The following is a 55856-nucleotide window of genomic DNA, read 5'->3' on the forward strand; positions in this document are numbered from 1 at the left end:
TGAAATTGGGGGCTAGACATGGGGTTGCGACGTATGATCTGGGCCAAGTATGACTTGCTTCCGTCTTTGCGGGTCTTTGTGCGTATCGTTGCCATGCTGTATGACTTTCTCTGATTTGGTATGACTTTAAGTCATACAGTGTGTGAAAACAGACGAAAATAGGGGAAAATCATACCAAATACGCAGGTGTGAGAATTGGGCAAGTTGGTGAAAAGTACAATAAAATCAGACATTAACCATTCGGCCCGCCTATCTGTCGCACCGATGATGGACTGGACAGACCGGCACTGCCGGTATTTTCACCGCCTTATCAGCCAACATGCGCTGCTCTATACGGAAATGGTGACCTCGCCGGCTTTGGTGCGCGGGCGGGCGTTGCATTTGCTTGACTACAACCCAGAAGAACAGCCCGTTGCTTTGCAGCTTGGTGGCTCTGATCCTGTCGAGCTGGCCGAGGCGGCGAAGATCGGAGCGGACGCTGGTTACTGTGAGATCAATCTCAACGTCGGCTGCCCGTCAGACCGTGTGCAGTCAGGCACGTTTGGCGCGGTGTTAATGCGCGACGCGCCACTTGTAGCCGAATGTTGCGCCGCGATGATCGCAGCTGTTTCGGTTCCCGTTACCGTAAAGTGCCGCATAGGTGTTGACGATCAAGAGCCGCAAGATGTGCTGCCTGATTTTTTGCAGCGGGTGTCTGATGTTGGTGTTTCCCGTTTTGCGGTGCATGCGCGCAAGGCTTGGCTCAAGGGGCTTTCTCCGAAGGAAAACAGAGACATACCGCCGCTTGACTATGCTATTGTGCAGGCAATGAAACAGCAGTTTCCGGAGTTGCACCTGTCGCTGAATGGCGGTGTTGCGACGCTTGACGACGCGTTGCAGCACCTTGAAGCGGGCCTTGACGGAGTGATGATCGGGCGAGCGGCTTATCACCAACCCTGGGAGGTTTTGCACGGGGTTGACGCGCGTGTGTTTGGGGCTGAAGCGGCGCATAAAACACCTCAGGAGGTTGTGCGCGCGATGTTGCCGTATATCGACGCTCACGTGACGTCTGGCGGCAAGTTGGGGCAGATATCAAAGCATATGTTGGGAGTGTTCACGGGCCGTCCGGGCGCGCGGGCTTGGCGGCGCGTGCTTTCGGAAGGAGCGCATAAACCTATGGCTGGCACAGCGCTGGTAGAGGCTGCTTTGAGTGAGCTGGATTAGAGAAAGATAGCCACATGACTGACACTGTTCTGATGCTTCAAATGCTCCTGCTGTTGGTGGTGATCGGAGGCCTCGCAGGTGTGCTTGCCGGGATGCTTGGTGTCGGCGGTGGTATCGTTTTGGTTCCGGCATTTTTCTATGCTTTTCAAACGCTTGGGTATGACGGCCCGCAGCTGATGCAAGTCTGTTTGGCAACCTCTCTGGCGACAATAATAGTGACCTCTGTGCGCTCGGTGTCGAGCCACAACAAAAAGGGCGCGGTGGACTGGGATATTCTGCGCACATGGGCTCCGGGCATCGCGATTGGCGCTGTTTTAGGCATGCTGGTCGCGGCGCAATTGCGCTCGGTGACGTTGCAGGCGTTGTTCGGTGTTTTGGGCATTGTCATCGGGCTTTACATGGGGTTCGGGCGGGCCGAGTGGCGGCTTGGGCAGGCGATGCCGGTAGGGCTGAAGCGGGCTATGTTATCGCCTGCTGTTGGCCTAATGTCCGTGCTTATGGGCATTGGCGGGGGCAGCTTCGGGGTGCCGCTTATGAGCTTGTTTAACACGCCCATTCACCGTGCTGTGGCGACGGCGGCAGGGTTTGGTGTGATCATCGCGGTGCCGGCTGTTATCGGGTTCTTACTGGTGCCGATCGAGGGCGCGCCGCCTTACACCGTGGGGGCTGTGAACCTCGTTGCTTTTGGCGTGGTGATCATGATGACGCTGTTCACGGCGCCATATGGTGTGAAGCTTGCCCATGCTATGGACCCGAAACCCTTGAAACGGGTGTTTGCGGTTTTTCTCACGGTGGTTGCCTTAAACATGCTGCGTAAGGCTTTGGGATTATGAACAATTTCGCAAGATTAGGTTGGAAGAAATTTGCTTTTGATCCGGCGCTGAGTGACTGGATCAAGTCGGTGTATCCGGCTGCCTTGGAGGCGGTGGCAGCCCCTGAGAACAACGATTGGCTGCAGTGTGAAGGCACTTGGTTTGTCGGGGTTGATGTGCTTGGCAATGACGCGCTTGGTGCCCTTCCTGACGGGCCTGTTTTGAGCGGTGCGGCCTTTGAGTTTGCTTGTCAGCCGTTCGGAAACTTACCACTTCACAAAGGGCAGATTTCGGTGATCTATCCGGGCTATCCGAAAGCGCGGAAGGGCGAGAGTGATGCGGCGCTTAACTATCGCATCAAACGGGATGCGGCGCATTTGGACGGGTTGAAGCCCAGAGAAAACAAGCGGCGCTTCATGGACGAGTATCACGCCTATGTGCTGGGAATTTCGTTAACCGGCAGTGCGCAGAGTCCGTTGGTTGTCTGGGAGGGCAGCCATGAAGTCATCCGCGAAATGCTGCGTGACGCCTTTGCAAACCTGCCGCAAGAGCGCTGGCACGAGGTTGATCTGACGGAGGCCTACACAGCGGCGAGAAAGCAGATTTTTGAGCGTTGTCAGAGAGTTGAAGTGCCTCTTGAACGTGGTGAGGCCTATGTCGTGCACCGGTTTGCTTTGCACGGTGTTGCGCCTTGGACAGAGGGTGTTGAGGGGCCTGATGAGGGGCGGATGATCGCTTATTTCAGGCCGGATGTCACAGACCGGCTGGCCTGGCTTAATGAAGCGTAACCACAGCGTTAAGGCGGGTTAACGGGCTTTTGGGCCCGTGTGACTTGCGTGCATACCACAGTGCATACCACAGTGCATAATGCGTGCTGACAGTTTTGCGTGTTTTGAAAACCTTAACGCTTCAGCCGCGCGGCGCGGCCACCACGGCGGGTTGTGGGTGCAGCATTGCGGCTTGGCAGTTCGGCCATGACGGCGCGGCGCTCATCAGAGCTCATCCGCGACCAGGCAGCGATCTCGTCGATCGAGCGCGCGCAGCCGGTGCAGAGCCGTGTTTCGGGATGCACCACGCAGATGTTGATGCAGGGGCTTTCAGGCTCGTCGCGCTTCCAGGTTTTCGTGCGGTCGCTCATGGTGTTGCCTTCAGGTGTTGCAAACGGTCGAGTGCTCCTTGCAGGATATACGATGCGGCGACATGGTCGATGACCTCGGCGCGACGTTTGCGTGACGTATCCGCCTCAAGCAGGGCACGTTCGGCGGCGACGGTTGAGAGGCGCTCGTCCCAAAATGTGATCGGGGCGGTGGTGAGGCGCGCGAGGTTGCGGGCAAAGGCGCGGGTTGACTGACAGCGCGCGCCCTCGGAGCCGTCCATGTTGCGGGGCAGGCCAAGAACGAAGCCAACAATCTGGCGCTCTTCTGCCAGCTTGAGCATTTGTGTCGCATCAACCATGAACTTTTTGCGGCGGATGGTTTCCAGCGGTGAGGCGCTGCTGCGGAATGTGTCGGACACCGCAAGGCCGATGGTTTTGTCGCCCAGATCAAGCCCCATCAGCGCGCCCATTGGTGGCAACATGGGGCCAAACCCGGCGATGTCGTCAAGGACGGGGGCGAAGCCGCTCATTGCACCAGTCCTGCGCGTTTGGCGCCTGTTCGCACGGTTGCCAGAGCGGCGGGGTTGTCAGCAAAGCGGCTCTGGGCCTCTTGCCAGATTGCTTTGGCGCGATCAGACTCGCCCAGTGTTCCGAGAGCGCCGATGAGGCGGGCCCACTCTTCGGGTGAGCCGCCTTCGGTTGCGAGGCGGTCAGACAGGCGCGAGACCATGCCGCGGATCATTTCGTCGCGGTCTTGGGCGGACATTTCGGCTGCGCTTTCAATGTCTTCGGCGCTTGGGCCAGCAAGGGTTTCGGCTTTTGGCTGGGTGTAGTCTACGCCTGCCAACCATGCGATATCGTCGATATTGGCTCTGATCGGGGCGATCCACGGCGCGGCTTCTGGCCCTTCGGTAAGCAAGCGCGACCAGAGGGCAAAAGCGCGGTCGGCTCTGTCATTTTGCGCCCACATCTGCCCGAGGAAGTAGCGTGCGACGGGGTGTTTTTCGTCGATCACGAGGGCGGCGCGCAGGGCGGCTTCTGCTTCAGGTGAGACATATCCGCTGGCTTGGGTGATCATCATTTGCGCCAGAGCCGTGTTGTCGGCGGCTGTGGCTTCATCTGCCTTGAGGGCGATCACGGCGCTTTGCGCCTTCTGTGCGGCAGTAAAGTTACCGAGGCGGGCCTCGTTTGTGGCCAGAAACTGCTGGCCTTGAAGCTCGCCCGGGTTTTGCGCCACGGCCTCGCGCAGTTTGGCGATCAGCTCTTCAAAACCGGCGTCAGCCTGCGGTTTGGGCTGAGGCGGCAGTTTGGCGGTGTAGGCCGCTTGGCTCGGGCGGGTTTCATAGAGAGTTTGAGCGGCACTGAGGCGCGCTTTGTGGGGCTGATCAGGTTGGCTCGGCGCGCCGAGTTGCGCATAAAGCCCGAGGCTTCCGGCGACGACGGCAAGGGAGGTGAAAGCCGCCATCGCGCGGGTGAGGGTTTGCGGTTGATCACCTGTCTTCGCGGCCTTGGCGAGTTGCGCATCGGCTTTGAGCACGCGGCGGCCAACCTCGGTGCGGGTGCGCTCGGCGTCGGCCTCGCTGATCACACCGCGGGCGAGGTCACGCTCGACGTCATTGAGCTGATCGCGGTAGACGCGCAGATCATAGGCGGCGGGGTGTTCTTCACTGGCGTCAGAGCGAAACAGTGCCAGCGCAAAGAGCGTGGCGGCAAGGCAAGCAAGCGCGAGGGCGATCATCCAGAATATCATATGCTTCATTTAGTGCGCCTGAGCCTTTGGGAAAAGGCCAAAACGCCTGTAAGCGCGGCAATGTCGCATTTGTGAGGGATTCTGACGATTTACTGCGCCGTTTATGGCCTGTATTCAGGCACTAACCCCTAAGACTTGTTAGCAGATCGGATTCGAAAGCCATGAGACGTTATTCTGCCTTTGCTGTGGCCCGAGAGGCTGCTCGTTTTCACTCGGGATGGGAGCGCGCCTGGCGCTCGCCGGCTCCGAAGAAGAAGTATGATGTCATCATCGTTGGCGCGGGCGGGCACGGGCTTGCAACGGCGTTCTACCTTGGCAAGAACTTCGGCATCACCAATGTGGCGATTTTGGAAAAGGGCTGGCTTGGTGGCGGCAATACGGGGCGCAACACCACGATCATTCGCAGCAACTATCTGCAAGACCCGTCGGCAGCCTTGTATGAAAAGGCGCGCTCGCTCTATGAGACCATGTCGCAGGATTTGAACTACAATGTGATGTTTTCCCCGCGTGGTGTGATCATGCTGGCGCAGACCGAGCATGAGGTGCGTGGTTACAAGCGCACGGCCCATGCCAATATGTTGCAGGGTGTGACGACTGAGTTTATCAGCCCCGCGCGGGTGAAGGAACTGGTGCCGATCATCAACATTGACGGGCCGCGCTATCCGGTTTTGGGCGGGTTGTGGCAGGCACGCGGCGGCACGGCGCGCCACGATGCGGTTGCTTGGGGCTATGCGCGGGCCTGCTCTGATATGGGCATGGATATCATCCAACAGTGCGAAGTGACTGGCGTGCGCTCAAGCGGCGGCAAGGTTGTTGGCGTTGACACGAGCAAAGGCGCGATTGATTGCGACAAGCTTGGCTTGGTGGTTGCGGGGAACTCCGGCGACTTGGCGAATATGGCGGGCTTCAGGCTGCCGATGGAGAGCGTGGCGTTGCAGGCGCTTGTGTCTGAGCCGATCAAGCCTTGCATGGATGTTGTCGTGATGGCCAACACGGTGCATGGCTATATGAGCCAGTCTGACAAAGGCGAGATGGTGATCGGCGGCGGCACGGACGGGTTTAACAACTATACGCAACGCGGCAGCTTTCACCACGTCGAGGAGACTGTGCGCGCACTGGTTGAGACTTTCCCGATGGTCAGCCGCCTCAAGATGCTGCGCCAATGGGGCGGAATCGTTGACGTGACGGGCGACCGCTCGCCAGTGATCGGCAAAACCCCTCTGGGCAACTGCTTTATCAACGCAGGCTGGGGCACGGGCGGCTTTAAGGCCATCCCGGGCGGCGGCTGGGCAACCGCCGAGCTGATCGCCAAAGGCGAACCGGGGCCGCTGTCAGCCGAGTTCGGCATGGAGCGGTTTATCGAGGGTCGGTTTATTGATGAATCTGTTGCCGCTGGCGTGGCGCACTAAGGAGGATATGGGACATGCTAATTCTTGAATGCCCATACTGTGGGGTCACAGGCGAAGAGACGGAGTTTCATGGCGGGGGCGAGGCGCATATCAAGCGTTTTGGGCCGGGGTCAAGCGACGCTGATTTTGAGACTTATCTGTTTATGCGCGAAAACCCGAAGGGGGTTCACTTTGAGCGCTGGCGGCATGTGAATGGCTGCGGCAAGTGGTTTCATGCGGCGCGTTGCACGATGACGCTGGAAGTGTTCGGGACGTATAGCGCCCAGACGTTTGAGCCACCAAAAGAGATCAAAGATGCTATCTCGGCCAAGCGGCCGGGGTGGAGCTGGAGGGAGTTCTCATGAGCACACGTTTGACAACGGGTGGCGCGCGGATTGCGCGCAACAAGCCTGTGACGTTCACGTTTAACGGCAAGACGCTCAAGGGCTTTGAGGGCGACACGCTGGCGTCGGCTTTGCTGGCCAATGACCAGATGCTGATGGGGCGTTCGTTCAAATACCACCGCCCGCGCGGCGTTGTGGCCAGCGGGGCCGAAGAGCCGAACGCGCTGATGAACATGGGCGAGGGCGGCAAGTTTGAGCCCAACCAGCGCGCCACGACGACCGAATTGTTTGACGGTTTGGTTGCACAGTCGCAGAACCACTGGCCGAGTCTGGAAGTGGATGTTGGTGTCGTCAACAACGCCATGGCGCGGTTCTTGCCTGCGGGGTTTTACTACAAGACATTCACCTTCCCCAAGTTCGCTTGGAAGCACGTTTACGAGCCGATCATTCGCAAGTCAGCGGGCCTCGGGAAAGCGCCGACAGAGCGCGATGTTGACACCTATGAGCACTTCTACTTCTTTGCGGATGTGGTTGTGATCGGCGGCGGCATTGCTGGCTTGCAAGCGGCCAAAACTGCGGCGCTGTCTGGTGCTAAGGTCTTGATCATGGAGCAAGATCCGGCTTGGGGCGGACGTGCTGTTGTTGATGGCGGAATGCTCGGCGAGGTGCCCGCGGCTGACTATGTGAGCGCGCTCGTGGCCGAGCTTGAGGGTATGGACAACGTCACCATGCGCAACCGGATGATGGGGGCTGGTGTCTATGACCACGGCTATGTGACCGGATATGAGCGGCTGCGCGATCATGCGCCCGAGATGGCGGGGCCGCGGCACCGTTTGTGGCGCATTCGGGCGGGGCAGATCATCACCGCGACGGGCGCTATCGAGCGGCCATTGAGCTTTGCTGGCAATGATGTGCCCGGTGTGATGCTGGCGGCGGCTTTGCGCGATTATCTGGTGATGTATGGCGTCAGTGTTGGTGACCGTGTTGTCGTTGTGACCAACAATGACGACGCTTACCGCACGGCGATTGCTGTCAAGAAAGCGGGTCTTGATGTGCCTGTGATCCTTGATGCACGCGCTGAAGGCGGCGGGGCGATTGCGGGTGAAGCCCGCGCGCTTGGTATCCGTGTTGAAAACGGTAAAGCGATTGCCAAAGTCACCGGCGGCAAGCGGGTGAAGAGCGTGAAGATTTGCGCGCAGGCCGGCGAGGGCGGTGTGCTGGAAGAGATCGAGTGCGACGCGGTTGCAATGTCGGGCGGCTTCTCTCCGGTGGTGCACCTCTGGAGCCATTGCGGCGGCAAGCTGACGTGGGACGAGGAACACGCGATGTTCCGCCCTGATGCTGAGCGGCCACCGAAGGGTGCCAACGGCGAGGGCTTTGTTGTGCCTGCGGGGGCGGCGAACGGCGTGCTTGATATGGGCGTTGGCTTGGCGGACGGTGACCATGCGGGGCGCTTGGCGGTTGAGGCTTTGGGGCTTAAGGCCGCTGATGCGAACCTGCCCGCGTTTGATCAGGCGGTGGAAGCGCCGCTGGCTGAAGTCTGGATGATGCCACAGGGCGCGGGGCCGAAGTTGCGCGCGAAGGCTTGGCTTGATTATCAGAATGATGTGAAGGTTTCTGATGTGCAGCTGGCTGCTCAGGAAGGCTATGAGAGTGTTGAGCACACCAAGCGCTACACCACGCTCGGCATGGCAACTGATCAGGGTAAGTTGAGCAACATCAACGGCTTGGCCGTGCTTTCTCATGCGTTGGATAAACCTATTCCGGCGACAGGAACAACCACCTTCCGCCCGCCTTACACGCCGATCAGCATGGGCTCGATTGCCGGTGAAGCGCGGGGCGATGTGTTCCAGCCGCTGCGCCGCACACCGATGCACGACTGGCACGAGGCCAACGGCGCGCATTGGGAGCCTGTCGGACATTGGCGGCGTGCCTACTGCTATTTGCAGGGGGAAGAGACGCCACATGAGGCTGTGAGCCGCGAGATACTGGCCACCCGCAAGAGCCTTGGGCTGCTGGATGCAAGCACGCTTGGCAAGCTGATCGTCAAGGGGCCGGACGCGGGCAAGTTCATGGACATGATGTATACCAACATGATGAGCAGCCTGAAGCCGGGCAAGTGCCGCTATGGCTTGATGTGCAGCGAGAACGGCTTTCTGAGCGACGACGGAGTGGTTGTGCGGCTGGAAGATGAGAGCTTCCTTTGCCACACCACGACCGGCGGCGCGGAGCGTATTCATGCGCATATGGAAGAATGGTTGCAAACCGAGTGGTGGGATTGGGAGGTTTACGTCACCAACGTGACCGAGCAGTGGGCGCAAGTCGGTGTTGTCGGGCCGAACTCACGCAAAGTGCTTGAGAAGCTCGGTGGCGTGGATGTCAGCAAAGAGACGCTGGCCTTTATGGAGTATACCCAAGGCAAGCTGGGTGCGTTTGATGCGCGGATCTTCCGGATTTCGTTTGCGGGGGAGCTTTCTTACGAGATCGCCGTTCCTGCCAGCCAAGGCGCAGCACTTTGGGATGCGCTGTATGAGGCGGGTGAAGAGTTTGGCGTGACGCCATATGGCACCGAGGCGATGCACGTGATGCGCGCCGAGAAGGGCTTTATCATGATCGGGGACGAGACAGACGGGACGATTATTCCGCAGGATCTCGGCCTCAATTGGGCGATTTCCAAGAAGAAGGAAGACTTCCTTGGTAAGCGCGCGCAGAAGCGGGCGTTTATGGACAACCCCGAGCGCTGGCAGCTGGTCGGTTTGGAGACCACTGACGGCTCGGTTATTCCTGATGGGGCTTATTGTGTGGCTGAGGGCGACAACGCCAACGGGCAGCGCAATGTGCAAGGGCGGGTGACGTCAACCTACTATTCGCCGACGCTTGGCAAGGGCATCGCTATGGGCCTTTTGCATGACGGGCCAAACCGTATGGGCGAGGTTGTGAGCTTTCCGGGGACTGACGGTAAAAGCTATGAAGCCAAGGTTGTAAGCCCTGTGTTTTATGACCCTGATGGGGAGAAGCAGAATGTCTGAGCTGAGAAGTGCGCTGGCTGGCGCGGTGTTTGATGGTATTGCCAAGGTTCAAGAGGCGGGCCTCTGCGGGATGATCGCATTTCGCGGTGATCTGAGTGCAACCAAAGTCAAAAACGCGGTGACGGGTGTGACGGGTGTAGATATGCCCGGCCAACGCGGCTGCAACGTGGGCGGCGACAACGGGCTGGCGTGGATGAGCCCTGACGAGCTCTTGATCATGGTTGAACATGACAAGGCCGAGCTGGTCTTGGAGACGCTGGCGAAGGGGCTGAAGAACCAGCATTACATGGCCGAGAATGTGTCAGATGCGCGGGCGGTGTTTACGGTGACGGGCAAGCACGCGGCGGAGGTTATCGCCAAGCTTGCGCCGGTTGATATGAGCACATTTTCTGTGGGTGAGATACGACGCACAAGGCTTGCGCAGGTGCCAGCGGCGTTCTGGATGCATGGCGAAAACGCCTATACCGTTGTGTGCTTCCGTTCGGCGGCCGACTATATGTTCGGCATTCTGAGCATGGCTGCACAAGAGGGCAGCGAAGTTGGTGTTTTTGGATGATCTCTGGCGTGAGATGAACGTCGGGCTTTTCTTAACGCTTGGTCTGTATTAACTATGCACTATGCGACAGGAAAACAGCTTCAGGCGCCCCGTTGTGGGTATTATCGGCAACCAACATCTGATCAATGATCAATATGTGATCCACGGCGGCGGGGCCATCAACAGCGAGGCTGTTTCGACAGTTGCGGGCTGTTTGCCACTGCTCGTGCCGACGGACCCGGCGCTTGTGTCAGTCGAAGAGCTTATGGCGACTTGCGACGGTTTTCTGTTTACGGGCGGACGGCCGAACGTGCACCCCGACGAATACGGTGAGGCGGAAACGCCTGCGCATGGAGAATTTGACCGCGGGCGCGACGCTGTGGCGCTGCCGCTTATTCGCGCATGTGTTGAAGTCGGGCAGCCGATTTTTGGCATTTGCCGCGGTTTTCAGGAGGTTGCGGTTGCCTTTGGCTCAAGCCTGCACCCCGAAATCCGGGAACTGGAGGGCCGCGACAACCACCGCATGCCGCCCGAGGGCACGATGGAAGAGAAGTTCGAGCTGCGCCATATGGTCAGCTTTAGCGAGGGCGGTGTCTTTCACAAGCTGATGGGCGCGCCTGAGGTGATGACCAACACGCTGCACGGGCAGGGGATATCGGCTGCTGGCGAGCGCGTGGTGATCGACGGCTATGCGCCAGACGGCACGCCCGAGGCGATCTATATCAAAGACGCACCGGGCTTTACGCTTTCGGTGCAGTGGCACCCTGAGTGGAACGCCGCCAACGACCCTGTTTCAAGGCCGCTGTTCGAGGCCTTCGGGGAAGCGGCGCGCGAGTGGAGCAAAGCCAAGACCAACGCCTGAGTTGCGGCGTTGGATTTGAGTATTTACACCAAAAGGAAAGCCTGAGCTGGTTTTTTGCTTTAGAGCGAGGTGCGCAGGTGCCAGAGCTCGGGGAAGAGCTCGACCTCTAGCATTTTGCGCAGGTAGCTGACGCCACCGGTGCCGCCTGTGCCACGTTTGAAGCCGATGATGCGCTCGACTGTGGTGACGTGATTGAAGCGCCAGCGGCGGAAGTAGTCTTCAAAATCAACCAGCTTCTCGGCCAGTTCATAGAGTTGCCAGTGCGCCTCGGGGGCTTGATAGACTTTTGTCCAAGCCTCGGTGACGGGTTCGGATGCGCTGTAGTTTGAGCGCAGATCGCGGTTGAGCACTGTCTCGGGCAGGGCGAAGGTTTTGTTGAGCATGCTGAGCGCCACGTCATAGAGCGAGGGCTGGGCGAGCTCGGCCTCAAGTAGCTCTAGCACTTCGGGCTTATGTTCGTGGGGTTTGAGCATGGCTGCGTTGCGGTTGCCGAGGATGAACTCGATGAGGCGATACTGGTGCGACTGAAAGCCGGAGCTTTGACCAAGGTCGTTGCGAAAGCGGGTGTAATCAGAGGGCGTCATAGTGCGCAATACGTCCCATGCGCTGTTAAGCTGCTCAAAGATGCGCGCCACGCGGGCGAGCATTTTGAAGCCATGCGAGAGGTTACCTGTCAGCATGGCCTCGCGGGCGGCGTAGAGCTCGTGGAGGGCGAGTTTCATCCAGAGTTCGGAGGTTTGGTGCTGAATGATGAACAGCATTTCGTCGTGGGCATCGGAGCGGGGTTCTTGCGCGTCGAGCACTTTGGAGAGTTGCAGGTAGTCGCCGTAAGACATGCGGTCTTTGAAGGACATTTGGGCGCCGTCATTGGCGGGGTTGTATGCGTCGGACATGGAGTAAATCCTTGAATGAGTTGGGAAAAGGGCGGCGGGCGCGCTTTAACCGTTCAGGCAGGACGTCATAGACAGGCGGCGCCATGTGGCGATCCAACCTGCGGGGCGGCGCTCGGGAAGAGCGCTTTGGGTGTTGGCAAATGTCATGCCGTCAGCATGTGCTGTGAGGCGGGCAATGTCAAAGCCCGAGTTCGGCGCGCAGCTTTTTGGTGAGCTTTGAGACGGCCATATCGTAGCTCAGCTTGATGTGATTTTGCAGCTCGTCGTCAGAGAGGCCTCCGTCGCGGTATTGCTGGAGCCATTTCATCCTGCGTGAGGCAAGGTAGGGGGCGGGGCGGATGCCGGGCATCTCTTGCAAGACTTCATAAGCGATGTCCGAGCACTTGAAAGTGAAAGCGTCTTGCCCGTCATTCCAACCGCAGATGGCGAAGAGCTTGCCGCCGACCTTCCACACATCAGCGTTGCCCCATTGCACGACATGGGTTGCTTGCGGGAGGGTGGCGCAGAAGGCGTTGTAACTGTCGCGGTTCATGTTTTGCCTTTTTGGAGTTGGTTGAGCTTGCCGCGGGGCTCAGGGCATTGCAAGTTGTGGCGTGGCTTTGCGATAGACATTCATGAGCGTGAATGTGATATTTGTTCAAATCCAGGGAGGACGTTATGCGCCATTTTATGTCGATCGTTGTAGGTTTTGCCTTTGCGGGGGCGGCTTTTGCCAGTGAGGATATTGCCGATCAGTATCCGCAGTCGGAGCTTTACTCAAAGCCTGTCGAGGTGATCCCGCATGTGTTTTCTGCGATCGGGGCGACGGCGCCACCGACTTACGAGAACTCGGGACACAACAACAACCTGAGTTTTGTTGTCACCGATGCAGGCGTTGTTGTGGTGAACGGCGGCGCTTCGGCGCGGCTTGCCAAGGCGTTGCATGACGAGATCAAGACCGTGACAGACCAACCTGTGAAGCTTGTGATCAACGAGAACGGGCAGGGGCATGCGTTTTTGGGCAACTCCTACTGGGCGGCTTTGGGCGTGGACATTCTTGCGCATGAGGATGCGATTGAAGAGGGGCACGAGCGCGGTTTTGACATTCTTGAAGGGATGAAGCGCTACAACCGTGACAAGGCGGAGGGCACTGAAGTTGCTGTTGCCAACCTGAGTTTTAGCGAGCGTTACGACTATGAACTCGGCGGTGTGAAGTTTGAGATTCTGCACCTTGGGCCTGCACACGGGCCGGGCGATACGCAGGTTTGGATTCCGCAGTGGAGCATGATGATCGCGGGGGATATCGCCTTTCACGAGCGGATGCTGCCGATCTTTGCGGACACATGCACGAGCTGCTGGGTGCAAACATGGGAAGAGAAGTTCGAGCCGATGCAGCCGACTTATGTGATACCCGGGCATGGGCATCCGACCAATTTGGCGCAGGTGAAGCGCTATACGTATGACTATCTGCGTGATCTGAGAGAGAAGATCGGAGCGCATATCGAAGAGGGCGGTGACCTTGCGGGTGCTTATTATGTTGATCAGGCTGCGTGGGCGCATCTGGATACGTTTGAAGAGCTGGCGACCAAAAATGCGGGGCGCGTGTTTGAAGAGATGGAGTGGGAATGAAGGCCTGGCTTGATATCCCGCCTGCATGGCTCCTGCTGTTTTTGGGGCTGAGCTGGTTACAAGCGACGCTGTTGCCGGTTGGGCCGGTGCTGTTGACGCAGCCGTTCGGCTTTGGGCTTATCTTCACAGGTTTGCTGGCGATGGTGGCCGCTGTTTGGGAAATGCGTCGGCACAAAACGACTGTGATTCCACGGCGCAAGCCCCGCAACATCGTAACCGGCGGTGTGTTCACGCTTAGCCGCAACCCTATCTACCTTGGTGATGCATTGGTGCTTGCCGGAGCCAGCCTTTATTGGGGGGCCTTGCCTTCTCTGGTTTTAGTTCCTGTGTTTATGTGGTTAATAAACTGGCGGTTCATCGAAGAAGAGGAAGCCAGTTTGCGGGCTGCTTTTGCGGACGAGTTTGCTGCCTACGAAAAAGAAACGCGACGTTGGCTTTGACAAGTATGCCGCGATGCGACATCAAGCTGCGACGAATTTATTGAAAAGACTGACCGAGGCCGCGCGCAAGATTGTTTCTCGGTGAGTTTGGTTGGACAGAAGAATACCTGAAGGGGACAGATACGTGATTATTGGAACGCCCAAAGAAGTCTTTGAGGGAGAGGCGCGTGTCGCCATGACCCCGGACTCTGCCTTACAGCTGCAAAAGCTGGGCTATGAGTGCATGATCGAATCCGGCGCTGGCAAGGGTGCTGGCTACTCGGATGCTGACTATAAGGCGGCGGGCGTGACGGTAAAGAAAACCGCCAACGCGCTTTGGAAAGATGCTGAGATCATTGCTAAGGTGCGCCAGCCGGAAGCCGAGGAGCTCAAGCATCTCAAGTCTGGTAAGACGTTGATTTCGTTCTTTAACCCTGCGGCGAATGATGCGGGTATGAAAGCGGCGAAAGCCAAGGGCGCCAATGTGATCGCGATGGAAATGGTGCCACGCATTTCACGCGCTCAGAAGATGGATGCGCTGAGCTCGATGGCCAATATCGCGGGCTACCGCGCGGTTATCGAGGCTGGTAACAACTTTGGTCGCTTCTTTACCGGGCAGATCACCGCAGCGGGCAAGGTGCCTCCGGCGAAGGTTCTGGTTGTCGGGGCGGGCGTTGCTGGCCTTGCAGCGATTGGCACGTCGACATCGCTTGGTGCGGTGACGCTGGCGTTTGATGTGCGGCCTGAAGTTGCCGAGCAAGTCGAATCGATGGGCGCCGAGTTTGTTTACCTCGACTTTGAGGAAGAGCAGCAAGACGGCGCGGCGACGGGCGGTTATGCGGCGGTTTCTTCTCCTGAGTTCCGCGAGGCGCAGCTTGCCAAGTTTCGTGAGCTGGCTCCTGAAGTTGATATCGTGATCACCACGGCACTGATCCCCAACCGTGAAGCGCCCGAGCTTTGGACGCCTGACATGGTTGCGGCAATGAAGCCGGGTTCGGTGATCATCGACCTTGCAGCGGAGAAGGGCGGCAACTGTAAGCTGACGGTCATGGACGAGAAGATCGTTACTGACAACGGCGTGACGATTGTTGGCTACACCGACTTCCCGAGCCGGATGGCGACGCAGGCCTCAAACCTTTACGCGACCAACATCCGCCACATGATGACCGATCTGACGCCTGAAAAAGACGGCCAGATCAACCATGACATGGAAGATGACGTGATCCGTGGTGCGACTGTGGCTTACGCAGGTGAGATCACCTTCCCGCCGCCGCCACCGAAGATTGCAGCGATTGCAGCCCAGCCAAAGGCCGAGGTTGTTGAACTGACAGCGGAAGAAAAGCGCGCAGCCGAGGTTGCTGCGTTCAAGGCGCAGACCAAGCAGCAGGTGACTTTGCTCACGGTTGGCGCGGCGCTTTTGCTTGGTGTGGGGCTTGTTGCTCCGGCGAGCTTCATGCAGCACTTTATTGTGTTTGTTCTGGCGGTTTTCGTTGGCTTCCAAGTGATCTGGGGCGTGGCGCACAGCCTGCATACGCCGCTTATGGCGGTGACCAACGCGATCAGCTCGATCATCATTCTCGGCGCACTTATGCAGATCGGCTCGGGTTCGTTCCTTGTCATCCTGCTGGCGGCTGTCTCGGTCTTTATGACAGGGATCAACATTTTTGGCGGCTTTTTGGTAACACGGCGAATGCTCGCCATGTTCCAGAAGTCTTAAGGGGGGCTGATCATGGAATTCGGTTTCACAACAGCGGCTTATGTCGTTTCAGCTATTCTCTTCATTCTTTCGCTTGGCGGTTTGTCAGGGCAGGAAAGCGCCAAGCGCGCGGTCTGGTATGGCATCGCGGGCATGGCTTTGGCCGTGGCGGCAACGCTCGTCGGCCCCGGCGCTGGCTATTGGCTTTTGTCACTGATGATGATCGCGGCAGGCGGGGCCATTGGCTACCAACTGGCCACTAAGGTGCAGATGACGCAGATGCCCGAGCTTGTCGCAGCGATGCACTCGCTGGTTGGCTTGGCGGCTGTGTTTGTTGGTTTTATCGCGCATTTTGAAATGGTGCGTGTCGCTGATCTGATGGTTGCCAACGATGTTGCCCTGTCAGAGCTGGGGACTTTCGCAGCGCTTATCGCCAAGAAAACTGTCGTTGAGCTCAACATTCTTCGGGTTGAATTATTTCTCGGTATCTTCATCGGTGCTGTGACATTTACCGGCTCGGTGATTGCCTATGGTAAGCTCGCAGGCAAGGTTGACTCGGCTGCGACGAAGCTACCGGGCGGGCATATGCTTAACGCTGGTGCGGGGGGGCTCTCCTTGATCTGCCTGATCTGGTATTTCAACACTGGTGGTTTCCTGCCGTTGTTCATCATGACGCTGGCGGCATTGTTCATTGGCTACCATTTGATCATGGGCATCGGCGGCGCTGACATGCCTGTTGTTGTGTCGATGCTCAACAGCTACTCTGGCTGGGCGGCTGCGGCGATTGGCTTTAGCCTTGGCAATGACCTTCTGATCGTGGTCGGCGCGCTGGTTGGCTCGTCTGGTGCGATCCTCAGTTACATCATGTGTAAGGCGATGAACCGCTCGTTTGTGAGCGTTATTCTGGGCGGCTTTGGCGGCACGTCTGGCCCACAGATGGAAGTTGAGGGCGAGCAGATCGCGATTGAGGCTGACGGTGTTGCCGCGGCTTTGAACGAAGCTGACAGCGTCATCATCATCCCGGGTTACGGCATGGCCGTGGCTCAGGCACAGCAAAATGTGGCCGAGCTTACGCGGCGTTTGCGCGCCAAGGGCAAGAATGTGCGCTTCGCTATTCACCCTGTTGCAGGGCGTTTGCCGGGGCACATGAACGTGCTGCTTGCCGAGGCGAAAGTGCCTTATGACATCGTGATGGAGATGGACGAGATCAACGAGGATTTCCCTGAGACTGATGTTGCGATTGTTATTGGCTCAAACGACATCGTGAACCCTGCGGCGCAGGAAGACCCGAACAGCCCGATTGCTGGTATGCCGGTGCTTGAGTGCTGGAAGGCCAAGCAGGTGTTTGTCTCCAAGCGCGGGCAGGGCACCGGATACTCAGGTATCGAGAACCCGCTGTTCTTCAAAGAGAATACGCGGATGTTTTACGGTGATGCGAAAGCTTCGCTTGATAAGCTGCTGGGCATGATCGACTAGCTTGCTGGTTTTTGTGGTAGAGAGGGGCGCTCCGGTTGGGGCGCCCTTTTCTGTATACAAGTGTATTCTGCCAAATATTTGATTTTGCGACAAAGAGCGCATTTACTTGTGGGCGCGCTTCGATAGGTTCACAGGCAAAGGAGTGCGATATGTCTGCAATTGCCGATCACCCGCTGCGTTACAATCTTGCCAACGAAATGCATGCCCGGCCCTTTCCTTTGATCGAAGCACCAGCGACGGCGGCTTTTCTGGCGATCAAACGTAGTCAGAATGCCGCTGCGCGTGAGCGTGCACATGACAGGGCGCATTTATGTGCCTTGCTTGATCGCTTTGGGGCGGCACATCCGCCGCCTGATGCCACGCACTATTTTGGCCAGATCGGCAAGCATTGGTTGAAGTGGGAGAGCCACACCGAGTTTGTCACCTATACGGCGTTTTCAAACCGGCTCGGGACGCGGGCCTTTGATCCGGCTGATTTTGAAGTTTTTCCTGATGATTGGCTTTCGCAGGCGCCCGGAGAACGGGTGACAAGTGCTTTGTTGCGGATCGAAGAGATGACGCAGGAAGCCACGATGGAACGCCAGATGAACGACTGGTTTGTGCCCGAGAGCCTTGCCCTGAGCTATGTGCTTGATGAGGCGGCGTTGATTGCGGGGGACTTCAGCATTGATCAGGCGGGGCACATGCGCTTTGCAGTATTTGCCGCCAAAGACACAGGCCCGCAGCGCATTGGACGGATCGTGCAGCGGTTGTGCGAAGTTGAAACCTATAAGGCGATGTCGATGCTTGGGTTTGCCCGTGCCGCTGAAACCAGAGGGGTGATGGCAAAGTTTGATGCGACGCTGTCAGAACTGATGGACGATATGACCCTGCATGAAACACCCGCTGAGGCAACGTTGCAGGACTTGCTTGCTGTGTCATCCGAGCTTGAGAAGCTGGCGGCAGACACGAGCTTTCGCTTTGGCGCGACGGAGGCTTACGAGGTGATTGTCAATGCGCGCATTACTGTGCTGCGTGAAGAGCGCTTTAAGGGGCGGCAGACATTTGGCGAGTTTATGATGCGGCGGTATGATCCGGCCATGCGCACGGTTGCCGCGAGCCGCAGGCGCTTGGTGGCTATGGCTGACAGGGCGATGCGGGCTGGCGAGTTGTTGCGCACGCGCGTTGAAGTTGAGCGCTCGGCGCAGAACCAGCAGTTGCTTGAAGGGATGAACCGCCGCGCCGAAGTGCAGCTACATATGCAGCAGACCGTAGAGGGGCTGTCTGTCGTCGCGATCAGCTATTACGCTGTAAACCTTGTCGCCTACGCGCTTTACCCCGTTGTGAAGAGCTTTGGCGGGGTGGATAAGGCCTTGTTGATGGCGCTGGTTACTCTGCCGGTTGTAGGGCTTGTGTGGCTGGCTGTGCGTCGGATCCGGCGCCGCTTTTCGTAAGCAGACGGCTTGCAAGTTTAGCGCCGAGGATGATGCTTATCAGGGCGATGATGGCCGAGAAGCCAAGAGTTGGCACGCCAGCGAGGCCAGCGCCCAAGGTGCAACCGCCAGCGAGCACGCCGCCAACACCCATGAGCACCGCACCCAAAAGGTAGCGGCCTGTTTGTGACGGCGCTTCAAAGCTCTGCCACGCGAAGCGGCCGGAAACCAGTGCTGATAGCGCTGCCCCGACAAGCGCACCACCGAGCAGGCCAACGCCAAAGCCCGGTTTGATCGCGGTGCTGGCGATGCCCCAGAAGAGCGTGTCGGCAGCGGGAAGTGTGAAGCTGAGGCTTTGCATGGCGATCGGGTCAAACTCGTCAAACAGGACAAAACCGGTGCCGACCCAAGCCAGCGGAACCAGTGCGCCGATGAGGGCTGCAAGGGCGAGTTGCACGACATTGTTGCCCGAGCGTAGTGCGAAAACAAGCGCGATTGCGGCGAGGGCCGTGGCCCAAAGCAATCCACCACCGGGCAAAGCGGCCAGCGAAGTGAACTCGCCAAGCGGCATGGTGACTGCCCCAAGTGCCACGCGCACCGGCGCGAGAACGCCTTTAAGCGTTGCATGGGCCGCGAGCGCAAAAACGATGATAACTGTAAGCGCGCGCAGGTTGCCGGAGCCAGCCAGCACTGTAAGGCGCGAGGCACAGCCGCGTGTGAGCACCATGCCAACACCAAAGGCCAGCCCGCCAAGCACGACCGCCAAAATCGGCAGATCGGCGGCAAGGAAGCGATGCTCGGCAAAGGAGATATAACCCGCAGCAACGCCAGCTTGTGTGCCGACCAAGGCCACTGCAAGGGCGATGAGCCAGACACCGGCGGCTTGCTTGCGCTCATCACCGACCACATCACCAACCACAGCGCGACGCAGGCAAAATCGGGTGATTTCAGCGAGCACACCAAAGGCAACACCGATTGCCAATGCCAGATAGAGGCTGGCGGTCAGCGGGGTGAGGGTCTCAAAACCGAACTGTTCAAACATGGCGCATCTCCTTGGGTGGTCGTCTTGCTTGATTTGGAGGGTTTGCTGCAGGGCTGCAAGCTTTCGGGGCTATAGAGTGCGAGCATGGTTTGGGAGAGCGTTCTGCGCCTGCGCGACTGCGAGGCCAGCTGTGCAGTCTCGACCCCAAAAGAGAACGCGCGGCCTGCTGTTGGTGGGGCCGCGCGAACAGGTGTTCTTATTTTCTCAAGGTGGCCTAGCGGCCTCGAATGCGTGGGTCGAGCGCGTCGCGCAGGCCGTCGCCGAGGTAGTTCACCGCGAGCACCGTGAGTGAGATGGCGACACCCGGGAGCATGACACGCTCGGGGAACTCTTGCATGCGCGGCACGGCGTCAGCGAGCATTTTGCCCCATGTCGGGAAGTCGGAGGGGAAGCCGACACCGAGGAAGCTTAGCGAGCTTTCGGTGATGATCGCGGTGGCGAGGCCGAAGGTTGCCGAGACCACGATGGGCGAGATCACGTTGGGCAAAAGATGCCGCGTGATGATGCCTTTGGAGGTTGTTCCTGCCGAGCGGGCGGCGAGGACGAACTCGCGTTCCTTAAGCGCCAGCACATCGCCACGGACGATGCGCGCGGTGTGCATCCACGAGGTGATGCCAATGACGCCGACGATGAGGATAAACATCCCGCCTTCGGGGCCGAAGTTGGCACGCAGGGGTTGACGGAACAGTGTTACAGCAACCAGCAGAAGCGGCAGCACGGGGAGGGACAGGAACAGGTCTGTCATCCGCATGAGGGGGCCGTCGAGCTTTTTGAAGTAGCCTGCCAGAACGCCAATACCCGCGCCGAGGAACAGCGAGAGCAGCATTGCCGCCCAGCCGACAGCGAGCGAGGTGCGCCCGCCTGCCAACATATTGGCAAGGCCGTCACGACCGAGTTGATCGGTGCCGAAAGGGTGGGCCCAACCGGCTTTGACATCACCGTTCCAGATCAGGGTGTAGATTGGCCGCCAGTCTTTTGATCGGATGTCTAGTTTGCCGGGATCAACCTGCCAGATCAGCGAACCGAAGAGCACTGCAAGGGTGATGAACGCGAGGATGAAGCCCCCGAACATAGCGCCCTTATGTTGACGAAATTGCAGCCAGATTTCCTGCCCCTGAGAGCGATGCGGCGGCAGGGTTGTGTTGTCTGACAGCGCCTCGATCGGGACGATCTCTTGGTCATCAGTCATAGCGGATCCTCGGGTCTAGCACGCCATACATGACGTCGGCAAAGATGTTGGCAAGCACGATCAGGATCGCGAAGATGAAGGTGAGTGTCATCACCATTGGCATATCAGAGGCAAAGAGCGCGCCAATGAGGGCGTCGCCGATGCCGTTAACTTTAAAGACCCGCTCGGTAATGATCGAGCCGCCGAAGATACCGGGGATCGCCAGCGCGATGACGGTGACAACGGCGATCATCGAGTTACGCAGCACATGAACCAGCACGACCACGCGCTCGGACAAGCCCTTAGCGCGGGCGGTGCGCACGTAGTCTTGCTTGAGGTTGTCGAGCATTGACGCGCGCATAAAGCGGCTGATCTGCGCGGTAACTTGTAGGGCGAGGACCATGACAGGCATGATCATCTGGGCGAGTTGCTTTTTGAAGCTGGCCCAGCTGTTGACCTCGAGCGTGGTGTCATAGATCGACGGGAACCAGCCGAGGTAGACCGAGAAGATCACGATCAGCAGCGGGCCGGTGAAGAACGGCGGGATCGAAAAGCCGATCATGGTGATGAATGTGCCGGCTTGGTCAAACTTGGAGTATTGCTTGTAAGCCGAGTAGATGCCGATGGGGATGGCGATGAAGAAAGCCACCACATAGGCGAGGCCGACAACCCAGAGCGTCTGTGGCAGACGCTGGAGGACGAGGTCCATCACGGGGGAGCGGGTCTGCCAGCTGCGCATGCGCAAATCGCAATCTTCAAGCGCGCCAGCGCCGCATTTGGTGTAGAGTTCGGTGTCCGGCAGCCAGCCAAAGAGGGTGCTGCTGTTGGTCAGGTAGTCGATAAACACCTTCGGTTCGATCCAGAAGAATTGCACCAGCCACTTCCAGAACTGCACATACCAAGGCGCACCGAGGCCGAGGGCTTCGCGCATCTTTTCTTTGACTTCGGGGGGGACGGTGAGTGGCACTTGTGCCATTGGATCGCCGGGGGCGAGCTGCAGGAGCAGGAAGATTACCAGAGCGATGAACAAAAGCGTCGGGATCGAAAGGATCAACCGACGGATCGTATAAGTCAGCATGAAGCGGCGCCTTTGTTTACAGGTCTGGGTTTGCGAAAACGGTATCAGAGCGGAATGGGTGCCCCGCCGGAGCGGAGCACCCGATAGTCAAGCAAGGCTTACTTGATGCGGTACCATTCGGCTGCGTCCCAGAGTTCTGAGTCCCAGACGTTGAGAATGTGGCCACCAAGTGTGTTTGACTGGCCAGACACGCGACCACGGTGAACGAGGCCAACGATTGTGTGGCTTTCCTTTGTGAGCATGTTGTTCATTTTGATAGCAATCTCGCCGCGCTTGGCGATATCGCCAGTCCTGCCGAGTTCGTCGATCAGAGCGTCATAGGCCGGATCACAGAAGCGGTTGATGTTTTCACCCTGCCATTGGCTTGCCGGGCGTGGCTCGTTACCGCATTTGTAAGCTGCAAGATATTGCTGCGGGTCGGTGCCGTTGAAGGTGTTCGCATACATTTCAACATCAGCGTAGAACTTCTGGAAAGTGTCGGGCGAGCCCGGGTCACCGCCAAAGAAGACAGAGGAATCAACATTGCGAAGTTCAACTTCTACGCCGATTTCTTCCCACCACTGTTTGATCAGAGCCTGGAAGTCCTGACGCACAGCGTTGGTTGATGTTTGATAGAGGATCGACAGTTTTTTGCCGTCCTTATCACGCACGCCGTCGCCGTCGCTGTCTGTCCAACCGGCTTCGTCAAGGAGCGCTTTGGCGCGGTCCATGTCTTGGGTCAGGCAGAAGTCGTTTTTAGCGGCAAAGTTGTCAGGCGCTGGAACGAGGTCACAAGTTGGCTTACCGGCGGTGCCGTAACCAACTTCAACCAGCAGATCGCGGTCAATGGCGATTGACAGGGCTTCACGCACTTTGATGTCTGACAGGAAGGGGTGAGGGTGCGCAACTGTTGCACGCTCGCCTTCAGGCAGGTCAGGTGACGGGTCTGTCATGTTCATCTCAAGGCGCTCGACCAGTGGGCCGAACCCTGCGATGGCTTTGCCTTTGCCGCCTTCTTCAAACTTCGCGATCACATCGGGTGCGAGTTGGAGGTTCCAGGCGTAGTCCATTTCACCGGTTTCAAACACGGCACGGGCAGAGGCTGTCGCGTCGCCGCCGCCTTTGAGTGTCATGGTTGCGAATGCCGGCTTGGCCGGGTCACGGTAGTTCGGGTTGGCCGAAAGCGAGATCACGTCATTTGGTTTGAACTCGTCAACCTTGAAGCCCGCGGTGCCGATCGGGGCAAAGTTTGCCTCGGTGCACTCAGGAGCTTTTGCACCCATGCAGTTCGCAAACTGAGCGGCCTGGATAACCGGAGACTGGCCGCCAACAAGCGGGCCATACGGGTTTGGTTTAGGCTGATCAAAGGTGATCTTGAGTGTCAGGTCATCGACAACTTCGACACTTTCAACACCGTCAAAGAACGAAGCCTGAGCGCAGCCGCCTTCCGGGTGCATGCAGTAGTCGGCGGTGAACTTGGCGTCGTTTGCTGTAACGGCTGTGCCGTCTGACCAAAGAAGACCTTCTTTGATTTTCCAAGTGATAGATGTGAGATCTTCGCTCACGCCGCCGTTGGCAACTGTTGGAACTTCGGCTGCGATATAAGGCACAAGCGCGCCTTTGTCGTCGTAGCGCGCCAGTGGCTCGATGATCAAAGACGAAGCTTCGATGTCTTTTGTGCCACCCGAAAGATAGGGGTTCAGGATCGAAGGCGCTTGCCAATAGATCACGTTGACGTGGCCATCAGAGCCGCGCTCGGCCATAGCCGCGGGGGCCATGACAAAGGAAGCTGCTGCGCCGAGCAGAAGGGTTTTAACTTTCATTTTACACTCCAAGTTACGCAAGCTCTTCGGCTTGCTATGTGGGATCCGCTTATGGTGCGGCTTTGAACTCGGGGAGCAGTTTTAAGGTCACTCGCTGTGACGCGAATGTTCAACTTTCCCCCTGTCATGCTCTCTATTGCAAACAGAGATTCGAAAAATTGCAAGTCTTTTGCAGTAATTACGTGAGATCAGTTCAAGCTGTTTGACAGGTTAAGCCAACCCTGAGTAGCGTGGTTAGATCGGCTTAAATGAATGGGATGTGTGAATGCTGGACCAACCTCTGGACCAACCGCTGGTCGCGATCGAAAACCTGCGAGTAGAGTTTCAAACCAAAGACGGGCCAGTGGTCGGAGTGAAAGATGTTACCTTTGATGTGAAAGCGGGTGAAACCGTTTGTATCGTGGGTGAATCAGGCTCTGGCAAGTCAGTTTCCTCGCTCTCGTTGATGCGCCTTATCGAGTATGGCGGCGGTGATATTGCCGGCGGCAAACTGATGTTCGAGCGTGGCAATGGCGACAAGATCGACCTCAAGCAAACCGATCAAAGCCTGATGCGAACGATTCGTGGTAACGAGATCGGAATGATCTTTCAGGAGCCTATGACCGCCTTGAACCCCGTGTTTACCGTGGGCCGGCAGCTCACTGAAGGTCTACGATTGCATAAGGGAATGACTAAAAAACAGGCAGAGCGCCGCGCACTTGAGCTTTTGCAGCAAGTTCGCATCCCTGAGCCCGAGCGCCGCATCGAGCAATATCCGCATGAACTTTCCGGCGGGATGCGACAGCGTGTGGTGATCGCGATGGCGCTGGCTTGTGAGCCACGCTTGCTGATCGCCGATGAGCCGACGACAGCTTTGGATGTGACCATTCAGGCCGAAATTCTGGCTCTGATGGACCGCCTCAAGCGTGAAACCGGCACGGCTGTGATGTTCATCACTCACGACATGGCTGTTGTTGCCCAGATGGCTGACCGTGTTGTTGTAATGTTCCGGGGTGAAAAGGTTGAAGAGGGCACGGTCGAGGAAATTTTTGAAAACCCGCAGCACAATTACACCAAGGCGCTGCTGGCGGCTGTTCCCAAACTTGGCGAGATGAACGGCACGGACAACCCCTCGCCGATGAAACTCTTGGGGCGCGAGAACCAGAACCTTGACGAGATTGTCGGCACTGACGAGGTGCTGCTGGAAGTCAAAGGGCTGACCACGCGGTTTCCGGTTAAGGGCGGGTTTTTCCGCCGCACTGTCGCCAATGTGCATGCGGTTGAAGACCTTTCGTTCAGCATCGAGAAAGGCCGCACGCTGAGCCTTGTGGGCGAAAGCGGCAGCGGCAAGTCGACGGTCGGACGCTCGATTCTGCGGCTGGTTGAGCCGCAGGAGGGCAGTGTCATGTTCGAGGGCACCGAGGTGCTGTCGCTGAACACCCGCGACATGCACAAGATGCGCCAGGACATGCAGATGATCTTTCAGGATCCGTTTGCCAGCCTTAACCCGCAGATGAACCTGATGAGCCAAGTTGCCGAGCCGATGCAGAACTACGGCATCGCCAAGGGGCAGGAGTTGCACGACCGTATCGAAGCGCTGTTTGATCGCGTGGAGTTGCCGCGCTCTTTCCTGCGCCGTTTTCCGCATGAGCTTTCCGGTGGGCAGCGCCAGAGAGTTGCGATTGCGCGGGCGTTGGCGCTGAACCCCAAGCTGATTGTCGCTGACGAAGCCGTAAGTGCGCTGGACGTGTCGGTGCAGGCGCAGGTGCTCAACCTGATGATGGAGCTACAGGCCGATCTCGGGCTGAGCTACCTGTTTATCTCGCATGACATGGCCGTAGTTGAACGCGTCAGTCATGATGTCGCGGTGATGTATCTGGGGCGTATCGTCGAGATGGGCCCACGCCGTGAAGTGTTTGAAAACCCCCAGCACCCCTATACGCAAGCGCTGATGAAGGCGGTTCCGATTGCTGATCCGCGCAAGCGCATGAGCGAGAAAGAGCTGAACTTCAAGCCGATCCCGTCACCTATTCATCCGGTTGAGTATGTTGCCGAGCCTTCTGTTTACAAGGACGTGGGTGATGGGCATAAAATTTTGATTTCCGAAAGCGGCTACTGATGGCTGAAGTTCTTACACCATTTGAGTTAATGGAAAAGCTGATCGGTTTTCCGACTGTCAGCCGTGATCCGAACACGGATCTGATTGATTGGGTTGAGGGCTATCTGGCTTCACATGGCATCGAGAGCCATCGTCACTGGCGCGATGAAGCCAAGACCCATTGCGCGTTGTTTGCGCATGTCGGCCCGTGGGAAGAGGGCGGTGTTGTGCTTTCGGGCCACACCGATGTTGTGCCGATTGACGGGCAGCCCTGGACGACTGATGCTTTTACCGTAACCGAACGCGACGGCAAGTATTATGGCCGTGGCACCTGTGACATGAAAGGCTTTGACGCACTGGCGCTTTGGGCCTTGGTGGAAGCCAAACGGCGCGGTGTGACGCGGCCTTTGCAGATTGCTCTCAGTTACGACGAAGAAGTTGGCTGCACTGGTGCGCCCGCGATGATCGAAGCCATGCAAGGCGTATTGCCCAAAGCCGAGCTGGCCATCATCGGCGAGCCGAGCATGCTTAAGGTGGTAAATGGTCACAAAGGCGGCGTTGGTGTGGCAACGCATATCGTGGGCTTTGAAGTTCACAGCTCGATCATGCACACAGGCGTCAGCGCAGTCATGGAAGCTGCGAAACTGGTAGACTGGGCCAATCAGATGAACGCCGAGGTGATGGCCAAGAAACCGACCGAACTAGCAGCAATGTTTGATCCGCCTTGGACCAACTCCCATGTCGGGACGATAACGGGTGGCACGGCCAACAACATCACCGCCAAAGACTGCCAGTTTATCATGGGCTTTCGTGTGGTTCCGGGGGAAAACAAGCAAGACTGGGTCGACCGCTATACCGCCCGCGCGCGTGAAGTTGAGGCCGGTATGCAGGCCATTCACCCAGAGGCGCGGATTGATCTAACCGGCTTCTTTGACGTGCCAGCGCTCAAACCCGAAAAGGAAGGTGCCGCCGAAGTGTTTACGCGGCGTGTGACGGGCGACAACGCCAGCCATGTTGTGAGCTACGGCACCGAGGCGGGGCAGTTTCAGGACGCCGGATACTCCGCCGTTGTTTGCGGCCCCGGTAGCATAGAGCAAGCGCACCAGCCTGATGAGTTCATCACTATTGCCGAGTTCGAGAAGGGCCACCGCTTTATGGAGCGGTTGTTGGATGAGCTTGGTGCGTGATGGGTATCCCGCTTGGGCTTGAGCATGCTTGCGAGCATGTAAACGCACTGTCTGATGAGGCCGATGTGGTGATCATCGGTGGTGGAATTATAGGTGTTTGCACCGCGTATTACCTTGCAAAACAAGGGCTTAAGCCGCTTTTGCTTGAGAAGGGACGTGTTGCTGCCGAGCAAAGCGCGCGCAATTGGGGCTGGATCAGGAAGACGGCCCGCGACTATGCCGAGCTTCCGATTGTGATTGAAGCACAGCAGCTTTGGGAAGAGCTGGCTGAGGAGTGTGACACCGACATTGGCGTGAAACGCGCAGGCGTTACCTTTTTGCCCGAGAGCGAAAAGCAGCTTGCTGACTATGAAGCATGGCAACGTGATTTTGGCGCTGTGGCTGGCACCGAAATGCTGAGTGCGGTGCAGGTGCGTGCGATGTTCCCTGATGCCATTAACCCGTGGCGCGGGGCGATGCACACGAGCGATGATATGGTCGCCGAGCCGTTTGTTGCGGTGCCTGCGATCGCGTGCGCGGCGGTGAAGCTTGGCGCTGTCATTCGTGAGGGTTGCGCCGTGCGCGGGCTTGAGCGGGCAGGCGGCGCGGTGAGCGGCGTGGTGACAGAGGCGGGAGCTGTCAAAACCTCGCGAGTGTTGGTCGCGGCGGGGGCCTGGTCTTCGCTGTTTTTGCGGCGGGAGGGACTCAGCATCCCGCAGCTTTCGGTGCGCTCGAACGTGATGCACACCAAACCGATGCCAAATTTTTTTGACGGAGCCGCAGGCGAGGACAACATGGCCTTTCGTCGCCGCGCAGACGGCGGCTATACGATGGCGTCGCTCGGGTTTAACGAGCTTTGGATCGGGCCGGATGCCTTTCGGGCTTTGCCATACTATCGGCAGCTGCTTTTGGGTGGGTCGTTCCCGATCAAGCCACGGTTTGGCGCGCCAAAGGGCTGGCCTGACAGTTGGACGACAAAGCGCAATTGGAAACTAGACGAAGAGAGCCCGTTCGAGCGCCTTCGGGTGCTTGACCCCGAGCCAAACCACGCAGCGCTTGACCGGATGCTGGGCAAGTTTGCCGAGCGTTTCCCGAGTGTTGGCAAGCCTGTTGAAGCGCGTAGATGGGCGGGGATGATTGATGCGATGCCTGATGTCGTGCCGATTGTTGATACTGCGCCGATAGAGGGCCTGACCATTTGCACCGGAATGTGCGGGCATGGCTTTGGCATCGGGCCTGCGTTCGGGCGGATCATGGCCGACATGATCGCGGGGCGTGAGATTGACCACGATCTAAGCCGCTTTGCGCTTGCGCGTTTTGATACATATGCGAAGCTCGAGCTTGGACCTGACGTTTAGGAGAACTCCATGCCCGTTCAAAACCGCTTTGCCGAATTTGCCGATGAACTCACCGAATGGCGACGGGATATTCACCGCCACCCCGAGATCCGGTTTGAAGAGAACCGCACTGCGGCCTTTGTGGCCGAGCGGTTGCAGGCCTTTGGCTGCGACGAGGTTGTGACTGGCTTTGCCAAGACGGGCGTCGTTGCTGTGATCAAGGGCCGCGAGACGGGCTCAGGCCGCACTTTGGGCTTTCGCGCTGACATGGACGCGCTGCCGATAACGGAAGCCACGGGACTTGATTATGCCTCTGAGAACGCAGGGAAAATGCACGCTTGCGGCCATGATGGGCATACTACGATGTTGCTTGGTGCGGCGAAATACCTCGCAGAGACGCGCAATTTTGACGGCACGATTGTGCTGATTTTTCAGCCTGCTGAAGAGGGCGGCGGCGGGGCGCGGCTGATGCTCGAAGAGGGGCTTGTCGACACCTTCGGCATTGATGAGTTTTATGGCATGCACAATTGGCCGGGCATCGAGGCGGGGCAGTTTGCGGTGCTCGAAGGCCCGTTGATGTCGGCGGCCGGTGGATTTTCCATCACCGTGAAGGGCAAGGGCGGACATGGGGCGATGCCGCATATGTCAGTCGATACTTCGCTGGCGGCGAGCAACATTGTACTGGCGTTACAGTCAATCGTTGCGCGCAATGTGAACCCGCTGAGATCGGCCGTGATCTCGATTTGTGGAATGCGCAGCGATACTGACACATACAATGTGATCCCTGATACGGTGGAGCTTAAAGGCACTTTGCGTTTCTTTGATAAGGATGTTGGCAAGCTTATGCTTGAGCGCATGGAGGCGGTTGTTTCCAACACCGCTGCGGCTTACGGCGCGGTCGCAACTATTGATCATCTCGATGGCGGCGTTGGCCCGACAGTGAACGATGTGCAAGCCGCTGGCCATGCGGCTGTTGCAGCCCGGGCGGTGACGGGGCAGGAGCCTGTGGTGATCGACCCGGTGATGCCAGCTGAAGACTTCTCGGAAATGCTGGAAGCCAAACCAGGCTGTTATGTCTTCATTGGCAACGGCCCGAGTGCCGATTTGCACAATCCGCATTACAACTTTAACGACGAGATTTTGCCTGTAGGAGCCAGCTGGTTTGCTACGATGGCCGAAACACGAATGTCCCTCAAGTAAGGAGAAAACCATGCCTGTTAAGAACCGATTTGCCGAATTGCACGATGATGTCACCGCGTGGCGCCGCGATATTCATCAGCACCCCGAGATATTGTTTGAAACGCACCGGACATCCGCTTTGGTCGCTGAAAAGTTGCGCGAGTTTGGCTGTGACGAGGTTGTCGAGGGCATCGGTCGCACGGGTGTTGTTGGGGTGATCAAGGGCAACACGGATACGGCTGGCAAGGTGATCGGCCTGCGCGCAGACATGGATGCGCTGCCGATGACCGAGGTGACGGGCCTGCCGTATGCCTCCAAGACCGAGAACGCGATGCATGCTTGTGGCCATGACGGGCACACGGCGATGTTGCTTGGCGCGGCGCAGTATTTGGCCGAGACACGCAATTTTGACGGCACCGCTGTGGTGATCTTTCAGCCAGCCGAAGAGGGCGGCGGCGGTGGACGCGAGATGTGTGAAGACGGCATGATGGAGCGTTTCGGCATTCAGGAAGTTTACGGCATGCACAACTGGCCGGGGATGAAAACCGGAGAGTTTGCCATCCGGTCGGGGCCGTTTTTTGCGGCGACTGATATCTTTACGGTTGAGTTAACAGGCCTTGGCGGACATGCGGCGAAACCGCATGAAACCATCGACACCACGGTGATGGCTTCGCAAGTTGTTCTGGCCTTGCAAACCATAGCCAGCCGTAACGCCGACCCGATTGACCGCGTGGTGGTTTCGGTGACGTCTTTTGAGACCTCATCCAAAGCGTTTAACGTCATACCTTCAGGTGTGACGCTCAAAGGCACGGTGCGCACGATGAGCCCCGAGATGCGCGACCTTGCAGAGAAGCGAATTGGTGAGATTTGCACGGGTATTGCCAGCACCTTTGGCGGCACGGCTGTGCTTGATTACACCCGCAACTACCCTGTGATGGACAACCACGCAGAGCAAACAGCATTTGCGGCCGAGGTTGCCAAATCAGTTTCGGGTGCATGTGAGGAGGCGCCGCTGGTAATGGGCGGCGAGGACTTTGCCTTCATGCTGGAAGCGCGGCCCGGTGCTTACATTTTGATGGGCAACGGTGACAGCGCGATGGTGCACAACCCGGAATACAACTTCAATGATGAAGCTATTCCGGCGGGCTGTAGCTGGTGGGCCGGAATTGTCGAGCAACGCATGCCTGCGGGCTAAGGCTTGTGGCCTGCGGCTTGCAAGGGTAGAGCGGGTTTATGAAGAAGCTCCGCACTATAGCCTATCTGGCTGAGCCACACACTGAAAAAACGGCGTTCTTTAGGGCGGTCGGCGAGGCTGTTGGGGTGTCAAAACGCTTGCCGACTTGGCCTTTGTCGCTGCGTGGTTTTGCCCAGACGCAAGTGCGCGCCGAGGCGGCTTTGGCGCGGGCCAAAAAGCAACCAAAGAGTGCTTTAGGGCGGTGGCTGAAGCTGGCGTTTCTCAAGGCCCGTTACAATTGGGCCCGGCGTTACTTTGAAGCACACCCAGAGGAGATCGCGCTCTGTTGGCAGGGGCTAACCGGCACGCGGCGCGCTTTTATGGAAGGCGCGCGTGACGCGGGTGCGCAGCGGTTGTTTGCGGAGCTTGCGCCTTTGCCGGGACGGTTGACGCTTGATTCCGAGGGTGTGAATGCCGAAAGTTCGGTGCCGCGGGAGGTTGCGTTTTATGGTGCGGTCGAGGCAGACCAAGCGCTGTTAGCTGCCCTAAAAGACCAGTTTGAAGCGCGGGCGCCACGGCGAGCGGATGTTGGGCAAGGCAAGGGAAGTTTTTCCAGCAAAGACAGGTTCTTATTTGTGCCTCTTCAAGTGCATGACGATAGCCAGCTGGTGCTTTTTGCGGGTTGGTGCGGCGGGCTTGAGGGCTTTCTTGCGGCCTTGGCGGAAGCCTCGAAAAGCTTGCCGGAAGGCTGGCACTTGCGGCTTAAAGAACACCCGAGTGCGAAGCGGGCTTTCACTGAGGACATCAAGGCGCATATCGCGGCGGGGGCGCGGCTTGTGCTGGACAATGACACCGACAGTTTTGCGCAGGTTGCCGCGAGCCAAGGGGTGGTGACAGTGAATTCGTCGATGGGGCTACAGGCGATGTTTTTTGACAAGCCGGTGGTGCTGACGGGGCAAGCTTTTTGGGCGCTTAACGGCGTTGCTAACAAGGCTGCGAACCAAGTTGAACTGACAAAAGCCTGTGCTGATGCTGCGGGTTTGAGTTTTGACAGTGAGCTGCGCGCGCGATTTTTGACATGGCTGGCGCGCGAGTATTACATCGGCTTTGAGGGGACGACCCTTGCCGAGCCGAAGCAAGTGATGCGGCTGATTAAGACAGTAGAACGGAATATAGATGCCCAACAGTCACTTTAGTTTGTTCAAGACGTTTGTTGACCGCGAGAGACATGTCGCGATGGTGCTTAACCCGAAGGTTCTGACCACCTTTACGCGACGTTTCTTGAGTGAAGGTTTTGCTGAGTTTCATGGACGAGCCGACCCGTCTGAGGGACGCTACAGGCTCGTCAAAAATGCAAGGCGCTTTCCGATGGCACGGTTGCGCGACTATTGGCACTTTCGCAATCACCACTCTGATTACGCGATTTATGCCTTTGTCCGAAATCCCTATGCGCGCGTGTTTTCGGGCTGGAAAGATAAGTTCTACGACGGACACAAGGGCTCTGAAGACGGGCGGCTCGCAGGTTATCCGCGCTCAATGCGGCGCGGAGAGTTAAAGGCAGCACGAGCGTTTTGTGCGGCCCACGGCCTTGAGGGAGCTGTAGAGGGAACTCTGGTGCCGTTTGGCAGTTTTGTGCCGTATTTCTCCGCGCAACAACCGGGCCAACGCAACCAGCACTGGGACCTTCAAACTCTTGTTCTGCAACAGCCGGAGTTCAAGCTTGCAGGGGCATTTCTGATGGAAAGTCAGCTTGAAGAGGCTATCAAAACCATCGCGAGGGTGCTTGAATTTGATGAAGATTGGGCGGTTTCGCGACTAAAGAAGAAAGAGAATGTTTCTTCAAACTGGCCAGGTGATCACCCGATGACAGAGGGTGTTGCAGAGCAAGTTTACAAGGCCTGTAAGCCGGATTTTGACGTTTTTGGCTATCGCAAGGACAGTTATACATCGCTTTGGTAGTTGCTATTGGTCTGACTAAATTGTTTTCAGCAATGGTAAGAGTAAGTCGCGGGTTTTTTCGACGGAGTTGGCGTGCTTACGTGCGCTCCAGGTGTTTGGCGCTTCTGGCGTGTTGAAATGGGCGCAGATTTGCTTGGCGAGATCGGCGCTGCCTGTCACCACGCTGGCGCTGTTCTGGCTGTGTAGCTCGGCGTAGGCGTCAACAAAGTTGCCCACATTCGGGCCATGCAAAACAAACACGCCAGCATGTGCAGGTTCATAGGGCGTGTGCCCGCCTTGCTGCCCGAAAGAGCCGCCAAGAAATGCAATGCCGACGGTTTGAAACACGGCATCGGCCTCACCAATAGTGTCAACAAGGTAGATCGCGGTGTCATGCGTTGGCGCTTGTTTTAGCGAGCGCTGTGCCAGCGGTAGGTTGGTTGCTTCCCGGATGGCTTCGGCACGCTCGGGGTGTCTGGGAAGCCAGAAGAGCAGTGCATCGGGAAAGCGCGATAGAACCTCGGCATGTGCGCAAAGAACATTGGCTTCGTCAGCGGCATGGGTGCTGACGGCGGCCCACGCGGGGCGGTTGCCGACGGTATCTTTGAAGTGCTGAAGAACCTCGGCGGACGGCTTGGCCATGGCGGGCGCGGCTTTGAGGTTTCCTATGGAATGCACCTGCTCGGGGGCAAAGCCCTGCGCGAGAAAGCCCTCGCGCACGCTGTCACTTTGGCAGCTGATGAGGTTGAAAGGCGCAAGCAGGGCTTGAAACGTGCGTTTGAAGCGGGCGCGCGAGCGAGAAGGACGGGCATTGACTAAGGCTGTCGGAGTGTTTTGCGCGGCCAGAGCAGCGCTCATACGCGGCCAGATGTCGCCTTCGACGAAGACGGCGAGGTCTGGCTGCCAGGTGGCAAGGAACCGTGAGACGCTGGTTTGGGTGTCGATCGGAGCGAACTGGTGCAGCGTGCCCTCAGGCAGTGCCTCGGTCACGCGCGCTGCGCCTGTTTGGGTTGTAGTGGTAACCAGGAGCGTCGCGTGTTCGCAGAGCAGCGAAGCGAGGGCCGCGATGGATTGCACCTCGCCGACAGAGGCCGCGTGCACCCAGATGAGCTTGCCTTGCGGGCGGGGCAATGTCGCGCGGCCAAAGCGCTCGGCGCGGCGGTGTTTGGGCGCAGCTTGTTTATCATGCGCTTTACGGGCGATGCGGCGCAGTAGCCAGGGGGCCAATGCAGAGAAGATAAAATATGCTTTGAGCAGAGCTGTTGACTTGACCGTCGACATGCTTAGCCGCCTGTGTGGCTCATGTGGCGCGACATTTGTCCGCCGACGTTTTGGCGTGAATAGTCAAAGTCGTGGCCCTTGGGTTTGCGCGAGATGGCGTCACGGATCGCGGCATCAAGCGGGGTTGTGCTGTCGGGGTTGGCCCGCAGAGGTGCACGCAAATCAGCGTTGTCTTCCTGGCCGAGGCACATGAACAGCTCACCGGTGCAGGTGAGGCGCACGCGGTTGCAACTTTCACAGAAGTTATGTGTCAGCGGGGTGATAAAACCGATCTTCTGGCCGGTTTCTTCAAGCTTCACGTAGCGAGCAGGGCCGCCTGTGCGCTCGGGGAGGTCTGTGAGCGTGAAGCGCTCGGCAAGGCGGGCGCGCAGATCTTCCAGCGGCCAGTATTGGTCGATGCGGTCTTCATTGCCGATGTCGCCCATAGGCATAACTTCGATAAAGGTGAGGTCCATATCTTCTTGAGCGCACCAGTCGGCGATGCTGAACAGCTCATCTTCGTTGAAGCCCTTGAGCGCCACCACGTTGATCTTGACCCGCAGGCCGGCGTTGCGGGCAGCGTCAATGCCTTTGAGCACTTGCGGCAAGCGGCCCCAACGGGTGATGTCGGCAAATTTTTTCTCATCGAGTGTGTCGAGTGAGATATTGATGCGACGCACACCGGCGGCATGCAGATCCTTGGCAAAGCGGTGCAGTTGGCTGCCGTTGGTTGTCAGGGTCAGCTCTTTGAGATCGCCGCTGTCAAGATGCCGCGACATGCTGTTAAAAAAGGTCATGATATCGCGGCGCACCAAAGGCTCGCCGCCGGTGATGCGCAGCTTTTCAACGCCGAGGCCAACGAAGGTTGAGCACATGCGATCAAGCTCTTCGAGTGTCAGGAGTTCTTTCTTGGGCAAGAAATTCATGTTCTCGGACATGCAATAGACACAGCGAAAGTCACACCTGTCTGTCACGGAGACACGCAGGTATGAGATCGGGCGCATAAACGGGTCGATGAGCGGTGTTGTCATGCCAAAACAGTTAAGTGCTGCGCAGGGGCGGGGCAAGGGTGTTTCTTACTGGCAAAGGGCGTGCCGTGCGATTAACTTGTTTTACATGAGACATATTTTTACCAGTTTGATCCTGTGTGGCTTGCTCGCGGCCTGTGCAGTTGTACCGAAACCTTCTGAAAGTGTGCCGCCCGGTGACGGGGCGCAAGCGATGCGGCCAAAAGCGCGGCCTGACGGGCTGAACACGACGCCAGCCAAGCGGCCACCTGCGAATGCGACCACAGCAGCGCAGTTTGACACCACCAGTGCCGCCGAGAAAACCGCCGCAGTAGAGGCGGCCAAGGAGGCGACGCAGAAGGGCGAGGGCAAGGCGCTCGGAGTGACGGTTGCTTCGTTGGGTGACCCTGCGCAGCCGGGCCTATGGATCAAGACACCGCTGGTGAAAACTGCTGCCAAGGGGCGGGTTGTTTACGGCAAGAACGGCAAAGCCGTCGAGCTTGATCTCATTCCGCTTGACGGGCCAGCAAGCGCGGGCTCACGCATGTCGCTGGCGGCCTTGCGTGTGGTTGAAGCGCCGTTGACGGACTTGAGCGAAGTGCAGGTGTTCGTGAATTGATGGACACACCCGCAGCGAAACCACAGATGATCCAGTCATTCGGGTTTGCCGTTTCGAAAGCGGGCAAGGCTGTGCCGATCGAGGTTGAACCTGCGGGAGACCTCAAAGCCGTTCCCGCGGGGGGCTATCGCTGGATCCATTTGCAGGGCAGTCTGGAAGCGCTCGGCGAAGCCGTTGAAAGCCACGAGCTTGATGATATCACCCGTTCAGCGCTAACAGCGGGTGAAACCCGTCCTCGATGCAGTGCCCACGGCGACGGAGCCATCATAGTTTTGCGTGGGGTGAACCTCAACAATGGTGCCGCGCCTGATGATATGATTTCGCTGCGGATATGGGCCGAAAAAGACCGGATTATCAGCTGCGGTATCCGGCCATTGAAAGCGCTGGAAGACGTTGTTGCGATGCTACGATCTGACCGTGCGCCGCGCTCGGGTGCGGAACTGATTGCGGCATTTGCCTTGCGGCTTGCCGACCGTGCCGAACCTGTTGTTGCTGATCTCAACGAAGCGGTTGATAGCATTGAGGAAGTGATTGCCTCTGAGGATACCGGCGATGCGCGCCGTCTGCTTGCGGATGTGCGGCGGTCTGCGATCAGCTTGCGGCGCTATATGTTGCCGCAGCGCGATGCCTTGACGACATTTGAAGTAGAGGGCTTTGCCTGGGTGACCAAAGACAGCCGCAGTTACCTGCGCGAAGCGATTGACCGGATCATGAGGCTTTGTGAGGAACTTGACAGCATTCGAGACCGCACACAGGTTGTGCATGATCAAGTGAGTGACGCCCGCGCGGAGCGGATGAACAACCAGATGTTTGTGCTGACAATCGTTTCTGCGTTTTTCCTGCCCATCGGTTTTGTCACCGGTTTGTTAGGCATCAACGTCGGCGGGCTGCCTTTGGCGGAAAATCCCTTTGGCTTTTGGCTGACTTGCGGCGGGTTGGTGGCTGTTTTGCTGGCTGAATACCTGTTGTTCAAGAAGATGAAACTGTTCTAGAACTTTACCAAGACAGCCTGACGGGCTGATGGGCTGACCTAAGCTAACAGACTACAAATACCGACCAAAAGGGAGAAATATCATGGTTACCTTCAACAGACGCCAAACACTTGGCCTCATCGGCGCGGCGGCGGGCACGGCGCTTGCCGCTCCGGCGATTGCCAGCGGCAAGAAGATCACTGTCGGCGCGCTGCGCTTTACGTCACATGCAGGTAGCTTTGTTGCTTTTGAGCGCAACTACTTTGCCGATGCAGGCCTTGATGTGGAGCTGAAATTCTTTCAGGCCGCGCAGCCTATGGCCGTGGCGATTGCCTCGGGCGACGTTGACTATGCTGTTACGGCGATGTCAGGCGGACTAATTTCATTGGCTGACAAGGGCGCGATCAAGGTGATCGGCGGCGCGTTGAGCGAAGAGCCGGGGATTGACGGGCAAAAGATCCTTGCTTCGGACGCGGCGTTCAAGGCGGGCCTCACTTCGGCAGCTATGCTTGGCGGCAAGAGCTTTGGCGTTACGCAGGCAGGGTCGTCGTTCCACTACATGGGCAGCAAAGTTGCCGAAAAAGAAGGCATCGAAGTGACGTTCAAGCCGCTGCAAAAAGTCGGTGCGGTGATTGGTGCGTTGAAGTCGGGCCAGATTGATGCGTGGTCGATTGTGCCGCATATCGCCAAGCCTCTGGCTGGCTCGGGTGCTGTGCATATCATTGGCAATATCTCGGATTATCTGCCGGCCTACCAAGTGACAACGCTGTTCACTTCGGCAAAGAACGCTGCCGACGAGAAGGCCCAGACTGGCGACTTCCTCGCCAGCTACTCAAAGGGCGTCGCTGATTACAACGCTGCGATGATTGCCAAAGATGGTGGTGATGACGGTGTGAACGAGATGGTCGATCTGATCCATAAGTATGTTTACACTGACCGCCCGCGCGAGAAGGCGGCACCGTCGATCATCAACGGCACGATGCGTCTCAATGAGGGGGCCAAACTTAACACCGCGTCGATTGCAGATCAGCTGGGCTGGTTCCAATCAGAGGATTTGGTGAGCAAGGATATCAGCCTCGATACGGTGCTCGACACAAGCTTTGTCGAAACATTCGAAGCCTAATGTTTGAGAGCAGGGCGTGGGTTTCTGATCTGCGCCCTGCTGTCTATTTGAGAGGCATCTATCATGGACATTCGCCTTGAAGGCATCAGCCATTCTTATGGCGACACCGAGGTTCTGCGCGACATTTCGCTTGAGGTGACGAGCGATCAGATCGTTTGTTTGGTGGGGCCTTCGGGCTGTGGCAAGTCAACCTTGCTGCGGTTTTTGGGCGGGTTGGAACGCCCGACAAAGGGCCGTGTTTTGCAAGTCGGTTCGCCACCTGAGGGCTGTCTCAACCCGCTGACCTATGTGTTTCAAGACTTTGCCTTGCTGCCTTGGCGCACGGTGCGGGGCAATGTCTCGTTGGTGTTGGAAGATCACGGCATTCGCGGTGATCGGGCCGAGGCTATCATTGCTGATGTGCTGTCGCGCACGCGGCTGAGCGACTTTGCAGAGGCGTTGCCACGCCAGCTCTCTGGTGGGATGAAACAGCGTGTCGCAATTGCACGTGCGCTGGCCGTGAACCCGGCTGTGATGCTGCTGGATGAGCCGCTTTCTGCACTTGATGCGCAGACGCGTGAACTCCTGATGGATGATCTTGTGAGCCTCTGGACGCGGGCGCCCTTTACGGCGGTTTACGTCACTCACAACCTCGCTGAGGCTGTGCGCCTTGGTCATAAGATTGCGGTGCTGTCGAGGCGGCCCGGGCAGATCCGTGAGGTTGTCAGCATCGATATGCCGCTGAGTGAGCGCTCGCATGGTAACCCCGAGCTTGAAGCCGTGCAGAGCCACCTGTGGAACTTGATGCGCGAAGAGGCCAAGGCCGCCGATGAGGAGTTGCTGGATGTCTGATCCTCGAGAAGTCCGTTTTCGTGGCGGTGGCTTTGCTCCGTCGGCGCGGCGGGGCGTTGGACTCGTGGTGTTCGTGGTGCTGATTGCGCTGGCCGAATGGGGCACGCGCTCGGGCTTTATCACGCCGCTGACTTTGCCCAAGCCTTCGGATGTGCTGGCCACGTTTGGCGAGCTTTGGCAGAGTGGTTTGTTGATGAAGCACCTCGTGCCCTCCTTGACGCGGCTTCTTGTAGGTGCGGCGCTCGGTGTCAGCATTGGCATGTCTGTCGGTGTTTTGATCGGCTTGTTTTCTTACGTGCGCGCGGGGCTTGTGCCCTTGGTTGCTGCGCTGTTTCCCATCCCCAAGATTGCGCTGTTGCCGCTGTTTGTGATCTGGTTTGGTATTGATGAGGGGTCAAAGTATGCGCTGATTGCCTTTGGCACCTTCACGCCCACCGTTGTTGCCACTTATGGCGCGGTCGATAATGTTGATCGCTCGCTCATTCGCATGGGGCAGAGCTTTGGGCTGAGCTGGTTTTCGATCGTGCGCAAAATTGTATTGCCCGGGGCGATGCCGGGGATACTTTCTGGCCTGCGCATCAGCCTTGCGATTGCGATAATTTTGCTGGTTGCTGCCGAAATGCTCGGAGCGGAATATGGCATTGGAGCCTATATCTTGCAGGCCGGATCGCTCTATGACCTTGAGCGCCTGTTTGCGGGCGTGGTTATTCTGTCGCTGCTCGGTGTGGTGGTGAGCACCTGCATCGGGTTGCTTGAAAAACGCATGCTGCGTTGGCGCGCTTAGCCTTCTTTGGGCAGGTGCTTAGCGGCTTCCTTACGGGCGAAAGGCTTCATTTTGCGCGCATGGTTCGCAAGGAAATACTCGACCCGTGGTGCGTCGTGTTTGCTGAGGTCGCGCAGCCACCAAGCGACAGATTTCTGGATGAACCACTCGTCGTCTTCGACATATGCCACGGCCCATCCGAGCACGCGTTTGCGGATCGCGAGCTCTTCTGGTTTGGGGTGGTTCTGCTTGGTGTAGGGCAGGGTGACGACCATCGCGGCGCGGCGCACCCAGTGCTCGCTTGATTTGGTCCAAGGTTCGATGTCTTCAATGCGCGAGGGCTTGGCGACAAGACGCTTTTGTCCGGCCATCATCGCGTGATCGGCAATCGCCCAGCTGTCAAAATCGGGTACCCATGATTTGATCAGCTCCCAGACAGCTTCATCCGGCGAAATGCGCGCCTGCGTGAGCAGTTTTGCTGCAGCGAGGCGGGCTTCAAAGATGTTGGTTTTCCAGAGTTCGTCTGCGAGGGTAACGCGCTCCTCGACGCTCATTTGGCCGCGCCACTCTTTCGCCAGATCATTGATCGCCGGATTGGGCACGCCGAGGTATTCGCGCGGGACTTTGTGATAGTCTGCCATACCTTCGGCGCGGCCTTCTTCGGCGGCGGCTTTGAGGGCAGTGAGGGCTTCTTGAAGTGTCATAAGGTATCCGAATTTGGAAGGGTTAGGCTGCTTATAGCATGAATGTGTCTTTTGATCGCTGCGAGATCAGCACGTAGGGGCACCAGACGCACAGCGTAAAGACCCCCCTAAGGAGTTGTTTTGCGGTCTCAGGATCAAACATCGGCTCATTCGGTAAAATGAGCGTAATGGCGTAGGCGTCACCCAAAATGAACACCAGAGAAAAGACGGCAATGACGGTGTAGGCCTTGGGAAAACGCTCTTTTCTGTTGAAAAACAGATAGGCGATCCAAATGGCGGCGCAAATGAATAGACCGTTGAAGATCATTTCAGACCAGAGCAGGGGCTTCCACATGGCGTGATAGAACTCGGAACTCGGTGTTGTGAGCAAGGCGTAGGTGCTGTCAGAGAACAAGGCGGAGTAAAGCGGCACGACTTGAATGAGCAACACAAATGGGCTGAGCACGATGCCGATCGCCAAGAGAACGAGCCAGCCGCCGATCGGCAGAGGGGGTCTTGGTGTCGGGGCGTCTGTCATTCTACTGTCACCGACTTTGCGAGGTTGCGGGGTTGGTCGACGTCGGTACCTTTAGCAATTGCGGTGTGGTAGGCTAAAAGCTGTGCAGGGACGGCATACAGAATGGGCGTGAGCGCGTCAGGGACGGTGGGCATGGTGATGGTCATCCAAGTCTCATTGCCGGCTTCTTTTGCGCCGGCTTCATCCGTGATTAGCATGACCTTGCCACCACGGGCCATAACTTCCTGCATGTTGGAAACCGTCTTCTCAAACAGAGCGTCTCGCGGGGCTTTGACGACGACAGGCATGGTTTTGTCGATCAGCGCGATGGGGCCATGTTTGAGCTCTCCTGACGCATAAGCTTCGGCGTGTATGTAGCTGATTTCTTTAAGTTTAAGAGCGCCTTCGTGGGCAAGGGGGAACATGGTTCCGCGCCCAAGAAAAAGCACATCGCGAGCTTCGGCCAGCTTGCGCCCGGCGCGGGCGAAGACCTTGTCGAGGCTGAGGGCTGTGTTCACTGCAGAGGGGATCGAGCGCAGAGCCGATAGGTGATCGGCGAGCTGGGCGTTGTCGATCTCGCCTTTGTCATGTGCTGCCTTGAGGGCAAGCAGGAACAACACTGTCAGCTGACAGGTGAAGGCTTTGGTTGAGGCGACGCCGATCTCGGTTCCGGCAAGAATCGGCAAAGCCAAATCACTTTCACGGGCGATCGAGCTTGTCGGCACGTTGACCACTGACAAGATCGCGCTGGCTTTGCCTTCGCAGTAGCGTAGCGCTGCAAGTGTGTCGGCCGTTTCGCCGGACTGGCTGACAAACAGGGCAGCTGTGCGCGTGGGGATCGGCGGCTCGCGGTAGCGGAACTCGGAGGCAACATCAACCTCGACAGGCATGCGGGCGATCTGCTCGAACCAGTATTTTGCTGTCAGGCAGGCGTAGTATGCCGTGCCACAGGCCACCATAACGAGGCGGTCGACTGTGTTGAAGTCAAAGCCCGCATCGGGAAGGGTTATGTTGTCTCCGCTTTCAGACAGGTAATAGCCGATCGCTTCGGTCAAGACGCGGGGTTGCTCGGCAATTTCCTTTGACATGAAGTGCTTGTGACCGCCTTTGTCGACCTGCACTGTGTCAATCTCGATGGTTTTGATTTCGCGGTTAGCGGGGCGGCGCTCGGCGTCGAGGATCTCCACTTCGGAGCGCGAAATGACAGCGAAGTCGCCTTCTTCGAGGTATGTCACACGGTCGGTCAGCGGGGCGAGGGCGATGGCGTCGGAGCCGACGAACATCTCGCCTTTTCCATAGCCGATGGCCAACGGTGAGCCTTGGCGCGCGGCGATGAGAAGATCGCCTTGACCTTCAAACAGAAAGCACAGCGCATAGGCGCCTTTGAGGCGCTCCACGGTGTTGAGGGCGGCGTCGCGGGGGCTTTGACCCTCATCAAGGTAGGATTGCGCCATAAGCGCGACTGTTTCGGTGTCAGTGTCAGTTTCGTGGCCGATACCCTTCGCGGACAGCTCGGTGCGCAGATCGCGGTAGTTTTCGATGATGCCGTTGTGCACAACCGCGACTTGGCGGGTGCTGTGCGGATGGGCATTTTGCTCGTTGGCCGCGCCGTGGGTTGCCCAGCGGGTGTGGCCGATACCGGCTTTGCCCGTGAGGGGCTCATGCACCAAGCGATCCGAAAGGTTGACCAGCTTGCCAACTGCGCGGCGGCGATCAAGGCGGCCTTCATCGACGGTGGCAATTCCGGCGCTGTCATAACCGCGATACTCAAGCCGTTTGAGAGATTCGACCAAAAGCGGGGCTGCTTCGTGGTCGCCTAAAACACCAACAATTCCACACATCTACTTGCTCTCTTCTTGTTGTTTTTTCTTTTTGGCGCGCAGCTTGTCAAACAGCTTAACTGCGAGGTTGGGCTTGTTGACTTGCGGTGTTCGAGAGATCGCCAATGCGCCATCGGGGACATCGGTATTGATCACGGCGGCTGTGGCAGTCATGGCCTCGTTGCCAACCGTAACTGGCGCGATCAGCATGGTGTTCGACCCAATAAAAGCACGCGCGCCGATCTCTGTATGGTGCTTGAATACGCCGTCATAGTTACAGGTGATCGTGCCTGCGCCGATGTTGGTGTCCGCACCGATGCTGGCATCACCGATGTAAGTGAGGTGATTGGCTTTTGCGCCTTCGGCCAGTGTGGCGTTTTTGATTTCGACAAAATTGCCGACATGGACGTTCTCGCTAAGCTCGGCTCCGGGGCGAAGGCGGGCATAGGGACCAACAATTGCGCCGCGGCTTACGTGGGCGCCTTCGATGTGGGTGAAGGCGCGGATGTGTGCGCCGTTCTCGACAGTCACTTCGGGGCCGAAGACCACGTTTGGCTCGATGATTGTATCTGCGCCGATGTAGGTGTCGTGGGCAAAGAACACGGTTTCGGGCGCGGTGAGGGTGACACCGCTTTCAAGCGCCTCAATGCGGGCGCGTGACTGAAAGGCGGCCTCGGCAGCGGCCAAGTCAGCGCGCGAGTTGACGCCCATTGTTTCGGCTTCGTCGCAGGCAACGGCGGTTGCCGAGAGGCCAGCCTTGCGGGCGAGGCCGATGATGTCGGTGAGGTAGTATTCGCCCGAGGCGTTGTCGTTGGTGACTTGCTCTAGCAGCCCGAACATGTGCTTATTCGAAGATAGGATAACACCACTATTACAAAACGTTATCGATCGTTCTTCATCTGATGCATCTTTGAACTCAACGATGCGCTCAAGGTTTTCACCCTCCATCACCAAGCGGCCATAACGGCCTGCATCGGCAGCTTCAAAGCCGAGCACGACCACATCAAATTCCGCGCGGGCGGCGTTCATTGCTTCCAGCGTTTGCTGGCTGATAAAGGGCGTGTCACCATACAGCACCAAGGCGTCGCCTGTGGCGCCTGCGAGGGCCTCTTGAGCGCATAGCACGGCGTGGCCTGTGCCGTTTTGTTCGGCTTGCAGAACGACTTGCGCGTCCTCGTCGAAATCTATCGCGGCGGCGCTGACAGCGTCAAATCCGTGGCCCGCGACGATCACGGTATGGGCGGGATCAAGGGCCGCTCCGGCTTTCATCGCGTGGATGAGCAGCGGCGCTCCAGCAACCTTATGCAAAACCTTGGGCATGTCGGAGTGCATGCGTGTGCCTTTGCCTGCGGCCAGGATAATCAGGTTGGTGCTCATATGGTTTCTCTTGCCTTTTTGCTTGAGGCCCGTTTTATCCGCTGTGGCGCATAGCACAAGAGCGCAGATATCAAGCAATGTTGCGAGATGTGACAAGGCAGGCAGCAGCGGGAGCAGGACATGCGCACAGTTATTTTTGATCTGGATGGAACTTTGGCTGACACCAGCGGTGATTTGCTGGCCGCTGCGAACGTTGTTTTCCGCCAACTGGGCGAAGGTGATGTGCTGACTGTCGAGCGCGATGCCGGCGTGGCTTTGCGCGGTGGCAAGGCTATGCTGCGGCGTGGGCTTGAGCACCTCGGGCGACCAGACGAGGCTTTCGTCGAAGCCAATTATAAGGCGCTGTTGCAGGCATACGGGGCAGCGCTTGATACACACACGGTGTTTTATGACGGCGCGCTGGAGGCGGTTGAAGAGCTCAAGAGGCGTGGCTTTGGTGTTGGGATTTGCACGAACAAACCCGAGGGGCTTGCGCGTGAGTTGATGCGCCGTTTAGGGGCGCTGGATATGTTTGCCTCGCTCGTCGGCGCAGACACATTGCCGGTGCGCAAGCCCGACCCTGCGCCGTTGTTTGAGGCGGCACGGCTTGCGGGCGGAGCACCTGAGCGCTGTTTGCTTGTGGGGGACTCTGACACCGATCGCAACACCGCCAGAGCGGCTGGTGTGCCGAGTGTACTGGTCACGTTCGGCCCATCAGGCGAGGATATGGCAGCGCTTGAGCCTGAGGCCTTGCTTGAGCGGTATGAAGATTTACCAGAATTGGCCGAAAGCTTGCTTCTTTAGCGGCTTAAAGCCGTTTCGAGATTAAGTTGAGGCACAACTTGATTTCGAAGCGCGCACAGCACCAATAGTTTGCACGCGCTTCGCCTTCACCTTCTGTCTCAACAATAAGTCCAAGCGCTTTAGGCAAGTCTTGAACTCCAGCGTTCAAGTCAAAAGAAACGCTGGAGTTCAGTTTACACTTTTGCGAGCAAGAGACTGGACAATATCGAAAGGGGCGTGTTGTCCAGTGCTTCGAGGGCATCTTCGATAGCATTGGCACGCGGTAAGCCAAGCACAGGGTCAGCTAGGTTGTGGTACTTTTCGCGGAGCTCTGCTTCAGTTGGCGGGGCCGTGTGGTCCCATTTTGGCTCCATCCAGTCTGAGGTATGTGTTGCGCCGCTGGTGAGGGTCAGTGTTACGCGGGCGAGACGTTTGAGGGGGAAGGGGGCGTTGGCGTGCTCATGTTCGCGCATTTCCGTGGCGCGAGATAGGCGCAGAATTTCGGGGTCGTTCAAGGCATCGTCTGCGATGTCGGCTGGCGTAACGTCGCCACGCGCAATGGCAACCGCGACAGGGAAAGACGTGCTGTATTGCGCTTCCTCAGTTGTTTTTGGTTGGGACGTGGCGAGGCGCACGCTTTCATGGAAGGTTTCGACAGTGACTTTGTCCACTTGTTGTGACGTAAGCGAATGGGTTTTGAGCAAGGATAGGGCTGCTTCGATGGGAGCCTGAGCCCAGCGACAGACGGGGTAGGGCTTGTAGTATTGTTCGTGCACATACCAGCGTTGGCCGAGGTCTTTCCAATGCTCAGGTGCGTTTTCGACCGTGATCGCTGGTGCGCCGGTGAAGCCTCTAAGGGCGAGTTTGGTCGCGGACACGCCCGTCATTGCGCCCCAGCCGGAGCCGTCTTTCAACATTGTCGGATGGTCAATGCAGCGCATCATTTGGCTGCGGGGGCCGTGGTATTCGGCAATGCCGAGCGCGTGGCGCGTTTGAGCACTAGATAGTTTCAGTAGCTTGGCGCAGGCAGCGGCGGCTGTAACTGCGCCCCAACTGCCAGATGTGTGATAGTCAGGCACGGTGCGATGCTGGGCGACAGAGGCGCGCGCGCCGAACTCGTAACCCATTGTGATGCTGGCAAGAAAACCAGCACCTGAAACATTGCTTTCGTGGCCGATTGCGAGAGCAGCCGAGAAAAGTGGGCAACCGATGTGGCCTTTGGCTGGGTTAAAGCCGTCGTGGCCATCAAGGCTGTCTATCAACATGCCTCCCGCAAGAGCGGCCCCGCTGGCTGAAGCCTGATGAGGCGAGAACAGGAGTGGCTGTGTGCCGCCCCATTCTTCAGAAGCGTGCGCCGCAATAATCTGGCTGAGGCGTGTTGATGTTCCGCCTGCGGCTACCCCGATCAAGTCAAGCAGGCTGAGTTTGGTTTGGGCCTGTGTTGCCGGGGCAATATCTTGCCATTGAAGGGCGTGAATGAATGTCAGAGGTTTTGTCATACTGTGAGCCTGCGTGCTGCGGGAAAGCGCGTCTGTTGGTTTAGCGACATTTTGTAGTATTAGTTGCGACGGCCGAGTCGCATGACAACGATTGACGGCTGCCAGCAGGCCGCGCAATAAAGGCATATGCAAGAGATTTTTACCGGCAGTTTTACCCAGCAAGAACCGATCCCTGATGAAGGGATCGTAGCAGCACTTGAGGTTATGCGCAGCGGGCGATTGCACCGCTACAATGTGGCTGAAGGCGAGTTTGGCGAAACGGCGCTATTGGAGCAGGAGTTTGCGGGGGCAATGGGCGCGCGGTTCTGCGTCGCGGTGGCTTCGGGAGGCTATGCGATGGCCTGCTCTCTTAGGGCTTTGGGGGTGAAGGCCGGAGACAAGGTCCTGACCAATGCGTTTACGCTTGCACCGGTGCCCGGTGCGATTGCGTCGCTCGGGGCGGTGCCCTTGTTTGTCGGTGTAACCGAAGCTTTAACAATTGATCTCGAGGACCTGGCGGCCAAAGCTGATCAAGCCGAGGTCTTGATGCTCAGTCACATGCGTGGGCATCTGGCCGACATGGATGCGCTTATGCTGCTTTGCAATAAGCATGGCGTTAAAGTGATTGAAGATTGCGCACATACAATGGGCGCAACATGGAATGGCCGGTTGTCGGGCACTGATGGTGTCATCGGGTGCTACTCGACGCAGACATACAAACATCTGAATTCGGGTGAAGGCGGCCTGTTGATCACCGATGACGAGGTGCTGGCAGCAAAGGCGATTGTTCTGTCAGGGTCCTATATGCTCTACGAGCGGCACCTCGCTGCGCCAGCGCCGGAGGTGTTCGAAAAAATCAAGTATCACACGCCAAATGTTTCCGGCCGGATGGACAACCTTCGTGCTGCCATTTTACGGCCCCAGCTGCGCAAACTGGGTAAGCAATGCGCAGCTTGGAACGAACGCTATTCGTGCGTCGAATCCGGCTTGCGGGGCACGCCCGGTCTGCAAATTGTCGAGCGGTCCGAACAAGAAAACTATGTCGGATCCTCGATCCAGTTTCTACTGCTTGACTGGGAAAGCTGCAAAATCAACAGCGTGATTGATCGCTGCTTGGCGCGAGGCGTTGAGCTCAAGTGGTTCGGTGGGGCCGAGCCTTCAGGCTTTACCAGCCGCTATGACAGCTGGCGTTACGCGCCTAGCGACAAGATGCCTTCGAGCGATCGTGTTCTTTCAAGTATCCTTGATATGCGTTTGCCGCTCACTTTCAGCGTTGAAGATTGCGCGCTCATCGCCCGGATTATCAAAGCTGAAGTCAGTGCTGTCTATCAATCAGGCTAAGCCTTTTTCTTGGTGAAATATCCTAGGGGGTGCGGGGGACAACGTCCCCCGCTTCAGTCGTCCCGCGCCGAAGGCGTGGGGCGAAACCCTTGCAAAACTCTGAACGGGTTGAACCGAATCGAGCCTTGAGTTAGTAAATGAACAAGTGTTCAATAAATCGGGAGGATTACCCATGTTCTTGGGATCAATGAAGTTTGAATTGGGCGAGGATGTCACTGCCTTGCAAGATATGGTGCATCGCTGGGCGCAAGAGCGCGTCAAGCCCATGGCGGCCGAAATCGACACCAAAAACGAGTTTCCGAATGAATTGTGGAAAGAGATGGGCGATCTGGGCCTGCTTGGCATCACAACGCCCGAAGAATACGGCGGGGCGGGCATGTCCTACCTGGCGCATGTCATCGCGGTAGAAGAAATCGCTCGTGCATCTGCCTCCGTCAGTCTCTCCTATGGAGCACACTCAAACCTCTGTGTGAACCAGATCAAGCTCAACGGCTCTGACGAGCAAAAGCACAAGTACCTCCCCAAGCTGCTTAGCGGCGAACACGTTGGTGCATTGGCGATGTCCGAGCCTTCCGCTGGTTCCGACGTCGTCTCGATGAAGCTGCGCGCCGAAAAGCGCAATGACCGTTTCGTGCTCAACGGCAACAAATACTGGATAACCAACGGCCCTGACGCTGAAACTCTGGTTGTTTATGCCAAAACTGATCCTGACGCCGGCACCAAGGGCATCACGGCGTTTATCGTCGAGAAGAGTATGAAGGGTTTTTCCACCAGCCCGCATTTTGACAAGCTCGGCATGCGCGGTTCCAACACCGCCGAACTGATCTTTGAAGACGTAGAAGTGCCGTTCGAGAATATCCTCGGCGAAGAGGGTAAAGGCGTGCGCGTTCTGATGTCGGGCCTTGATTACGAGCGCGTCGTGCTGGCTGGTATCGGCACCGGCATCATGGCAGCATGTCTCGATGAGGTCATGCCCTACATGGCCGAGCGCAAGCAGTTCGGGCAGCCGATCGGAACCTTCCAGCTGATGCAAGGCAAGATCGCGGATATGTATACCAAGATGAACTCGGCGCGGGCATACGTCTATGAGGCCGCGCGCGCCTGTGATCGCGGTGATATCACCCGTCAGGACGCCGCTGCTTGCTGTTTGTATGCTTCGGAAGAGGCGATGGTTGTTGCCCACCAAGCCGTGCAGGCCTTTGGTGGTGCGGGCTTTTTGGCCGACAATCCCTGCGGGCGTATCTTCCGTGATGCCAAACTGATGGAGATCGGCGCAGGCACCAGTGAAATCCGCCGTATGCTGATCGGGCGCGAGCTGATGAACATGCATCTGTGATGCTGACAGCCGCCACCACATATGATGCGCTGCGGGAGGGCTTTGACTGGGCCGTTCCCGAACGATTGAATATGGCGGCGCAGGTATTGGCGCATCCGCGTGAGCAGGTGGCGATTGTTGATCTCTCGGAAGGGCGGCGGGAGGTCACTTATGGTGAGCTTGCGGATATGTCAGGGCGGTTGGCGGCGGAGTTGTCAAAGCGAGTCGCCCCTGGAGACCGTGTTGGTGTGTTGTTCTCACAAGACGCCTGGTGTGCCGCCGCGCATATTGCGATATGGAAGATTGGCTGCATTTCCGTGCCGCTGTTCAAGCTGTTCAAGCGCGACGCGTTAGCAAGCCGGATTGGTGACAGCGGGCTTGCGCTTGTGGTGTCTGACGCCGAGGGCGCCGGCATGATAGGTGACATGGCCGAGGCAATAGTGCCTTTTGATTTGCCCGAGGGCGATGTGGCGCTCGTTGATACGGCGTCTGAAGAGCCTGCGGTGCTGATCTACACTTCGGGAACGACTGGCAAGCCTAAGGGTGCTTTGCATGCGCACCGCGTGTTGACAGGGCATTTGCCCGGCGTTGAGATGAGCCATGATTTTCTTGGACATGAGGGCGATTGTTTGTGGACGCCTGCCGACTGGGCGTGGATCGGTGGCTTGTTTGATGTGCTGATGCCAGGTCTGGCGCTGGGCGTGCCTGTGGTTGCGGCTCGTTTGCCAAAGTTTACGGCGAGCGAGGCTGCGCGCATTTGCCAAGAGGGCGCCGTACGCAACGTGTTTTTCCCACCAACGGCTTTGCGGATGCTCAAAGCCGCCAACCAAACCATAGCCGGTTTGCGCTCGGTCGCGTCCGGCGGCGAGCCTCTGGGGGCTGAAATGCTCGCATGGGGGCGCGAGGCTTTCGGGGTGAGTATAAACGAGTTTTACGGGCAGACCGAGTGCAACATGTGTGTGTCTTCCTGCGCAATCCTGTTTGAGCCAACGGGCGGCGCGACGGGCAAAGCTGTTCCCGGGTTTGACCTTGCCGTGATTGACGAGCGTGGCGACGTGACAGAGGCTGAAGGCGACATTGCTGTAAAGCGTGGCGCGGCGTCGATGATGCTGAAATACTGGAACAATCCTCAAGCCAGTGCCGAGAAGTTTCGCGGTGATTGGCTGGTGACCGGTGACAAGGGCGTGATGGAAGGTGATGTCATCCGCTTTGTGGGCCGTGAGGATGACGTCATTTCCTCCGGTGGCTACCGGATCGGCCCCGCAGAAATTGAAGACTGTCTGATGACCCACGCTTCTGTTGCGACAGTGGGTGTCGTTGGCAAACCCGATCCTTTGCGCCATGAAATTGTGAAGGCATATGTTGTGCTAAAAGACGGCGCTGGTGCTTCAGCGGCGGAGCTTCAGGACTATGTTAAAGCAAGATTGGCGAGCTATAGCTACCCGCGCGAAGTTGCGTTTGTAGAAGCGCTGCCGATGACGGTGACGGGCAAAGTTATCCGCAAAGAGCTTAAGGCACGGGCTGTGATGGAAGCCGCTTCGGAGGCAGATCTATGAGAGGGCTGTTACTCATTATTGCACTTGCCGTCTGCGCACAGCGACTATCGGCAGAAGAACTTGAGTTTATCGCCGACTTTGACAGCTGTAAGGATGCCGAGATCGCACGTTTTGAGCTTGATCGGGTGCGGGCGGTCTCAGAATTGTACCAGGGTCAAGCCGATCATGTAGAAGCCGCGCAGATCGATGTTTGTGGGGTGAACGGAATTATCTTGTGTGATCGCAGTGATGAACCTTTGGCCTGTCAGCATGCCTTGGCTGCGAAGATGGAAGCGTTGCGTGTTGAAATTTTGGCCTCTTTGCCTGCGCCCGAGAGTTTGGACGCTGACATGGAGCAGCCTTCAGGGGCGCTTTATGAGAAGGTCTGGGCATTGGCGTCTGGCAGCTCTGCGGGGCCGGATTGTGCGGGCAATACGCCTGTGCTGGAAGCGTGGTGCGAAGCCCGCGAGGCAACACGGCGGGTTGAATTGGCCGTTCTCGCTTATCAGCTGGCGCGTGATCAAGGCACAGTAGCGCAGGCATATGAGCTTGGCTGGGCGCGAGTGCCTGCTCCGGTGAGGCCGAGAGTCCGCGAGGCGAATAAATAATGTACTCATATCAATTCAGAAATTTCTCAAAATTGGAGACAGCATGAAACTGCAATCACAAGCGATCCCGACGAGTGAACAGTTTAAGGCCAACGTCGAGGGGCACGAAGCGGCCCTGCGTATGGTGCAGGAGGCGGCTGATGCGGCGGCGCTTGGTGGCGGGGAGCGGAGCCGTGAGCGGCATCTGAGCCGTGGCAAGATGCTCCCACGTGATCGTGTGGCGAACTTGTTGGATGCTGGCAGTCCTTTCCTTGAGGTCGGGGCCACTGCGGCGCACGGGATGTATGAAAATGCGGCACCGGGCGCGGGGGTTATTGCGGGCATTGGCCTTGTCAGCGGGCAGGAGTGCATGATCGTATGCAATGATGCCACCGTCAAAGGCGGCACCTACTTTCCAATGACCGTGAAGAAGCACCTGCGCGCTCAGGAGATCGCGGAAGAGAACATGCTGCCGTGTATTTACCTTGTTGACAGTGGCGGCGCGAACCTGCCGCAGCAGGATGAGGTCTTCCCCGACCGCGACCACTTTGGCCGGATTTTCTACAACCAGGCCAATATGAGCGCCAAGGGCATTCCGCAGATTGCTGTTGTCATGGGCTCATGCACGGCGGGGGGCGCTTATGTGCCTGCGATGTCTGATGTGACCATTATTGTGAAGGAACAAGGCACGATCTTTCTGGCGGGCCCTCCGCTGGTGAAGGCTGCGACGGGTGAAGTTGTAACAGCGGAAGACTTGGGCGGCGGCGATGTGCATACGCGCCTTTCGGGCGTGGCTGACTATTTGGCAGAGGATGACGGCCATGCTCTGGCTTTGGCGCGGCGGGCTGTCGAGCATTTGAACCGTCAGAAGCCTTTGACGGTTGATTGGCGCAACAGTGAAGAGCCGGCTTATGATCCCGACGAGATCTTTGGCGTCGTACCTGCCGATTTGCGCACGCCTTATGACATTCGCGAAGTGATCGCGCGCCTTGTCGACGGCTCGCGCTTTGACGAGTTCAAGCCGCGCTATGGCGAGACGCTGGTGACGGGGTTTGCGCATGTGAAGGGTTGCCCTGTCGGGATTGTTGCCAACAACGGCGTGTTGTTCAGCGAGGCGGCGCAGAAGGGCGCGCACTTCATCGAGCTTTGTTCGCAGCGTAAGATCCCGTTGGTGTTCTTGCAAAACATCACCGGCTTTATGGTCGGCCGTAAATATGAGAACGAGGGTATCGCGCGGCATGGGGCGAAAATGGTGACGGCAGTGGCCAGCACCAAGGTGCCCAAGGTGACGATGCTGGTGGGCGGCTCGTTCGGGGCTGGCAACTACGGCATGGCGGGGCGGGCCTATAGCCCACGTTTCCTCTGGACATGGCCGAACAGCCGCATCTCTGTGATGGGAGGAGAGCAGGCGGCGGGTGTTCTGGCGACAGTGAAGCGCGATGGCATCGAACGCAAAGGCGAAACATGGTCAACCGAAGAGGAGGCCAAGTTCAAGCAACCGACGATTGATATGTTCGAAGAACAGTCGCACCCGCTTTATGCCAGCGCGCGGCTTTGGGATGATGGCATCATTGACCCGCGCAAGAGCCGTGAAGTTTTGGCTTTGAGCTTACGTGCGGCATTGAACGCACCGATTGAAGACACACGCTTTGGTGTGTTCCGGATGTGAGCAGGTTCTGGAAACGGGTTATCGTTGGTTGGCTCTTGGTGATGGGGCTTTGGAGCGGGGCAGCGCAGATGTGGGAGCGCAATATGGGCACAGCAGGTGAGTGTATGGTTGGCTACGTATATGACGGAGACACTGTCGAGTTGGAGTGTGGCGGGCGTGATCAGACGGCGAGGTTGGTCGGATTTGATACGCCGGAGACCAAAGACCCGGGGTGTGAAGCCGAGCGGGCGCTGGGCGAGAAGGCCAAGAAACGGTTGCGCGAGATCATCGCCAATAGTGATGTCTCGTACCGGCGATTGGGGCATGACAAATACGGCCGCAAGTTAATCAGGCTTACGGCTGATGGGGTTGATGTCGGTGATACTTTGATCGGTGAAGAGCTTGCTGTGGCTTACACAGGCGGCAGCCGGATTAACTGGTGTGTGAAGCTGGGGGCGCAATGAGAGATTTTAAAAAGAAAAAGTCGGATGTTGGAATAAGGAGAGTGCTGTTGTGAGGACCTTACAAGAGATTATTGATGCCAACCCCGAAGCCGAGACCTTTCGCTTTGGCGACAGTGAGGCACTTTGCAACAAGATACTGGCGTTGGTGCGGTCGGGCAAGAAAACGGCGACCTGTGAGGCTTTGCGGGTTTATGGCAGAGGCGGTGACGAGATGCCAAGTGTCGGCCGCAGAGATATAGCCCTTGAGTGGGACGGGCGGCCTGCCGTGATGTTGGAGACAGTTGAAGTCACCACGCGCAGGTTTGTCGATATGGACGACGAGTTTGTCGCTGCGCAGGGCGAGTTTAGCGATCTGGCGCAATGGGAGCAGAGCTACGAGGCCTATTTCAAGCGCAATGGCGGTTTTGATACTGGCATGGAGCTGATGTGTGAACGGTTCCGCGTCGTCGAGGATTTTGGAGGAAGCAATGTTTGATAAGATACTGATAGCCAACCGAGGCGAAATCGCTTGTCGGGTGATCGAAAGCGCGCGCGGACTTGGCGTGAAGACGGTTGCGGTGTTCTCGGATGCTGATCGCGCGAGCAAGCATGTGGCGCTGGCCGATGAGGCTGTGCACATCGGAGGCAACGCGCCTTCGGAAAGTTACCTGAAGGGGGATGTGATTATCGCGGCAGCTCGGGCGACGGGCGCGCAGGCGATTCATCCTGGTTATGGCTTTCTCAGCGAAAACCCCGACTTTGTAGATGCCGTTGAGGCGGCGGGGCTTGTGTTTATCGGGCCATCTGCCGATGCGATCCGCGCAATGGGCCTCAAAGACGCTGCCAAGGAGTTGATGGAACAGGCCGGCGTGCCTGTTGTGCCGGGTTATCATGGCAAGGATCAGGATCCTGAGCATTTGTCGGATGCTGCGGATGGGATCGGCTATCCGGTGTTGATCAAGGCGGTTGCGGGCGGCGGCGGCAAGGGCATGCGGCTTGTCGAGAAGCCTGCCGAGTTTCTGGACATGCTGGACAGCGCCAAGAGCGAGGCTAAGACAGCCTTTGGCAACGAAGATGTGCTGATTGAAAAGTTTGTCAGCCAGCCGCGGCACATTGAGGTGCAAGTCTTTGGCGACGGCAAAACTGCTGTGCATCTGTTCGAACGTGATTGCTCTTTGCAGCGGCGGCACCAGAAAGTGATCGAGGAAGCACCAGCGCCGGGGATGACCGAAGAGATGCGCGCTGCGATGGGCGATGCGGGTGTGAAGGCCGCTGAGGCAATCGGTTATAAAGGGGCCGGGACAGTCGAGTTTATCGTAGACGGCTCGCGTGGGCTGAGAGCTGACGGCTTCTGGTTTATGGAGATGAACACGCGCTTGCAGGTGGAACACCCTGTGACAGAGGCCATTACCGGCGTTGACCTGGTTGAGTGGCAGCTCAGGGTGGCCTCGGGCGAGGCACTGCCCAAGCAGCAACATGAGCTGAGCATCAACGGCCACGCTTTCGAGAGCCGCTTGTATGCGGAAGATGTGCCTAAGGGCTTTCTGCCGGCGACGGGCACGCTTGAGCGGCTGAAGTTCCCCGAAGGCGCGCGCAGTGACAGTGGGGTTCGTCAAGGCGACAGTATCAGTCCGCATTACGACCCGATGATCGCCAAGGTGATCACCCACGGGCCGAGCCGCGAGGTTGCGCTGAGCCGTATGGCGGCTGCATTGGCGGCAACGCAAGTGGGCGGAACCGTGACCAACCTTGGCTTCCTCGGGGCGCTATGTGCGCATAAGGGGTTTGCCAACGGCGAGGTAGATACGGGTCTGATTGGCCGCGATCTGGACAGCCTCGTGCAAGCGCCAATGCCTACAGACGCTGATGTGGCGCTCGCGGCATTGGCTGCGCTGGGCTTGCTAGAAACCCGCTGGGATACTGGCTTTGGCCTCTGGAGCGCGATGCAGCAGCAAGTTGGCCTGCGTTTTGGTGAGGAAGAGATCCAAGCGACTGTCATGAGCCGTGGCCCTGACGCGCATGATGTGCAGCTTAATGAGGTCACGCTAGAGGCACGCCGCATTGGCGAGCGCTGGTGGGTTGCCGACGAACCTGCACCTGAAGTTGTGGCGACGCAGGACAAGGTCTTTGTCTTTGCGCAATATGGCCTTGCATTTGATGTCATCGATCCATTGGCACGAGATGCCTCTACCGGTGGTGACGGCGGCCTTATCGAAGCGCCGATGCCGGGGTTGGTAAAGGCTGTGTTTGCCCAAGTCGGTCAAGACGTTAAGGCGGGCGACAGGCTGGCTATCCTGGAAGCGATGAAGATGGAGCATTCACTCTTGGCCGCGCGTGACGGGGTGATCGCGGAAGTGCTCACCGAGGCGGGAGCGCAAGTTGAGGCGGGGGCAGCCCTTGTGCGCCTTGAGGAGGAAGAGGGAGAAGCCGCGGCATGATGTCAACTCTGACCGGCTATCAAGACAGCGTCTACAGTTGGTGCGCGCGCGCTGGCTTGAAGGCCAAAGGTGTGGTGCACGCATATGAGGAGTTAGACCCGTTCAGAGAGAAGGGGCTGGTGCTGAAGATGGCCTCGCTCACGGTTGCAGACCTGATGCTGGCCCCTATGCTGCAGTACTTTACAGCGGCTTCGCACGGAGTTGGGCAAATGCAAACCTATCCGGCCCTCGCACGTCGGCTGGGTTGGACAGACAAACACTCCGCCTTTTCCTCAACACGCCCCAAAATGCTTGAACGAGCGGGAGAGCTTCAATGATCACCCTTCACCACGTCCCCCAGAGCCGCTCGATGCGCGTGCTGTGGCTTTTACACGAGCTTGAAGTGCCCTTTCAGGTTGTCATTCACCCGTTTGACAAGTCGCTGCGTTCGCCCGAATTCCTGTCGCTTTCGCCAGCGGGGCGGGTTCCTGCGCTGGAGATCGAAGGCGAACGAATGTTTGAGAGCGGTGCTATGATCGAATACCTTTGCGAGCGCTTCTCGGAGGAGCGGATGGGGCGGATGCCCGGCACGCCGGACAGGATGGCTTGGTTGACGTGGCTGCACTTTGCCGAAACCGTCTCGGCCCACGCGGCGACGCTGACGCAGCAGCATATCATGCTTTATGATGACAAGATGCGCTCGCCCTATGTGATGAAGCTTGAGGCGGCGCGACTGGCGAAATGTTATGAGGCCATTGAAGCCCGGCTGTCGACCCCGATCGAGAACCGCGACTATTTGCTCACAAGCGGTTTCTCGGCTGTCGACATTGCTGTCGGGCAGGCTGTCTATATCGGCAAGCATTTCGCCAAGATCG

At 57.9% G+C, this 55856-nt stretch carries 52 protein-coding genes (1 of these 52 running past the window's edge); 36 read left to right on the plus strand and 16 right to left on the minus strand.

Annotated elements, in window-relative coordinates:
- Positions 1-207 precede the first annotated feature (207 nt).
- The 3 genes from dusA to KO498_RS09365 are packed head-to-tail and all read left to right on the plus strand — an operon-like array spanning position 208 to position 2803.
- On the plus strand, positions 208-1203 hold the full coding sequence (gene dusA / locus KO498_RS09355; protein ID WP_215959646.1) for a tRNA dihydrouridine(20/20a) synthase DusA: 996 nt from the start codon (positions 208-210) through the stop codon (positions 1201-1203).
- Positions 1204-1217: 14 nt separating this feature from the next.
- On the plus strand, positions 1218-2036 hold the full coding sequence (locus KO498_RS09360) for a sulfite exporter TauE/SafE family protein (protein ID WP_215959647.1): 819 nt from the start codon (positions 1218-1220) through the stop codon (positions 2034-2036).
- A complete protein-coding gene (locus KO498_RS09365; RefSeq protein ID WP_252731370.1) occupies positions 2033-2803 on the plus strand; it encodes a hypothetical protein in 771 nt (256 codons plus the stop codon). The genes KO498_RS09360 and KO498_RS09365 overlap by 4 nt, the downstream gene beginning before the upstream one ends.
- 113 nt (positions 2804-2916) lie before the next feature.
- On the opposite strand, the gene KO498_RS09370 is transcribed toward KO498_RS09365, so the two are convergent.
- The 3 genes from KO498_RS09370 to ccmI are packed head-to-tail and all read right to left on the minus strand — an operon-like array spanning position 2917 to position 4870.
- Positions 2917-3153: a DUF1289 domain-containing protein gene (locus tag KO498_RS09370; RefSeq protein ID WP_215959648.1), complete on the minus strand. Its 237-nt coding sequence runs from the start codon at positions 3151-3153 to the stop codon at positions 2917-2919.
- The gene (gene ruvX, locus KO498_RS09375; protein ID WP_252731371.1) at positions 3150-3641 is read right to left on the minus strand and encodes a Holliday junction resolvase RuvX; all 492 of its coding nucleotides are present in this window, start codon (positions 3639-3641) and stop codon (positions 3150-3152) included. The genes KO498_RS09370 and ruvX overlap by 4 nt, the downstream gene beginning before the upstream one ends.
- Positions 3638-4870 (minus strand): c-type cytochrome biogenesis protein CcmI, encoded by a 1233-nt coding sequence (ccmI, locus tag KO498_RS09380; protein ID WP_252731372.1) that lies wholly within the window; start codon positions 4868-4870, stop codon positions 3638-3640. Before ccmI ends, ruvX begins: the two co-directional genes overlap by 4 nt.
- A 152-nt stretch (positions 4871-5022) precedes the next feature.
- Here ccmI and KO498_RS09385 point away from each other — a divergent pair, with 152 nt between their 5' ends.
- From KO498_RS09385 to KO498_RS09405, 5 genes are all read left to right on the plus strand, one after another.
- On the plus strand, positions 5023-6270 hold the full coding sequence (locus tag KO498_RS09385) for a sarcosine oxidase subunit beta family protein (protein ID WP_215959649.1): 1248 nt from the start codon (positions 5023-5025) through the stop codon (positions 6268-6270).
- A 14-nt stretch (positions 6271-6284) separates the two neighbouring features.
- Complete coding sequence (locus KO498_RS09390; protein ID WP_215959650.1) at positions 6285-6614, plus strand: sarcosine oxidase subunit delta; 330 nt, start codon at positions 6285-6287, stop codon at positions 6612-6614.
- Complete coding sequence (locus tag KO498_RS09395) at positions 6611-9622, plus strand: sarcosine oxidase subunit alpha family protein (RefSeq protein WP_215959651.1); 3012 nt, start codon at positions 6611-6613, stop codon at positions 9620-9622. The genes KO498_RS09390 and KO498_RS09395 overlap by 4 nt, the downstream gene beginning before the upstream one ends.
- Positions 9615-10178: a sarcosine oxidase subunit gamma gene (locus KO498_RS09400; protein ID WP_215959652.1), complete on the plus strand. Its 564-nt coding sequence runs from the start codon at positions 9615-9617 to the stop codon at positions 10176-10178. Before KO498_RS09395 ends, KO498_RS09400 begins: the two co-directional genes overlap by 8 nt.
- Before the next feature lie 61 nt (positions 10179-10239).
- On the plus strand, positions 10240-11019 hold the full coding sequence (locus KO498_RS09405; protein WP_215959653.1) for a gamma-glutamyl-gamma-aminobutyrate hydrolase family protein: 780 nt from the start codon (positions 10240-10242) through the stop codon (positions 11017-11019).
- Positions 11020-11078: 59 nt separating this feature from the next.
- Here the strand turns inward: KO498_RS09405 and kynA are convergent, their stop codons facing one another.
- Both kynA and KO498_RS09415 read right to left on the minus strand, forming a co-directional pair.
- Positions 11079-11912 carry a tryptophan 2,3-dioxygenase gene (gene kynA, locus KO498_RS09410; protein WP_215959654.1) on the minus strand — a complete coding sequence of 278 codons (834 nt, stop codon included), beginning with the start codon at positions 11910-11912 and terminating at the stop codon, positions 11079-11081.
- A gap of 178 nt (positions 11913-12090) precedes the next feature.
- Complete coding sequence (locus KO498_RS09415; RefSeq protein ID WP_215959655.1) at positions 12091-12444, minus strand: MmcQ/YjbR family DNA-binding protein; 354 nt, start codon at positions 12442-12444, stop codon at positions 12091-12093.
- A 125-nt stretch (positions 12445-12569) separates the two neighbouring features.
- Here KO498_RS09415 and KO498_RS09420 point away from each other — a divergent pair, with 125 nt between their 5' ends.
- The 5 genes from KO498_RS09420 to KO498_RS09440 all read left to right on the plus strand — a co-directional run bounded on the left by KO498_RS09420 (position 12570) and on the right by KO498_RS09440 (position 18544).
- Positions 12570-13520, plus strand: a complete 951-nt coding sequence (locus KO498_RS09420) for an MBL fold metallo-hydrolase (RefSeq protein ID WP_252731373.1) — start codon at positions 12570-12572, stop codon at positions 13518-13520.
- Positions 13517-13960, plus strand: coding sequence for a methyltransferase family protein (locus KO498_RS09425; RefSeq protein WP_215959656.1), 444 nt, complete (start codon positions 13517-13519; stop codon positions 13958-13960). The genes KO498_RS09420 and KO498_RS09425 overlap by 4 nt, the downstream gene beginning before the upstream one ends.
- A 124-nt stretch (positions 13961-14084) precedes the next feature.
- Positions 14085-15656 (plus strand): Re/Si-specific NAD(P)(+) transhydrogenase subunit alpha, encoded by a 1572-nt coding sequence (locus KO498_RS09430; protein WP_215959657.1) that lies wholly within the window; start codon positions 14085-14087, stop codon positions 15654-15656.
- A gap of 12 nt (positions 15657-15668) precedes the next feature.
- Positions 15669-17111 carry an NAD(P)(+) transhydrogenase (Re/Si-specific) subunit beta gene (locus KO498_RS09435; RefSeq protein ID WP_215959658.1) on the plus strand — a complete coding sequence of 481 codons (1443 nt, stop codon included), beginning with the start codon at positions 15669-15671 and terminating at the stop codon, positions 17109-17111.
- Positions 17112-17260: 149 nt separating this feature from the next.
- Positions 17261-18544 (plus strand): DUF3422 family protein, encoded by a 1284-nt coding sequence (locus tag KO498_RS09440; RefSeq protein WP_215959659.1) that lies wholly within the window; start codon positions 17261-17263, stop codon positions 18542-18544.
- Here KO498_RS09440 and KO498_RS09445 read toward each other — a convergent pair.
- The 4 genes from KO498_RS09445 to KO498_RS09460 all read right to left on the minus strand — a co-directional run bounded on the left by KO498_RS09445 (position 18480) and on the right by KO498_RS09460 (position 23613).
- A complete protein-coding gene (locus tag KO498_RS09445; RefSeq protein WP_215959660.1) occupies positions 18480-19565 on the minus strand; it encodes a YeeE/YedE family protein in 1086 nt (361 codons plus the stop codon). The genes KO498_RS09440 and KO498_RS09445 overlap by 65 nt on opposite strands.
- A gap of 214 nt (positions 19566-19779) precedes the next feature.
- On the minus strand, positions 19780-20754 hold the full coding sequence (locus KO498_RS09450; RefSeq protein ID WP_215959661.1) for an ABC transporter permease: 975 nt from the start codon (positions 20752-20754) through the stop codon (positions 19780-19782).
- Complete coding sequence (locus KO498_RS09455; RefSeq protein ID WP_215959662.1) at positions 20747-21811, minus strand: ABC transporter permease; 1065 nt, start codon at positions 21809-21811, stop codon at positions 20747-20749. The genes KO498_RS09450 and KO498_RS09455 overlap by 8 nt, the downstream gene beginning before the upstream one ends.
- 98 nt (positions 21812-21909) lie before the next feature.
- Complete coding sequence (locus KO498_RS09460) at positions 21910-23613, minus strand: peptide ABC transporter substrate-binding protein (RefSeq protein WP_215959663.1); 1704 nt, start codon at positions 23611-23613, stop codon at positions 21910-21912.
- Between the two features lie 265 nt (positions 23614-23878).
- Between KO498_RS09460 and KO498_RS09465 the strand changes: the two genes are divergently transcribed.
- Genes KO498_RS09465 through KO498_RS09495 form a run of 7 tightly spaced genes read left to right on the plus strand, consistent with a single transcriptional unit; the run spans position 23879 to position 32505 of the window.
- Positions 23879-25711 carry an ABC transporter ATP-binding protein gene (locus tag KO498_RS09465; protein WP_215959664.1) on the plus strand — a complete coding sequence of 611 codons (1833 nt, stop codon included), beginning with the start codon at positions 23879-23881 and terminating at the stop codon, positions 25709-25711.
- Positions 25711-26877 (plus strand): acetylornithine deacetylase, encoded by a 1167-nt coding sequence (argE, locus tag KO498_RS09470; protein ID WP_215959665.1) that lies wholly within the window; start codon positions 25711-25713, stop codon positions 26875-26877. The genes KO498_RS09465 and argE overlap by 1 nt, the downstream gene beginning before the upstream one ends.
- Positions 26877-28214, plus strand: coding sequence for an NAD(P)/FAD-dependent oxidoreductase (locus tag KO498_RS09475; RefSeq protein ID WP_215959666.1), 1338 nt, complete (start codon positions 26877-26879; stop codon positions 28212-28214). Before argE ends, KO498_RS09475 begins: the two co-directional genes overlap by 1 nt.
- 9 nt (positions 28215-28223) lie before the next feature.
- Entirely contained in the window at positions 28224-29393 is a 1170-nt protein-coding gene (locus KO498_RS09480) for a M20 aminoacylase family protein (protein WP_215959667.1), read from the plus strand.
- Between the two features lie 10 nt (positions 29394-29403).
- Positions 29404-30567, plus strand: coding sequence for a M20 aminoacylase family protein (locus KO498_RS09485; protein ID WP_215959668.1), 1164 nt, complete (start codon positions 29404-29406; stop codon positions 30565-30567).
- A 38-nt stretch (positions 30568-30605) separates the two neighbouring features.
- Complete coding sequence (locus tag KO498_RS09490) at positions 30606-31742, plus strand: capsular polysaccharide export protein, LipB/KpsS family (protein WP_215959669.1); 1137 nt, start codon at positions 30606-30608, stop codon at positions 31740-31742.
- Entirely contained in the window at positions 31723-32505 is a 783-nt protein-coding gene (locus KO498_RS09495; RefSeq protein ID WP_215959670.1) for a sulfotransferase family 2 domain-containing protein, read from the plus strand. The genes KO498_RS09490 and KO498_RS09495 overlap by 20 nt, the downstream gene beginning before the upstream one ends.
- Positions 32506-32520: 15 nt before the next feature.
- Here KO498_RS09495 and KO498_RS09500 read toward each other — a convergent pair whose 3' ends face one another.
- Together KO498_RS09500 and moaA are read right to left on the minus strand one after the other, a co-directional pair.
- Complete coding sequence (locus KO498_RS09500; protein WP_215959671.1) at positions 32521-33765, minus strand: 3-deoxy-D-manno-octulosonic acid transferase; 1245 nt, start codon at positions 33763-33765, stop codon at positions 32521-32523.
- A 2-nt stretch (positions 33766-33767) separates the two neighbouring features.
- Entirely contained in the window at positions 33768-34775 is a 1008-nt protein-coding gene (moaA, locus tag KO498_RS09505; protein WP_215959672.1) for a GTP 3',8-cyclase MoaA, read from the minus strand.
- A gap of 85 nt (positions 34776-34860) precedes the next feature.
- Between moaA and KO498_RS09510 the strand changes: the two genes are divergently transcribed.
- The 5 genes from KO498_RS09510 to KO498_RS09530 all read left to right on the plus strand — a co-directional run bounded on the left by KO498_RS09510 (position 34861) and on the right by KO498_RS09530 (position 39079).
- Entirely contained in the window at positions 34861-35370 is a 510-nt protein-coding gene (locus KO498_RS09510) for a hypothetical protein (RefSeq protein WP_252731374.1), read from the plus strand.
- Entirely contained in the window at positions 35370-36362 is a 993-nt protein-coding gene (locus KO498_RS09515; protein ID WP_215959673.1) for a zinc transporter ZntB, read from the plus strand. Before KO498_RS09510 ends, KO498_RS09515 begins: the two co-directional genes overlap by 1 nt.
- Before the next feature lie 82 nt (positions 36363-36444).
- Positions 36445-37464 (plus strand): ABC transporter substrate-binding protein, encoded by a 1020-nt coding sequence (locus KO498_RS09520; protein ID WP_215959674.1) that lies wholly within the window; start codon positions 36445-36447, stop codon positions 37462-37464.
- 63 nt (positions 37465-37527) lie between these two features.
- A complete protein-coding gene (locus KO498_RS09525; RefSeq protein WP_215959675.1) occupies positions 37528-38295 on the plus strand; it encodes an ABC transporter ATP-binding protein in 768 nt (255 codons plus the stop codon).
- The gene (locus tag KO498_RS09530; RefSeq protein WP_215959676.1) at positions 38288-39079 is read left to right on the plus strand and encodes an ABC transporter permease; all 792 of its coding nucleotides are present in this window, start codon (positions 38288-38290) and stop codon (positions 39077-39079) included. Before KO498_RS09525 ends, KO498_RS09530 begins: the two co-directional genes overlap by 8 nt.
- Here the strand turns inward: KO498_RS09530 and KO498_RS09535 are convergent.
- Genes KO498_RS09535 through glmU form a run of 4 tightly spaced genes read right to left on the minus strand, consistent with a single transcriptional unit; the run spans position 39076 to position 43455 of the window.
- Complete coding sequence (locus tag KO498_RS09535; RefSeq protein WP_215959677.1) at positions 39076-39762, minus strand: DNA alkylation repair protein; 687 nt, start codon at positions 39760-39762, stop codon at positions 39076-39078. The genes KO498_RS09530 and KO498_RS09535 overlap by 4 nt on opposite strands.
- 31 nt (positions 39763-39793) lie before the next feature.
- Entirely contained in the window at positions 39794-40279 is a 486-nt protein-coding gene (locus KO498_RS09540; RefSeq protein WP_215959678.1) for a DUF2569 domain-containing protein, read from the minus strand.
- Positions 40276-42099 carry a glutamine--fructose-6-phosphate transaminase (isomerizing) gene (glmS, locus tag KO498_RS09545; RefSeq protein ID WP_215959679.1) on the minus strand — a complete coding sequence of 608 codons (1824 nt, stop codon included), beginning with the start codon at positions 42097-42099 and terminating at the stop codon, positions 40276-40278. The genes KO498_RS09540 and glmS overlap by 4 nt, the downstream gene beginning before the upstream one ends.
- Complete coding sequence (glmU, locus tag KO498_RS09550; RefSeq protein ID WP_215959680.1) at positions 42100-43455, minus strand: bifunctional UDP-N-acetylglucosamine diphosphorylase/glucosamine-1-phosphate N-acetyltransferase GlmU; 1356 nt, start codon at positions 43453-43455, stop codon at positions 42100-42102.
- A gap of 120 nt (positions 43456-43575) precedes the next feature.
- On the opposite strand from glmU, the gene KO498_RS09555 reads away from it, so the two are divergent.
- Positions 43576-44238, plus strand: a complete 663-nt coding sequence (locus KO498_RS09555; RefSeq protein WP_215959681.1) for an HAD-IA family hydrolase — start codon at positions 43576-43578, stop codon at positions 44236-44238.
- Between the two features lie 173 nt (positions 44239-44411).
- Here KO498_RS09555 and KO498_RS09560 read toward each other — a convergent pair whose 3' ends face one another.
- Entirely contained in the window at positions 44412-45716 is a 1305-nt protein-coding gene (locus tag KO498_RS09560; protein WP_215959682.1) for an MmgE/PrpD family protein, read from the minus strand.
- A gap of 126 nt (positions 45717-45842) precedes the next feature.
- On the opposite strand from KO498_RS09560, the gene KO498_RS09565 reads away from it, so the two are divergent.
- The 10 genes from KO498_RS09565 to KO498_RS09610 all read left to right on the plus strand — a co-directional run.
- Entirely contained in the window at positions 45843-47036 is a 1194-nt protein-coding gene (locus KO498_RS09565) for a DegT/DnrJ/EryC1/StrS family aminotransferase (protein WP_215959683.1), read from the plus strand.
- Positions 47037-47208: 172 nt separating this feature from the next.
- The gene (locus KO498_RS09570) at positions 47209-48372 is read left to right on the plus strand and encodes an isovaleryl-CoA dehydrogenase (protein WP_215959684.1); all 1164 of its coding nucleotides are present in this window, start codon (positions 47209-47211) and stop codon (positions 48370-48372) included.
- Entirely contained in the window at positions 48372-49907 is a 1536-nt protein-coding gene (locus tag KO498_RS09575) for an AMP-binding protein (RefSeq protein ID WP_215959685.1), read from the plus strand. Before KO498_RS09570 ends, KO498_RS09575 begins: the two co-directional genes overlap by 1 nt.
- A complete protein-coding gene (locus tag KO498_RS09580) occupies positions 49904-50494 on the plus strand; it encodes a hypothetical protein (protein WP_215959686.1) in 591 nt (196 codons plus the stop codon). Before KO498_RS09575 ends, KO498_RS09580 begins: the two co-directional genes overlap by 4 nt.
- A 43-nt stretch (positions 50495-50537) precedes the next feature.
- A complete protein-coding gene (locus tag KO498_RS09585; protein WP_215959687.1) occupies positions 50538-52142 on the plus strand; it encodes a carboxyl transferase domain-containing protein in 1605 nt (534 codons plus the stop codon).
- Positions 52139-52585 (plus strand): thermonuclease family protein, encoded by a 447-nt coding sequence (locus tag KO498_RS09590; RefSeq protein ID WP_215959688.1) that lies wholly within the window; start codon positions 52139-52141, stop codon positions 52583-52585. The genes KO498_RS09585 and KO498_RS09590 overlap by 4 nt, the downstream gene beginning before the upstream one ends.
- 49 nt (positions 52586-52634) lie before the next feature.
- Positions 52635-53060, plus strand: coding sequence for an ASCH domain-containing protein (locus KO498_RS09595; protein WP_215959689.1), 426 nt, complete (start codon positions 52635-52637; stop codon positions 53058-53060).
- Entirely contained in the window at positions 53053-55002 is a 1950-nt protein-coding gene (locus KO498_RS09600; RefSeq protein ID WP_215959690.1) for an acetyl/propionyl/methylcrotonyl-CoA carboxylase subunit alpha, read from the plus strand. Before KO498_RS09595 ends, KO498_RS09600 begins: the two co-directional genes overlap by 8 nt.
- On the plus strand, positions 54999-55319 hold the full coding sequence (locus tag KO498_RS09605) for a glutathione S-transferase C-terminal domain-containing protein (RefSeq protein WP_215959691.1): 321 nt from the start codon (positions 54999-55001) through the stop codon (positions 55317-55319). Before KO498_RS09600 ends, KO498_RS09605 begins: the two co-directional genes overlap by 4 nt.
- Positions 55316-55856 carry the 5' portion of a glutathione S-transferase family protein gene (locus KO498_RS09610; RefSeq protein WP_215959692.1) on the plus strand. It continues 143 nt past the right edge of the window, so the window shows 541 of its 684 coding nt (coding positions 1-541); the start codon lies at positions 55316-55318; its stop codon lies beyond the right edge, outside the window. Before KO498_RS09605 ends, KO498_RS09610 begins: the two co-directional genes overlap by 4 nt.

Origin of the sequence: Lentibacter algarum (assembly GCF_018860975.1) — a bacterium.
GTDB lineage: Bacteria > Pseudomonadota > Alphaproteobacteria > Rhodobacterales > Rhodobacteraceae > Lentibacter > Lentibacter algarum_A.

What these genes read in the sequence shown, in the direction of transcription:
- KO498_RS09360 (WP_215959647.1), top strand. Translation starts at nt 1,218, where the DNA reads ATGACTGACACTGTTCTGATGCTTCAAATGCTCCTGCTGTTGGTGGTG.
- KO498_RS09605 (WP_215959691.1), top strand. Translation starts at nt 54,999, where the DNA reads ATGATGTCAACTCTGACCGGCTATCAAGACAGCGTCTACAGTTGGTGC.
- glmU (WP_215959680.1), bottom strand. Translation starts at nt 43,455, where the DNA reads ATGAGCACCAACCTGATTATCCTGGCCGCAGGCAAAGGCACACGCATG.
- KO498_RS09385 (WP_215959649.1), top strand. Translation starts at nt 5,023, where the DNA reads ATGAGACGTTATTCTGCCTTTGCTGTGGCCCGAGAGGCTGCTCGTTTT.
- KO498_RS09530 (WP_215959676.1), top strand. Translation starts at nt 38,288, where the DNA reads ATGTCTGATCCTCGAGAAGTCCGTTTTCGTGGCGGTGGCTTTGCTCCG.
- KO498_RS09460 (WP_215959663.1), bottom strand. Translation starts at nt 23,613, where the DNA reads ATGAAAGTTAAAACCCTTCTGCTCGGCGCAGCAGCTTCCTTTGTCATG.
- KO498_RS09400 (WP_215959652.1), top strand. Translation starts at nt 9,615, where the DNA reads ATGTCTGAGCTGAGAAGTGCGCTGGCTGGCGCGGTGTTTGATGGTATT.
- KO498_RS09365 (WP_252731370.1), top strand. Translation starts at nt 2,033, where the DNA reads ATGAACAATTTCGCAAGATTAGGTTGGAAGAAATTTGCTTTTGATCCG.
- KO498_RS09420 (WP_252731373.1), top strand. Translation starts at nt 12,570, where the DNA reads ATGCGCCATTTTATGTCGATCGTTGTAGGTTTTGCCTTTGCGGGGGCG.
- KO498_RS09475 (WP_215959666.1), top strand. Translation starts at nt 26,877, where the DNA reads ATGGGTATCCCGCTTGGGCTTGAGCATGCTTGCGAGCATGTAAACGCA.
- KO498_RS09500 (WP_215959671.1), bottom strand. Translation starts at nt 33,765, where the DNA reads ATGTCGACGGTCAAGTCAACAGCTCTGCTCAAAGCATATTTTATCTTC.
- KO498_RS09575 (WP_215959685.1), top strand. Translation starts at nt 48,372, where the DNA reads ATGCTGACAGCCGCCACCACATATGATGCGCTGCGGGAGGGCTTTGAC.
- KO498_RS09395 (WP_215959651.1), top strand. Translation starts at nt 6,611, where the DNA reads ATGAGCACACGTTTGACAACGGGTGGCGCGCGGATTGCGCGCAACAAG.
- KO498_RS09535 (WP_215959677.1), bottom strand. Translation starts at nt 39,762, where the DNA reads ATGACACTTCAAGAAGCCCTCACTGCCCTCAAAGCCGCCGCCGAAGAA.
- KO498_RS09445 (WP_215959660.1), bottom strand. Translation starts at nt 19,565, where the DNA reads ATGTTTGAACAGTTCGGTTTTGAGACCCTCACCCCGCTGACCGCCAGC.
- KO498_RS09600 (WP_215959690.1), top strand. Translation starts at nt 53,053, where the DNA reads ATGTTTGATAAGATACTGATAGCCAACCGAGGCGAAATCGCTTGTCGG.
- KO498_RS09485 (WP_215959668.1), top strand. Translation starts at nt 29,404, where the DNA reads ATGCCTGTTAAGAACCGATTTGCCGAATTGCACGATGATGTCACCGCG.
- KO498_RS09515 (WP_215959673.1), top strand. Translation starts at nt 35,370, where the DNA reads ATGGACACACCCGCAGCGAAACCACAGATGATCCAGTCATTCGGGTTT.
- KO498_RS09455 (WP_215959662.1), bottom strand. Translation starts at nt 21,811, where the DNA reads ATGCTGACTTATACGATCCGTCGGTTGATCCTTTCGATCCCGACGCTT.
- KO498_RS09465 (WP_215959664.1), top strand. Translation starts at nt 23,879, where the DNA reads ATGCTGGACCAACCTCTGGACCAACCGCTGGTCGCGATCGAAAACCTG.
- KO498_RS09435 (WP_215959658.1), top strand. Translation starts at nt 15,669, where the DNA reads ATGGAATTCGGTTTCACAACAGCGGCTTATGTCGTTTCAGCTATTCTC.
- KO498_RS09580 (WP_215959686.1), top strand. Translation starts at nt 49,904, where the DNA reads ATGAGAGGGCTGTTACTCATTATTGCACTTGCCGTCTGCGCACAGCGA.
- kynA (WP_215959654.1), bottom strand. Translation starts at nt 11,912, where the DNA reads ATGTCCGACGCATACAACCCCGCCAATGACGGCGCCCAAATGTCCTTC.
- KO498_RS09440 (WP_215959659.1), top strand. Translation starts at nt 17,261, where the DNA reads ATGTCTGCAATTGCCGATCACCCGCTGCGTTACAATCTTGCCAACGAA.
- moaA (WP_215959672.1), bottom strand. Translation starts at nt 34,775, where the DNA reads ATGACAACACCGCTCATCGACCCGTTTATGCGCCCGATCTCATACCTG.
- glmS (WP_215959679.1), bottom strand. Translation starts at nt 42,099, where the DNA reads ATGTGTGGAATTGTTGGTGTTTTAGGCGACCACGAAGCAGCCCCGCTT.
- ruvX (WP_252731371.1), bottom strand. Translation starts at nt 3,641, where the DNA reads ATGAGCGGCTTCGCCCCCGTCCTTGACGACATCGCCGGGTTTGGCCCC.
- KO498_RS09560 (WP_215959682.1), bottom strand. Translation starts at nt 45,716, where the DNA reads ATGACAAAACCTCTGACATTCATTCACGCCCTTCAATGGCAAGATATT.
- KO498_RS09540 (WP_215959678.1), bottom strand. Translation starts at nt 40,279, where the DNA reads ATGACAGACGCCCCGACACCAAGACCCCCTCTGCCGATCGGCGGCTGG.
- KO498_RS09370 (WP_215959648.1), bottom strand. Translation starts at nt 3,153, where the DNA reads ATGAGCGACCGCACGAAAACCTGGAAGCGCGACGAGCCTGAAAGCCCC.
- KO498_RS09525 (WP_215959675.1), top strand. Translation starts at nt 37,528, where the DNA reads ATGGACATTCGCCTTGAAGGCATCAGCCATTCTTATGGCGACACCGAG.
- KO498_RS09390 (WP_215959650.1), top strand. Translation starts at nt 6,285, where the DNA reads ATGCTAATTCTTGAATGCCCATACTGTGGGGTCACAGGCGAAGAGACG.
- KO498_RS09490 (WP_215959669.1), top strand. Translation starts at nt 30,606, where the DNA reads ATGAAGAAGCTCCGCACTATAGCCTATCTGGCTGAGCCACACACTGAA.
- KO498_RS09425 (WP_215959656.1), top strand. Translation starts at nt 13,517, where the DNA reads ATGAAGGCCTGGCTTGATATCCCGCCTGCATGGCTCCTGCTGTTTTTG.
- ccmI (WP_252731372.1), bottom strand. Translation starts at nt 4,870, where the DNA reads ATGAAGCATATGATATTCTGGATGATCGCCCTCGCGCTTGCTTGCCTT.
- KO498_RS09565 (WP_215959683.1), top strand. Translation starts at nt 45,843, where the DNA reads ATGCAAGAGATTTTTACCGGCAGTTTTACCCAGCAAGAACCGATCCCT.
- KO498_RS09495 (WP_215959670.1), top strand. Translation starts at nt 31,723, where the DNA reads ATGCCCAACAGTCACTTTAGTTTGTTCAAGACGTTTGTTGACCGCGAG.
- KO498_RS09510 (WP_252731374.1), top strand. Translation starts at nt 34,861, where the DNA reads ATGAGACATATTTTTACCAGTTTGATCCTGTGTGGCTTGCTCGCGGCC.
- KO498_RS09585 (WP_215959687.1), top strand. Translation starts at nt 50,538, where the DNA reads ATGAAACTGCAATCACAAGCGATCCCGACGAGTGAACAGTTTAAGGCC.
- KO498_RS09555 (WP_215959681.1), top strand. Translation starts at nt 43,576, where the DNA reads ATGCGCACAGTTATTTTTGATCTGGATGGAACTTTGGCTGACACCAGC.
- KO498_RS09405 (WP_215959653.1), top strand. Translation starts at nt 10,240, where the DNA reads ATGCGACAGGAAAACAGCTTCAGGCGCCCCGTTGTGGGTATTATCGGC.
- KO498_RS09520 (WP_215959674.1), top strand. Translation starts at nt 36,445, where the DNA reads ATGGTTACCTTCAACAGACGCCAAACACTTGGCCTCATCGGCGCGGCG.
- KO498_RS09415 (WP_215959655.1), bottom strand. Translation starts at nt 12,444, where the DNA reads ATGAACCGCGACAGTTACAACGCCTTCTGCGCCACCCTCCCGCAAGCA.
- KO498_RS09570 (WP_215959684.1), top strand. Translation starts at nt 47,209, where the DNA reads ATGTTCTTGGGATCAATGAAGTTTGAATTGGGCGAGGATGTCACTGCC.
- KO498_RS09450 (WP_215959661.1), bottom strand. Translation starts at nt 20,754, where the DNA reads ATGACTGATGACCAAGAGATCGTCCCGATCGAGGCGCTGTCAGACAAC.
- argE (WP_215959665.1), top strand. Translation starts at nt 25,711, where the DNA reads ATGGCTGAAGTTCTTACACCATTTGAGTTAATGGAAAAGCTGATCGGT.
- KO498_RS09480 (WP_215959667.1), top strand. Translation starts at nt 28,224, where the DNA reads ATGCCCGTTCAAAACCGCTTTGCCGAATTTGCCGATGAACTCACCGAA.